The 57,671-nt window shown below is 65.6% G+C and carries 50 protein-coding genes and 1 pseudogene (1 of these 51 running past the window's edge); 18 read left to right on the top strand and 33 right to left on the bottom strand.

Annotated elements, in window-relative coordinates; genetic code table 11:
- The 6 genes from NA5_RS12590 to NA5_RS12615 form a co-directional block, all read right to left on the bottom strand.
- The coding region (locus NA5_RS12590; protein WP_245672206.1) for an amidase family protein at positions 1-494 on the bottom strand (494 nt) is incomplete at its 3' end.
- 180 nt (positions 495-674) lie between these two features.
- Positions 675-1,064 carry a D-ribose pyranase gene (rbsD, locus tag NA5_RS12595; RefSeq protein WP_062985274.1) on the bottom strand — a complete coding sequence of 130 codons (390 nt, stop codon included), beginning with the start codon at positions 1,062-1,064 and terminating at the stop codon, positions 675-677.
- A gap of 26 nt (positions 1,065-1,090) precedes the next feature.
- The gene (locus tag NA5_RS12600) at positions 1,091-2,035 is read right to left on the bottom strand and encodes a ribokinase (RefSeq protein WP_062985276.1); all 945 of its coding nucleotides are present in this window, start codon (positions 2,033-2,035) and stop codon (positions 1,091-1,093) included.
- A complete protein-coding gene (locus tag NA5_RS12605; RefSeq protein WP_062985278.1) occupies positions 2,032-2,802 on the bottom strand; it encodes an ATP-binding cassette domain-containing protein in 771 nt (256 codons plus the stop codon). Before NA5_RS12605 ends, NA5_RS12600 begins: the two co-directional genes overlap by 4 nt.
- An 8-nt stretch (positions 2,803-2,810) precedes the next feature.
- On the bottom strand, positions 2,811-3,779 hold the full coding sequence (locus tag NA5_RS12610) for an ABC transporter permease (protein ID WP_245672207.1): 969 nt from the start codon (positions 3,777-3,779) through the stop codon (positions 2,811-2,813).
- Complete coding sequence (locus NA5_RS12615) at positions 3,776-4,771, bottom strand: sugar ABC transporter substrate-binding protein (protein WP_245672208.1); 996 nt, start codon at positions 4,769-4,771, stop codon at positions 3,776-3,778. The genes NA5_RS12610 and NA5_RS12615 overlap by 4 nt, the downstream gene beginning before the upstream one ends.
- 165 nt (positions 4,772-4,936) lie before the next feature.
- On the opposite strand from NA5_RS12615, the gene NA5_RS12620 reads away from it, so the two are divergent.
- Positions 4,937-5,941, top strand: coding sequence for a LacI family DNA-binding transcriptional regulator (locus tag NA5_RS12620; protein ID WP_157110369.1), 1,005 nt, complete (start codon positions 4,937-4,939; stop codon positions 5,939-5,941).
- A gap of 54 nt (positions 5,942-5,995) precedes the next feature.
- Here NA5_RS12620 and NA5_RS12625 read toward each other — a convergent pair whose 3' ends face one another.
- Positions 5,996-6,400 (bottom strand): hypothetical protein, encoded by a 405-nt coding sequence (locus tag NA5_RS12625; protein ID WP_084484082.1) that lies wholly within the window; start codon positions 6,398-6,400, stop codon positions 5,996-5,998.
- A gap of 162 nt (positions 6,401-6,562) precedes the next feature.
- A complete protein-coding gene (locus NA5_RS12630) occupies positions 6,563-8,158 on the bottom strand; it encodes a GMC oxidoreductase (protein WP_062985284.1) in 1,596 nt (531 codons plus the stop codon).
- 92 nt (positions 8,159-8,250) lie between these two features.
- Between NA5_RS12630 and NA5_RS12635 the strand changes: the two genes are divergently transcribed.
- Positions 8,251-8,808, top strand: a complete 558-nt coding sequence (locus tag NA5_RS12635) for a TetR/AcrR family transcriptional regulator (protein WP_062985286.1) — start codon at positions 8,251-8,253, stop codon at positions 8,806-8,808.
- Positions 8,809-8,829: 21 nt separating this feature from the next.
- Complete coding sequence (locus NA5_RS12640) at positions 8,830-9,489, top strand: cyclase family protein (protein WP_062985288.1); 660 nt, start codon at positions 8,830-8,832, stop codon at positions 9,487-9,489.
- Here the strand turns inward: NA5_RS12640 and NA5_RS12645 are convergent.
- The 10 genes from NA5_RS12645 to pruA form a co-directional block, all read right to left on the bottom strand.
- Complete coding sequence (locus NA5_RS12645) at positions 9,475-10,752, bottom strand: glucarate dehydratase family protein (RefSeq protein WP_062985290.1); 1,278 nt, start codon at positions 10,750-10,752, stop codon at positions 9,475-9,477. The two genes, NA5_RS12640 and NA5_RS12645, sit on opposite strands and share 15 nt — an antisense overlap.
- Before the next feature lies 1 nt (position 10,753).
- Positions 10,754-12,220 carry an aldehyde dehydrogenase (NADP(+)) gene (locus tag NA5_RS12650; protein ID WP_084484088.1) on the bottom strand — a complete coding sequence of 489 codons (1,467 nt, stop codon included), beginning with the start codon at positions 12,218-12,220 and terminating at the stop codon, positions 10,754-10,756.
- Between the two features lie 20 nt (positions 12,221-12,240).
- Complete coding sequence (locus tag NA5_RS12655) at positions 12,241-13,152, bottom strand: LysR family transcriptional regulator (RefSeq protein WP_307188881.1); 912 nt, start codon at positions 13,150-13,152, stop codon at positions 12,241-12,243.
- Between the two features lie 101 nt (positions 13,153-13,253).
- On the bottom strand, positions 13,254-14,270 hold the full coding sequence (locus tag NA5_RS12660; RefSeq protein WP_062985292.1) for a lactonase family protein: 1,017 nt from the start codon (positions 14,268-14,270) through the stop codon (positions 13,254-13,256).
- Positions 14,267-15,658, bottom strand: coding sequence for a sugar porter family MFS transporter (locus NA5_RS12665; protein WP_062985294.1), 1,392 nt, complete (start codon positions 15,656-15,658; stop codon positions 14,267-14,269). The genes NA5_RS12660 and NA5_RS12665 overlap by 4 nt, the downstream gene beginning before the upstream one ends.
- A gap of 116 nt (positions 15,659-15,774) precedes the next feature.
- Positions 15,775-16,575, bottom strand: a complete 801-nt coding sequence (locus NA5_RS12670; protein ID WP_062985295.1) for an NAD-dependent epimerase/dehydratase family protein — start codon at positions 16,573-16,575, stop codon at positions 15,775-15,777.
- A gap of 460 nt (positions 16,576-17,035) precedes the next feature.
- Positions 17,036-17,701, bottom strand: coding sequence for a hypothetical protein (locus NA5_RS12675; RefSeq protein ID WP_062985297.1), 666 nt, complete (start codon positions 17,699-17,701; stop codon positions 17,036-17,038).
- Between the two features lie 165 nt (positions 17,702-17,866).
- The gene (locus NA5_RS12680; RefSeq protein ID WP_062985299.1) at positions 17,867-19,300 is read right to left on the bottom strand and encodes an amino acid permease; all 1,434 of its coding nucleotides are present in this window, start codon (positions 19,298-19,300) and stop codon (positions 17,867-17,869) included.
- 165 nt (positions 19,301-19,465) lie between these two features.
- Positions 19,466-20,425 (bottom strand): proline dehydrogenase family protein, encoded by a 960-nt coding sequence (locus NA5_RS12685; RefSeq protein WP_062985301.1) that lies wholly within the window; start codon positions 20,423-20,425, stop codon positions 19,466-19,468.
- Positions 20,425-22,071 (bottom strand): L-glutamate gamma-semialdehyde dehydrogenase, encoded by a 1,647-nt coding sequence (gene pruA / locus NA5_RS12690; RefSeq protein WP_062985303.1) that lies wholly within the window; start codon positions 22,069-22,071, stop codon positions 20,425-20,427. The genes NA5_RS12685 and pruA overlap by 1 nt, the downstream gene beginning before the upstream one ends.
- 145 nt (positions 22,072-22,216) lie before the next feature.
- Between pruA and NA5_RS12695 the strand changes: the two are divergent.
- Both NA5_RS12695 and NA5_RS12700 read left to right on the top strand, forming a co-directional pair.
- Positions 22,217-23,413: pseudogene (locus NA5_RS12695) on the top strand (PucR family transcriptional regulator); the annotation flags it as partial.
- An 83-nt stretch (positions 23,414-23,496) separates the two neighbouring features.
- The gene (locus tag NA5_RS12700) at positions 23,497-24,111 is read left to right on the top strand and encodes a dihydrofolate reductase family protein (protein WP_062985305.1); all 615 of its coding nucleotides are present in this window, start codon (positions 23,497-23,499) and stop codon (positions 24,109-24,111) included.
- Between the two features lie 4 nt (positions 24,112-24,115).
- Here NA5_RS12700 and NA5_RS42845 read toward each other — a convergent pair whose 3' ends face one another.
- The 4 genes from NA5_RS42845 to NA5_RS12715 all read right to left on the bottom strand — a co-directional run bounded on the left by NA5_RS42845 (position 24,116) and on the right by NA5_RS12715 (position 28,977).
- On the bottom strand, positions 24,116-24,241 hold the full coding sequence (locus tag NA5_RS42845; RefSeq protein WP_281201708.1) for a hypothetical protein: 126 nt from the start codon (positions 24,239-24,241) through the stop codon (positions 24,116-24,118).
- The gene (locus tag NA5_RS12705; RefSeq protein WP_062985308.1) at positions 24,222-24,929 is read right to left on the bottom strand and encodes a hypothetical protein; all 708 of its coding nucleotides are present in this window, start codon (positions 24,927-24,929) and stop codon (positions 24,222-24,224) included. Before NA5_RS12705 ends, NA5_RS42845 begins: the two co-directional genes overlap by 20 nt.
- 66 nt (positions 24,930-24,995) lie before the next feature.
- Positions 24,996-27,383 (bottom strand): ATP-binding protein, encoded by a 2,388-nt coding sequence (locus NA5_RS12710; protein WP_062985310.1) that lies wholly within the window; start codon positions 27,381-27,383, stop codon positions 24,996-24,998.
- 43 nt (positions 27,384-27,426) lie between these two features.
- Positions 27,427-28,977, bottom strand: coding sequence for an amino acid permease (locus NA5_RS12715; protein ID WP_062985312.1), 1,551 nt, complete (start codon positions 28,975-28,977; stop codon positions 27,427-27,429).
- 171 nt (positions 28,978-29,148) lie between these two features.
- On the opposite strand from NA5_RS12715, the gene NA5_RS12720 reads away from it, so the two are divergent.
- Together NA5_RS12720 and NA5_RS12725 are read left to right on the top strand one after the other, a co-directional pair.
- The gene (locus NA5_RS12720) at positions 29,149-30,678 is read left to right on the top strand and encodes a phytoene desaturase family protein (protein WP_371856410.1); all 1,530 of its coding nucleotides are present in this window, start codon (positions 29,149-29,151) and stop codon (positions 30,676-30,678) included.
- Between the two features lie 356 nt (positions 30,679-31,034).
- Positions 31,035-31,739 (top strand): DUF8020 domain-containing protein, encoded by a 705-nt coding sequence (locus NA5_RS12725; RefSeq protein WP_062985316.1) that lies wholly within the window; start codon positions 31,035-31,037, stop codon positions 31,737-31,739.
- Positions 31,740-31,864: 125 nt separating this feature from the next.
- Here the strand turns inward: NA5_RS12725 and NA5_RS12730 are convergent, their stop codons facing one another.
- Complete coding sequence (locus NA5_RS12730) at positions 31,865-32,797, bottom strand: DMT family transporter (protein ID WP_062985318.1); 933 nt, start codon at positions 32,795-32,797, stop codon at positions 31,865-31,867.
- Between NA5_RS12730 and NA5_RS12735 the strand changes: the two genes are divergently transcribed.
- The 3 genes from NA5_RS12735 (at position 32,796) to dmpI (ending at position 35,724) form a co-directional block, all read left to right on the top strand.
- On the top strand, positions 32,796-34,205 hold the full coding sequence (locus NA5_RS12735) for an aminotransferase-like domain-containing protein (RefSeq protein WP_062985320.1): 1,410 nt from the start codon (positions 32,796-32,798) through the stop codon (positions 34,203-34,205). The genes NA5_RS12730 and NA5_RS12735 overlap by 2 nt on opposite strands.
- A 300-nt stretch (positions 34,206-34,505) precedes the next feature.
- A complete protein-coding gene (locus NA5_RS12740) occupies positions 34,506-35,387 on the top strand; it encodes a LysR family transcriptional regulator (protein WP_062985322.1) in 882 nt (293 codons plus the stop codon).
- 151 nt (positions 35,388-35,538) lie between these two features.
- The gene (gene dmpI, locus NA5_RS12745; protein ID WP_040689632.1) at positions 35,539-35,724 is read left to right on the top strand and encodes a 4-oxalocrotonate tautomerase DmpI; all 186 of its coding nucleotides are present in this window, start codon (positions 35,539-35,541) and stop codon (positions 35,722-35,724) included.
- Between the two features lie 175 nt (positions 35,725-35,899).
- On the opposite strand, the gene NA5_RS12750 is transcribed toward dmpI, so the two are convergent.
- From NA5_RS12750 to NA5_RS12760, 3 genes are all read right to left on the bottom strand, one after another.
- A complete protein-coding gene (locus NA5_RS12750; RefSeq protein ID WP_062985324.1) occupies positions 35,900-38,959 on the bottom strand; it encodes a tetratricopeptide repeat protein in 3,060 nt (1,019 codons plus the stop codon).
- A 34-nt stretch (positions 38,960-38,993) separates the two neighbouring features.
- Positions 38,994-40,316, bottom strand: a complete 1,323-nt coding sequence (locus tag NA5_RS12755; protein ID WP_062985326.1) for a family 1 glycosylhydrolase — start codon at positions 40,314-40,316, stop codon at positions 38,994-38,996.
- Positions 40,317-40,493: 177 nt separating this feature from the next.
- On the bottom strand, positions 40,494-41,276 hold the full coding sequence (locus NA5_RS12760) for an IclR family transcriptional regulator (RefSeq protein ID WP_062985328.1): 783 nt from the start codon (positions 41,274-41,276) through the stop codon (positions 40,494-40,496).
- Positions 41,277-41,362: 86 nt separating this feature from the next.
- Between NA5_RS12760 and hutH the strand changes: the two genes are divergently transcribed.
- The 5 genes from hutH (at position 41,363) to hutI (ending at position 48,443) form a co-directional block, all read left to right on the top strand.
- A complete protein-coding gene (hutH, locus tag NA5_RS12765; RefSeq protein WP_062985330.1) occupies positions 41,363-42,919 on the top strand; it encodes a histidine ammonia-lyase in 1,557 nt (518 codons plus the stop codon).
- A 134-nt stretch (positions 42,920-43,053) separates the two neighbouring features.
- A complete protein-coding gene (gene hutU, locus NA5_RS12770) occupies positions 43,054-44,706 on the top strand; it encodes a urocanate hydratase (protein WP_062985332.1) in 1,653 nt (550 codons plus the stop codon).
- Entirely contained in the window at positions 44,703-45,902 is a 1,200-nt protein-coding gene (locus NA5_RS12775; protein ID WP_062985334.1) for an allantoate amidohydrolase, read from the top strand. The genes hutU and NA5_RS12775 overlap by 4 nt, the downstream gene beginning before the upstream one ends.
- Before the next feature lie 25 nt (positions 45,903-45,927).
- On the top strand, positions 45,928-47,232 hold the full coding sequence (locus tag NA5_RS12780) for a formimidoylglutamate deiminase (protein WP_062985336.1): 1,305 nt from the start codon (positions 45,928-45,930) through the stop codon (positions 47,230-47,232).
- A 41-nt stretch (positions 47,233-47,273) separates the two neighbouring features.
- The gene (gene hutI / locus NA5_RS12785; RefSeq protein ID WP_062985477.1) at positions 47,274-48,443 is read left to right on the top strand and encodes an imidazolonepropionase; all 1,170 of its coding nucleotides are present in this window, start codon (positions 47,274-47,276) and stop codon (positions 48,441-48,443) included.
- A gap of 13 nt (positions 48,444-48,456) precedes the next feature.
- Here the strand turns inward: hutI and NA5_RS12790 are convergent, their stop codons facing one another.
- Positions 48,457-49,107: a TetR/AcrR family transcriptional regulator gene (locus NA5_RS12790; protein WP_062985338.1), complete on the bottom strand. Its 651-nt coding sequence runs from the start codon at positions 49,105-49,107 to the stop codon at positions 48,457-48,459.
- Positions 49,108-49,253: 146 nt separating this feature from the next.
- On the opposite strand from NA5_RS12790, the gene NA5_RS12795 reads away from it, so the two are divergent.
- Positions 49,254-49,943 carry a hemerythrin domain-containing protein gene (locus NA5_RS12795; protein ID WP_062985339.1) on the top strand — a complete coding sequence of 230 codons (690 nt, stop codon included), beginning with the start codon at positions 49,254-49,256 and terminating at the stop codon, positions 49,941-49,943.
- Between the two features lie 6 nt (positions 49,944-49,949).
- Here the strand turns inward: NA5_RS12795 and NA5_RS12800 are convergent, their stop codons facing one another.
- The 4 genes from NA5_RS12800 to NA5_RS12815 all read right to left on the bottom strand — a co-directional run bounded on the left by NA5_RS12800 (position 49,950) and on the right by NA5_RS12815 (position 54,283).
- Complete coding sequence (locus NA5_RS12800; RefSeq protein WP_157110370.1) at positions 49,950-51,032, bottom strand: PQQ-dependent sugar dehydrogenase; 1,083 nt, start codon at positions 51,030-51,032, stop codon at positions 49,950-49,952.
- Positions 51,033-51,162: 130 nt separating this feature from the next.
- Complete coding sequence (locus NA5_RS12805) at positions 51,163-51,531, bottom strand: DUF1304 domain-containing protein (RefSeq protein ID WP_062985341.1); 369 nt, start codon at positions 51,529-51,531, stop codon at positions 51,163-51,165.
- 99 nt (positions 51,532-51,630) lie between these two features.
- Positions 51,631-53,325 (bottom strand): serine/threonine-protein kinase, encoded by a 1,695-nt coding sequence (locus NA5_RS12810; protein ID WP_062985343.1) that lies wholly within the window; start codon positions 53,323-53,325, stop codon positions 51,631-51,633.
- A gap of 67 nt (positions 53,326-53,392) precedes the next feature.
- Entirely contained in the window at positions 53,393-54,283 is an 891-nt protein-coding gene (locus NA5_RS12815) for a bile acid:sodium symporter family protein (RefSeq protein WP_062985345.1), read from the bottom strand.
- Positions 54,284-54,437: 154 nt separating this feature from the next.
- On the opposite strand from NA5_RS12815, the gene NA5_RS12820 reads away from it, so the two are divergent.
- Positions 54,438-54,965: an LppP/LprE family lipoprotein gene (locus NA5_RS12820; RefSeq protein WP_157110371.1), complete on the top strand. Its 528-nt coding sequence runs from the start codon at positions 54,438-54,440 to the stop codon at positions 54,963-54,965.
- A gap of 2 nt (positions 54,966-54,967) precedes the next feature.
- Here NA5_RS12820 and NA5_RS12825 read toward each other — a convergent pair whose 3' ends face one another.
- On the bottom strand, positions 54,968-56,476 hold the full coding sequence (locus tag NA5_RS12825; RefSeq protein ID WP_062985347.1) for an FAD-dependent monooxygenase: 1,509 nt from the start codon (positions 56,474-56,476) through the stop codon (positions 54,968-54,970).
- A 46-nt stretch (positions 56,477-56,522) separates the two neighbouring features.
- Here NA5_RS12825 and NA5_RS12830 point away from each other — a divergent pair, with 46 nt between their 5' ends.
- Positions 56,523-57,254: a TetR/AcrR family transcriptional regulator gene (locus tag NA5_RS12830; protein WP_062985484.1), complete on the top strand. Its 732-nt coding sequence runs from the start codon at positions 56,523-56,525 to the stop codon at positions 57,252-57,254.
- Between the two features lies 1 nt (position 57,255).
- Here NA5_RS12830 and NA5_RS12835 read toward each other — a convergent pair whose 3' ends face one another.
- On the bottom strand, positions 57,256-57,671 hold the 3' portion of the coding sequence (locus tag NA5_RS12835) for a dihydrofolate reductase family protein (protein ID WP_062985349.1). It continues 178 nt past the right edge of the window; 416 of the gene's 594 nt are visible here — the last part of the coding sequence; its start codon lies off the right edge, out of view; its stop codon occupies positions 57,256-57,258.

Genomic DNA, 57,671 nt, shown 5'->3' on the forward strand with positions numbered 1-57,671 from the left:
AGCCCCGCCGCGACCGCCGCGGCGGAACCGCCGCTGGAGCCGCCGGTCGAGCGGGTCCGATCCCATGGATTGCGGGTCAGTCCGTAGGTGGTGGACTCGGTGTAGGGCCACTGCCCGAATTCCGGCATGGTGGTCTTGCCGACGATGACCGCACCCGCCGCCCGCAGCCGCCGCACCACCTCGGCATCGGCGACCGCCGGGGTGATATTGGCGCGGGTGCCGAAGGTGGTCGGCACGCCCGCGACGTCGATTTCGTCCTTCACCGCGATCGGGATGCCGTGCAGCGGTCCGCGCTCGGCGAGGTCCAGTTGATCCCGCTCGATGGCTTCGGCGATGGCCTTTTCGTGCAGGACGCGGGTGAAGGCATTGAGCTCGCCCGCCTGGTCGATCCCGTCGAGGGTCGCCTCGATCAGTTCGCGGGCGGTCAGCACTCCTTGATCCAGCAGCTGCCGCTGCTCCCACACACCCGCGGACACCACCTCGCGAAGATCCATCTCTACCGCTCCTCCCGACCCACATGGCAGCGAGTTGCGAGCCGTCGCAAAGTGGCCTGACCTGTGGAATCAGTCATTGATCCAAGCATCCGACAGTAATTAGTCAACTGACCATTCCGCAATCGATACGGACCGCGTGTGCGCTGAGTTCAATATTGCAGGTAACAATATTTCCGAACGCTACAGCCAGGGCACCCCGGCGCGCAGCAACACGTTGGCATACGGCCGAGCCTCACCGGTGCGCACCACGAACCGGCAGGCTCCGATGCGCTGTTTGAAGTCGTCGTGGTCGATCAATTCGGCGTTCAGGCGGTTGCTCAGCAGGGCGGCCGCTTCCGGATTCTGGTCCGCGACGTCGCGGCTGCCCCAGGCCGCTTCGACGGTGACCTCGTCGAGGATCAGGTCGAGGATGGGCTCGAAGCGGGGAAATCCGTAGCTGATGCCCAGGTCGATGACCGGCACGCCGACGGGTGTCGGCAGGCCGGAGTCGCTGACCGCGAAGAGGTCGGTATGGCGCAGCGCGGTGAGCGCGGCGAGCAATTCGGCGTGAATGAGTCCGCTGGTGCGCAAGGTTCGATTCCTTCTGGAAGAGGGGGTCAGACCAGCGGCCGGGCCGCGGGGACTGCCGCGAGCGCGGAGACGATCTGATTCCCGGTGGGGTAGGAGGCGTGGGTGCCCGGTGTCTGGACGGCGAGCGCACCGGCCGCGGTGGCGTATGCCACGGCGCCGCCGAGCGGCATACCGTCGGCGAGTGCGGTGGCCAGCGCACCGACGAAGGCATCGCCCGCGCCGGTGGAATCCACCGAATCCACTTGTGGCGCAGCCTGATATCCGCCAGCGACCGGCGCGGGCACATCGCAGCGGTGCGCCCAGACCGACCCGGCGGCCCCCAAGGTGGCGACGACGGACTGCACCCCGCGCAGGCAGAGCGAACGGGCCAGATGGAACGCCTGCTCGGGCGTCCGCGCGGTGGTTCCCGTCAATGCCGACAGCTCGGATTCGTTGACGATCAGCGGGTGGCAGCGGCGCAGCAGCTCATCCGGCAGCGCCGTCGCCGGAGCGGCATTGAGGACGAACCGGCGCGCCCGCCGCGCGGCCCATTCGACCACGTTCGGCGGCACTTCCAACTGTGCGACAACGACTTCCGCCGACCGTAGCAAGTCGGCCTCGGTCATGGTGTCGAGTTCGGATTCGGCTTCCCAGCGGAAGTTGGCGCCGGGATCGACCACGATCTGGTTCTCGCCGTCGGCGACGGTGATATAGGCGGTGCCGGTCCGAGCATCCCGCACCTCCCGCAGCGCGGTGAGCTCGACGCCACACTCGCGCAACGATTTTCGCAATCCGGGATCGGCGTCACGGCCGATTCTGCCGATGAATTCGACCCGGCCGCCCGCTCGGGCCGCCGCCACCGCCTGGTTGGAACCCTTGCCGCCCAGATTGGTTCGCGAACGCAGTGCCAGCACGGTCTCGCCGGGCCGTGGCAGCTGCCGCACCTCGCAGACGATGTCCTGGTTGACCGAGCCGAGGACGACAACCGTCACGACTCGGCTCCGTTCGCGGTGAGCTCCAGATTGCCGGGTGCGGCACCGGTTATGAGTGCGACCAGCCGGTCGCCGTCCACCTCGTTGATCCGATGTGCCGCAACGGATCTGCCGCGTCGCAGCACCACCACGTTGTCGCAGATCCGCATGACCTGTGCCAGATCGTGGCTGATGATCAATACGGTGATCCCACGCTCGCGCAGACCGCGCACCAGCTTCTCCACCGCGGCGGTCTCCCGCACACCGAGCGCGGCGGTCGGCTCGTCCATGATCACCATGGATTTGCCCCAGGCCACCGCGCGGGCGATGGCGATGCTCTGGCGTTGACCGCCGCTCATCCGGCGCACGGTGGTGCGCACCGAGGGCACGTCGACATCCAGATCGCGCAGGATCTCGCCGCTGCGGGCGATCATCGCCCTGCGGTTGACGATGCCGAGCGGATACACCAACTCGCGATTGAGAAATAGGTTCTGCCACACGGCCAGATCATCGATGAGGGCGAGATCTTGATACACGGTCTCGATGCCCATCTTGCGCGCGTCCTCCGGCGAGCGCAGGCGTACCGGTTCGCCCTTGAACAGGATCTGCCCGGTATCGGGTGTCTGCACGCCGGTCAGGCAGCGCACCAATGTCGACTTGCCCGCGCCGTTGTCGCCGACCAGCGCGGTGACCTCGCCCTCCGGAATCGTCAGCGAGACTCCGGCCAGCGCGCGTACCGAGTCGAAGGACTTGGTGAGCTCGCGCGCCTCCAACAGTGGAATCGTCATGTCTTGGCCTACTTTCGGAAGCGGGCGATCCCGGCGGCCAGCAGCAGCACCGCGCCGACGGCGACCGGCTGGTAGTACTGCGAGATGCCGAGAATGGTGAACCCGTTGATCAGCGAGGTGAACAGCACCGCACCACAGACGGTGCCGAGCACCGACGCCTTGCCGCCGGACAGTGACGAACCGCCGAGCACCACCGCGGCGATCGAACTCAGCAGGTAGGTGGTCTGCAGCGACGGATCCGCGCCGCCGTTGCGGGCGACCAGCATGACACCGGCTATGCCGCACAGCAATCCGGACATGGCGTAGGCGAACAGCCGGATCTTGTTCACCGAAATACCGGTGTCGCGCGCGGCCTCGAGTCGTCCGCCGGTGGCGAGCAGATGTGTGCCGATCCGGGTGCGGAAGATGATGCCGGCCACGACCAGTGCGGCGACCAATGCCAGCAACCAGAACCAGCGCACCGGGCCGATGCCATCGAGAGCGAGCTGTTGCAGGAAGCGGGAACTCACGGCCTCGGTATTGCCGTGCGTCAGCAGCAGGGTGATGCCGTTGAGCACGCTCAGCATGCCGAGCGTGACGACGAAATCGGTCATATGCAGTCGACCGACCAGCACACCGTTGACGACGCCGACCGCCAGTCCACTCAGTATCGCCGCTCCGATGGCGACCGCCATCGGGTAGCCGTGGCTGGCCAGATAACCGAGAACGGCTGCCGCCCATGGCAAATTGGCGCCGACCGACAGATCGATGCCGCCGACGGTGATAGCGAACTGCTGGCCGAGCGCGAGCACGGTGAGGATGGTCGAGGCGACCAGCAGATCGCCGATATTGTCCGCCGTCAGGAAGTTCGGGGTGGCGATGAAGAACGCCACCCACAGCACGACCAGGGCGAGCGGTGCCGCGAATTCGGCGACCTTGGCGAGGATCTCCGTACGCCCCTCACGCGCGCGGAGTCCTTCGGTTGCCTCTGCGGTCACTTGTTCAACAGCCCTTCCACCGGGTTGGCGAAGGCGACGATCGGACGCGGGAACGCCGCGATCTGCTGGTCGACATTGTCCTTGCCGATGAAGGCGATGGGGGAGACCACGCGCTCGGGCAGCTTTTTGCCCTGGTGCTGGGCCAGGCAGCTCTGCACCGCGAGTTGTCCTTCGGCATACGGGTATTGGGTGACCGTGCCGGTCAGGGTGCCCGCCTTGACGGCGTCGAGTGCGGCCTGGATGCCGTCGACGGAGATCACCTTGACCTGACCGGTTCGGCCCGCGTTCTTGATCGCTTGCGCCGCGCCGAGGCCCATGGTGTCGTTGGCGGCGAAGATGCCGGTGATATCCGGATGCGCCTTCAGGATCGCCTCGGTGACCTGCAGGCCCTTGTCCTGTTCATAGTCGGCGGGCGCCTTCTGCACGATCTCCAGCTTGCCCGCGACGGCATCGGTGAAGCCCTGGTCGCGGTTGATGCCGTTCTGCTCGCCCGCGATGCCCTGCAGGATGGCCACCTTGCCGGTGCCGCCCAGCGCCTCGAGCATCTTCTGCCCGGCAGTGCGGCCCGCATCGAGATTGTCCGAACCGATGAAGCTGGCATACGACACCCCGGCCTGCTGAGAAGCCTTCGCATCGATCTGGGTGTCGAGGTTGAGGATCGGGATGTTCTTGCGCGCAACCGGCGTCAGCGGGGTGATCACATTCGTGGCATTGACCGGCACTACGCCGAAGCAGTCGTAGCCCTGCGCGGCCAGGGTGGAGATCTGGGCGTTCTCCCCGTCGGCGTCGGTCTCGGACTGCCCTGCCTGCACCGTGACCTTCACCCCGAGTTTCTGCCCCTCCGCGAGGGCGCCGTCGCGCAAGGCCGCCCAGTAGGGGTTGGTGAAGTTGCGGGTGACGATCGCGATCTTGAAATCGCCGTCGCTCCCGTCCTGTCCACCGCGACCGCAGGCAGCGGCGGCAAGCGCGCCGATGAGGACAAGCGGCGCCATTGCACGCCTGAATCGAGCATTCATCGTGAGTTCGACCTATCCATCTCAGGTGTCAACTCGTGTTGATCAACGCGAGTTGATGAGTAGTGTGTGACCCGAGTCACCGGCTGTCAAGTACTTGTGCGCAGTGCTTGGATGGACGGTCGGAGCAAGGAGAGATTTCCGATGGCAGTCACACGAGCCGACGTCGCGCGGCTGGCCGGTACGTCACCGGCACTAGTGAGCTATGTGCTCAATGGCGGACCGCGGCAGGTCGCACCCGCGACCAAGGCCCGGATCGAGGCCGCCATCGCCGAACTCGGCTACCGGCCCAATATGTCCGCGCGCAGCCTCCGTATGAATCGCGGACATGCGCTGGGCATGGTGATTCCCGACGGCGCGAACCCGTTCTTCGCCGAGTTGTCCGCCGTGATCGAGGCGGCCGCCTTCGCGCGGGGGTATCCGCTGTTCGTTGGCAATGCCGCCGGTGACCCGGAACGCGAACGCGCCTACGTGCGCACCTTTATCGATCGCAGAGTCGAAGGGCTGCTTGCGATTTCGTCGTCCTGGGAAACCGGCATCGCGGACGCCTGCGAGGAGGCGGGCATGGTGCTTGTTGCGCTGGACCGCGTCATCGATCCGGCGCGATGCGCACACGTCATGTGTGATTCGGTCGCGGGCGCGGAGCAGGCCGTCGCCCATCTCATCGAACACGGACACCGCGAAATCGCCTGCCTGAGCGGCCCGCACGTGTCTACCGCCGAGGACCGCGTGCAGGGCTACCGAAATGCCTTGGTCGCCGCCGGACTTGCCGAAGGACGCATAGTGCGAACGGATTTCGGCGGCGCGGCGGGCTACCGTGCACTGGCCGACCTCATGGCCGACTCACGCCGCCCCACAGCCATTTTCGTGACCAGCGATCTGCAGGCAATGGGTATGCTGCGCGCCGCCTACGACGCCGGGCTGCGGGTACCCGACGACCTCGCGGTGGTCGCCTTCGACGGAATCGAATACTCCCGCTACACCCGCCCGGGTCTGACCACCATGGTCCAGCCCACCCGCCTCATGGGCGAGACCGCGATCGATCTACTACTGCAACAGCTCGACGACCACTCGCCTCGGCCCGGAGTGGTGAATCTCGAAGCGGTACTGCACACCAGAGGTTCGTGCGGCTGCCCCGACGAGTTCTGAACGGCTGGTAGCAAGACCCCCGACGGCCGCGAGGGCAGTCGGGGGCGAGGCTCGTTATCCGCAGTGCACTCCGAATTCTTCCCAGAGGTCGTCCTTGATGCGGCCGCCCCAGTCGATGCACTTGCCTTCGGCTTCGACCTTCGCGTACGCGTAGTCGGTGAAGGTGCGGTCGTCGTTTATGACCACCTGGGAGTGGTCCTTGGACTGTCGCACGGCGGCGCCCATCGAGATCGGCTCGCCCGGCTTGTCTCGCACGGTGACCACGCAGTTGGTCCGACCGTCGTATGTGAGAAAGACTGTGCCGCCCTTCAACTCGTGTGAGTCGATCACCTTGAAGCCTTCACCGCACTGGCCGTCATAGGTTGCCGCGGATGCAGTGGCCGGGAGGAATACGGCCATCCCGGCGGTGATCCCGATTGCGGCCGCAACCACGGCGATCGGCTTTTTGGCATTGAACAAGGTCGAACCCTTTCGTCTTTCCTGTGACATCCAGCGTTCGACTTGTTACCCGGCTCGCTCGGCACCCAAACTCGCGCTACTGCTACGCCGAACCCAGGGCGGCGGTTGATGACTGGGTATTTGCGGCCTCCCGAAGGCCGACCCTGGCCGCACCCGTAGTCGTCAGATCGCGGTGCCGAGGTCCTGGGTGACCAGGTGGTCCAGTGCTCGCTCGGCGACGGCGGCGATCGTCATCGACGGGTTGCAGGCCGCGGCATTGCCCGGCAGGAGCGCGCCGTCGACGACATAGAGCCCGCGCTGACCAAGGACCCGGCCATCGAGATCGCAGACCGATCCCATGCTCGCGCCGCCGAGGGCATGCCAGGTGGACGGGAACAGTGCGTTGGTGTCGATCAAAGCGCTTGTCGGACCGGCAATTCGGCGCACGGTCGGATCAATGTGATTGTTCTGGATACTCGCGTCGCCGTTCTTCGGCCACTGCAGGATCGCGTCGTCGGTCGCCGAATCGTAGACGAACCGGCCGCGGTCCGCACTCACGCCGTATCCGACCAGCATGGTGCTCTTGGGATCCAGCTGCATCGGCGGTATCGAGGCCTGGATGACGGTGAATGCGGCCTGTGGATCGTCCCAGTTCTTACTGCCGTAGACCACGGGACCGCCCTGTGCCGCACCGAAATCGGCGATGCGGTCGGTCCAGACGTAGATCCGGTCGGCATTGGTGCCCCACTGCTGGCCCAGCCCATCGGGCAGGTCCGCAATCTTGCCCTTCGCGCCCGCCCGCACCAGCAGCTTGGTGGTATTCAGACTGCCCGCCGACAGCACAAGGGCATTGGCCGTGATGATCTTGTTCTCCAGAACATTGCCGGAGGTGTCGAGCCGATCGACATACACGACCCAGCGGCCGTCGGCGCCGCGTTCGACATCGGTGACCTGGTGCAGCGTCTGCACCTCGACCCGTCCGGTCGCCTCGGCCGCGGCGATATAGGTGACGTCGACCGAATGTTTGCCGCCGTTGTTCACGCCCATCGCGCCGTCGCCGTTGGTGTACGACGGTTTCATTTCGCCCCGTAGCTCGGCGAGCGCGTAGTTCCAGTCGATCGGCATGGGAATCTTCGACAGCGGCAGTCCGGCCTGGCGCACATGGTCACCGAATACGCGTGCGGCCGTGTAGTTCCGGTCCGCGATCAACTCGTCGGGCGCCACCGCGAGGCCGAGCATGCGGGCGACTCTCGGATAGTGCACTCGATCCATGGTCGCCCAGTCGAGTTCTTCGGGCAGATTCGCCTCGAATACCGGCTGTGTCGGCTGAAGTGACATGCCCTGGTAGATGAGCGAGCCGCCACCGAGACCCGCGGCGCACAGGGCGGTCATATTCGTTCCTGGCACCGCCTCGACCAAGCCGGTATAAGGCTCGAAAGGCAGTGGTGTACCGAACAGTGTCGGGCTGGACCGGTACCAGAGCACCCGCTTGTCGAGTGCCGAGGCGCGCGGAAAGGTTTCCGAATTCGGCCCGGTCGGCCAGCGCATCCCGCGTTCGAGCAGCAGCACCGGGACCCCGGCCTGGGCCAGGCGCAGGGCGGTCACCCCACCGCCGAATCCGGATCCGACCACCACCACCCGGCGTTCCTCGCGGGTGAGCGGGACGCTGTTGACCCGTGCGGCGATACCGTGCGTCGGGTCGGCGGTTCGCGAGCCGAGTATGGCGGCGCCTGCCACCGCGGTTGCGGTCAACAGGGTCCGACGGGTGATCGCCGACATGCACGTCCTCACTCACATCCGGACTGCCTTGTCCGGTTTGCTCGACAGTTTGCTGGAGACTGTCGGTGTAGTCAAGCGGTAGCGTTGGGCGGATGACAGCGTCGCGCCGACCGAACCCGGGACCCAAAGCAGCGGCTGGAAACCGGGCGGCCCTGATTCAGGCGGCTCGAACTGTCTTCGCGGAGAACGGTTTCGACGCACCGCTGAGTTTGATAGCGCGCGCGGCAGGTGTCGGACAGGGCGTGCTGTACCGGCATTTTCCGACCAGGGAGAGCATGGCGCTGGCGGTATTCGAGGAGAATATCGTCGAGCTGGAAGTACTCGCCGCTGACCCGACGACCACGGTCGAGGACGTGCTGGCCCTCATCGTCGATCAGCTGACGGCGTCCGCCGCCTTCATCGCGATGATCTATCCGTCGAACACCGAGGACGAACAGTTGCTCGGAGTGGCATGGCGGCTGCTCGGCCTCATCACCCAGAAGCTCGACGACCCGCGCCAGCGCGGCGATATCCGCGCCGATGTCACGGCAATGGACATCGTGTTAGCGGTGGCGATGCTGGCGGCCGTGCTGGCGAAGACGGACCCGAGTTCCAGGCGGGCCACCTCCCGGCAGGCGTGGGCAATATTGGAGCGCGGGCTGCGCGCGTGATGTGCGGGTACGGTCTCTAGCATGAGCAAGGCCATAGTTGAGCTGTCTCATCCGATATCGGACGGCATGCTCACCTATCCGGGCCTGCCTGGACCACGCGTCACCTCACATGCTGAGCGGGATCTGGTCGATATGACCTACGAAATCGCGCGCCTGGATACCGTCGGCAAAACGGGGACATATATCGACGCCCCCTCTCATTTCCATTCGGAAGGCGCCGATATCGCCGAGCTGCCGCTGGAACGGCTGTTCAACGTGCCGATCGTGATGATCCGAGTTGCGGGAATCCGGGTCGTGGGGCCGGATGTGCTCGGCGACCCGGCACGGCTCTGGGGCAAGGCGGTGCTCGTGCACACCGGATGGTCGGCCCGATGGGGGACATCGGAGTATCGCGGCCCCGGGCATCCGTACTTGGTCGGCGAGGTCGCGGACGCGCTGGTCGCCGCCAATGTGGCGGTGGTGGGCATCGACTCGCTCGATATCGACGACACGTCCCTGCCGACGCGGCCGTGCCACCACATGCTCCTGCGTGCGGGCATCCCGATTATCGAGCAGATGACGAACCTGGACGCGGTCCCCGACGTCGGTGCCAGGTTGGTCGCACTCCCGGCGCCGGTGCGTGGGATGGGCTCGTTTCCGCTGCGCGCAGTGGCCTGGACCGATCCCTCAGTATTTGGGTGAGGTCGGCGGCCGGTAGGCCGGATCGACCACGCGCATGCCCGCGATGTCATCGCGATTGTGCCACTGCGGCAAGGCTTTCCAGCGGCTGTGCAGGCGCTCGAGTGCGTCGGGATCGAGTTCGATGCCGAGGCCGGGTGCGTCGGGGACGGTCACGGCACCGTCCTCGAAGACGAAGGTTTCGGTGATCACATCCTCGGGCTGCCATGGGTAGTGGGTGTCGCAGGCGTAGGTCAACTCGGGGACGGTGGCGGCCACGTGGGTCATTGCCGCGAGGCTGATTCCGAGGTGGGTGTTCGAATGCATCGAGACACCCTTGCCGTAGGCGTGGCAGACGGCGGCCAGGTCGCGGGTGGCGAAAAGCCCGCCCCAGAAATGGTGGTCGGACAGCACGATCTGGACGGCATCGATATCGAAGGCGGGCCGGACCTCCTCGATGGAGGTGACGATCATGTTGGTGGCCAATGGCATTCCGGTGCGGCGATGCAGCTCGGCCATATCTTCCCGGCGGGCGGTGGGGTCTTCCAGATATTCCACGACGCCCGAAAGTTGTTCGGCCACAGTCGTCGCGCTGCTCAGCGACCAACCGCCATTGGGATCCAGACGCAGTGGATGGTACGGAAATGCCTTGGCAAGCGCCTCGATCGCGGCGACTTCCTCCTCGGGTGGGAAGACCCCGCCCTTGAGTTTGAACGAGCGGAATCCGCCATGGGCAGCGAACTTTTCGGCCAGGCGGACGACGCCGTCGGGGTCGATGACCTCGCCCCAGTCGTCGGTCGGTGCGTCGGGGAATGGATGTTCGGCCCATTTGTAGAACAGGTAGCCGGAGTAGTCGACCCGATCGCGGACCTTGCCGCCGAGCAAGGCGTGCACCGGTAGCCCGAGTTCACGACCGTGCGCGTCGAGTGCGGCGGATTCGAAGGCCGATATCACGCTGAGGCGGACCTTGTCGGTGGTGAGGGTGCCGCGCAGCCCGCCCGCGATCGGGTTGTCGATCAGCACCTCCCCGGTGGTGTTCGCGCCGAGCAGGCGGATGGCGTTGATCGCGGCGACCGGCATGCCGATCAGTTGTGCGGCGAGGTCGGCCGCACGGTCGAGGTACACGCGATCGCCATAGGTTTCACCGAGACCGCAAGCGCCGCTGTCGGTTTCGATCTCGACGATCAGGCGCGGGGTATACGGCTGATGCACGCCGCCGACATTGAGCAGGGCAGCGTCGGCGATGAGGATCGGAGTCAGTCGAATATCGGTGATAACCGGGGACATATCAGTCTCGCTTTCCGTCGACGCGGCGTGGCAGCCGCCACGGGTTGGCCTCGCGCAGGGCGGGTGGGAGCAGTTCGTCCGGGAAGCCCTGCCAGGCGATCGGCCGCAGGAAACGCGCGATGGCGGCGGTGCCGACCGAGGTGGTGGTTGGTGCGGTGGTTGCTGGATAGGGGCCGCCGTGCTGTTGGGCCCAGCTGACCGTGACGCCGGTGGGCCAGTCGTTCCACAGCAGTCGCCCGGCGAGTGCGGTGAGGGCGGGCAGGAAGGGGCGGACATCGTCGATCTCGGAGTTCTCCGCCACGATCGTCGCGGTGAGGCCGGGTTCGAGCTCGTGCAGAACTTGTTCCAGCTCAACGGGATTCGCGTACTCGACGACCAGTGCGGCCGGGCCGAAGCATTCCGCCTGCAGAGCCGCACCACCGGACAGGAAATCGGTGGCGCGCACGCTCAGCAAGGTCGGAGCGAGCAGGTCCTCGGGTGCCGAAAGGGCAGTGACCGCGGAATTCTCGCGCAGGGTGGTGACGCGTGATCGGAAGCCGTCGGCGATGTGCTCGTTGAGTAGCTGCCGTTGCGGCACGGCCGCGACCGCGGCAGTCAGCGCATTGGTGAGTCCATGGCCCGAAGGCAGCAGCAGCACACCGGGTTTGGTGCAGAACTGTCCGGCGCCGAGGGTGAACGATCCGACGAAGCCCTCGACGATCTGTTGGCCGCGGGCGCGGATCGCGCCGGGCAGTACCACCACCGGATTGACGCTGCCGAGTTCGCCGTAGAACGGAATCGGGCGCGGTCGCGACGATGCGATATCGAACAGGGCCCGGCCACCCGCGAGGGAACCGGTGAACGATGCGGCGGCGATATCCGGATGACGCAGTGCGGCAGTGCCCGCTTCGACGCCATGGATGACCGCGAAGGTGCCTGCCGGTGCGCCGACCGTCGTCAATGCTTCGCGCACGATCGCGCCGGTCCGATCGGAGAGTCGCGGGTGGCCCGGATGTGCTTTGAGGACAACCGGACAACCCGCGGCAAGTGCCGAGGCGGTATCGCCACCCGCGACGCTGAACGCGAAGGGAAAGTTGCTCGCCGCGAAGACGAGCGTGGGGCCGATCGGTACGAGGCTGCGCCGGATATCGGGTCGCGGTCCCATCGGCCAGCTCGGATCGGCGTGATCCACGGTGGCGGCGAGGTATTCACCATCGGCGAGTACCTCGGCGAACAGTCGCAACTGGAAGGTGGTGCGAGTCAATTCGCCGCGCAGGCGCGGTGTTTCGGGCAGATGGGTCTCGGCCGCGGCGAGCGGTACGAGTTCATCGGCGGCGGCATCGAGGGCGTCGGCGATATGGGTGAGCCATTGTCCGCGTTCGGTGGGAGTGGTGTCGGCGATGCGGGCTGCGGCGGTGGTCGCCGCGGCAATGATCGGCTCGAGATCGGTGTCCATGAAATTCTCCCGAAGGTTGTCGGTGCTGTTCATGCGATGGTGGCCGGTTCCTCTCATGGGGCGGGCGGCAGCGATTCGAGCAGTTCGATGACTCGGTGCAGCGCCGGATTGGCGCACTCGCGTCGCCAGATCGCATGCAGGACAACGGGATCCTCGACGCCGATGAGCGGTCGGAACCGCACGCCGTCGGGATGCAGATGAGTGGCGGTTTCCGGTACCAGGGCCAGGCCGCGTCCGGCGGCCACCAGCGCGAGCATGGTGTGCACCTGGGTGAGTTCGTGGGTGGCGGTGTAGGGCACGGCGGCGAGGATGCCGGAGACCAGGTCGGCGAAATAGCGGGCCGGGCCCGGCGCGTACACCAGCAGCGTTTCGCCGCCCAGTTCCTCGATCGCGAGGGGACCGTCCTCGGCCAGCTTGTGCTGTTCCGGCACGGCCAGGATCAGGCCTTCGGAATGCACCAGTCGCGAATCGAACTCGGTGCGGTCGAACGGCGGGCGGGCCAGTGCCAGATCGAGGCTGCCGCTGCGCAGGTTCTCGAACTGGTCGGAACTGACCATCTCGCGCAGCACGATCTCGACGCGGTCGAGTCCGGCCTCGATGTGGTTGAGGCTCGCCTCGATGTGATTGAGAAAGGGGCCGAGGAACCCGAAGCCCGACGCAGCGGTGAACCCGATTCGCACCGTTCCCGCCCCGCCCGCGGCGACCAGCCGGGCGGTACCGGGCGCCGCACCGGCCAAAGCCAGTAGCCGACGCGCCTCGGTCAGGAAGACCGCACCGGCCGGGGTCAGCTGGACCTGGCGCTGGGTGCGGTCGAACAGCTCCACGCCGATATCGCGCTCGAGTTTCTGGATCTGGCGGCTCAGCGGCGGCTGCGTCATCCGCAGGCGCTCGGCCGCCCGCCGGAAATTGCCCTCCTCGGCCACCGTGACGAAGCCGCGGACCTGCTCCAGCGACAGCATCGACATCGTTCTCCTCCTGCGTTGGCCGTGCACTCCGCCTCGCCCGCAGATTGCGCTCTCCGCAGGCTATGACGCGGTACTGATACTCGTCCAACGCCAATTCGGCATCAACCGATACCTTGACGGTATTCGACGATTTCGACCCAGTTGGGGTCGTGGCCGACGCCGAGCCGCTGTCGTGGGGTGAGCGAGCCGGTCGCGGGATCGATGGCGTAGCTGGTCACGGCACCGGACTGCTGCCCAGCGACAACCAGGAATCGCCCGCTCGGATCGATGGCGAATCCGCGTGGCCGGGTTTCGGTGGGTGTGGGTCCGAGCGCATCGAGCAGTCCGGTTGCCGGGTCGATGCGGAATCCGGTGATCGTGCTCGAAGTCCGTTCGGCCACATACAGATAGCGGCCGTCGGGTGTGCCGCGCAGTTCCGAAGTCCAGGGCGGCCCACCGTCCTCCGGCGGTAGCACCGACGCCGAAGCGATGAGAGTCAATGTGCCCGTGGCGGATTCGAATCGGAAGCTGTTCACCGTGCCGTCCAACTCATTCGTCACGAAGGCGAACGACCCGGACGGATGGAATACCAGGTGACGCGGACCAGCGCCGGGTGCGGTCTCGACCCGCGGCGGCTCATTCGAGGTGAGCCGCCCGGTTACGGCATCGAAGCGGTATTGCAGAATCGCATCACCGCCGAGGGCTGCCGCGAACAGATACCGGTTCGACGGATCGGTCAGTATCGAATGCGCGTGCGGCGGAGTGGATTCCACCACGATCGGCGGACCGACGCTGCCATCGGATGCGATCGGACTGACGGCGATCTTGTCGCCCGAATACGACGCGCTGAGCAGATAACGTCCGCTTCGATCCGTCGCGAGATAGGCCATATTGTCCGGCAACGGCGCGGTCGACAGCGGTGTCAACCGCCCCGTCGCCGGATCTGTTGCGAATACCGCCACCGCGAAAGGTGCCGAGCGCAGTGATGCGTAGAGGTACCGGTGGTCTGGACTCATCGCCAACGGCATCACCGCGCCGTTCACCGGCTGCGACTCGACCAGCGTCAGCGCACCGTCGTCGTCGAGTCGCAGCACCGAGATTGCGCGACTGTCGGCATTCGAGACATAGACCACGCTCATGCGGATTTACCGCTGACCCGAGCCCGCAGCTCCAACTCGATCTGCTCCAGACTGCGACCATTGGTCTCCGGCACGAACCGCTGCACCAGCATGAACATCACCACGCTGACTGCGGCGAAGATCCAGGCCGAATAGCCGAGTCCGAGATGATCGTTCATCACCGGGAACAGGAATGTGATGGCGAAGGTCGAACTCCACAGCACGACACTGCCGACGCCCATCCCGACACCACGCACCCGCAGCGGGAAGATCTCGGCCATCATCACCCACACCACCGCGCCCCAGCCCAATTCGTAACCCGCGAGATAGACATTGAGCAGAATCAGCGTGGTGATGCCGGTGATGGTGTGATTGTGCACGCCGAGCACGATCGCCCCGAGCAGGAACAGGGACGAGGCCATACACACGTTGCCGAGCAGCAGCAAAGGCTTTCGACCCCAACGATCCACGACGAAGATCACCCAGGCCGTGAATGCCACCTTGATCGCGCCGAGCACGATGGAGGCCAGCAGCGATGTGGAATTTCCGAAGCCGAGATCCTTGAACATGGTCGGCGCGTATACATTTACGGCATTGACACCCGAGAACTGTTGTCCGACAGCCAGAATAAGCGCCACCACCAAAGCGGGCCGCGCCCACGGTGCCAATAGATCGCGCAACCGACCCTTCTGCTGCTCATCCAATCGAATGACCGAACGAATACTGCTGATCTCGGATTCGATCTCATCGGCGCGATGAGTACCGGCCAGCACGGCCCGCGCTTCCTCCTCGCGCCCGGCGTGAACCAGCCAGCGTGGTGTCTCCGGCAGCACCGACATACCCGCCAACAGCGCCACCGCGGGAATCGCCGCGACGGCGAACATCATGCGCCAGTTGCCGCTTCCGGACAGCGCCCAGTCCACGATGTAGGCGATCAGGATGCCCGAGACGATCATCAGCTGGTTCAATGTCGACAGGGCGCCACGCGCCCTGGTCGGGGCCAGTTCGGATAAGTAGGTGGGTACCGTCGCCGAGGAGCACCCCACCGCGATACCGGTAATGAAGCGGGCAATCACCAGCACCGTCACATCGGGTGCGAAGGCGCAACCGAGCGCGCCGACCGAGAACACCGCGGCGGCCAGCATGATGGTTCGCCGCCGCCCGAGCCGATCGGTGATCCGTCCGGCAATGGCGGCGCCGATCACCGCACCTGCGGCCAGGCAGCCGCCGATCACCCCCTGCGTCACCGAGGACAGCTGCCAGGATTTCTTGATGAACAACAGCACACCGGAGATAACACCGAGGTCATAACCGAAGAGAATGCCGCCGAGCGCGCCGAAGAAATAGAGGAATTTGACATTGGACGCGAGCGCCGATTTCGGCGCGGCCGTCGTTGTTTTGAATTGCATTGTGCTGCATTTCTTTCGCGGTGGAGCCAAGTGCCATCAGCGTCACATGCCGATGGTGCGAAGTTCGGATAAATGCGATTCCGTCTGGGTATCGAGTGATGCGTTTTCGGTGACGGTCAGAGCGGATTCGGTTTGCCGAGTGGAGTTTCCACGAACGGGCCACCGATAAGCCACGGGCGGGGATCACCGACAGTCGGAATATCGGCGGCGAACTGTTCGGCATCGTCGCCGCTGTGATAGCCGAGTTCTTCGGCCTCGCGCAGGGATACCACGGCACGGGTATTGGCGGACACGCCCCAGATCACCCGATAGCCCGGTCGCTCGGCGGCCAGGCAGGCCTCGAACAGTCGCGCACAGTCGTTGGGGGACAACCACATCGACAGTCCGCGCGCATCGTGTGGACGCTCGAAACACGAGCCGATTCGGATGCAGATCACATCCATGCCGAAGCGCGAGTGATAGAGACTGCCGAGCGCCTCGACGGCCACTTTGCTGACACCGTAATAGGTATCGGGTCGGGGCGAGGCGTCAGCCGGAATCGGTTCTCCGCCCACAGCGCGGAATCCCACGGCGTGATTACTCGAGGCGAGCACGACCCGCGGCACACCGGCCTGCCGTGCCGCCTCCAAAACCGTATGCGTCCCATCGATGTTGACGGCGAGCACGTTGTCCCAGCTGTCTTCCCGGCTGATCCCGCCGAGATGGATGATCGCATCCACATCCCGGCAGGCCGCTGCCATGGTCGCCGGATCGGTGAGCGATCCGGTGACGAGTTCGACCCGTTCCCCCGCGGTCGCCGCAGGCAGTTCGGCCAGGTCCAGTAGTCGCAGAATTCGGTCAGGCCGCCGCAGCCGCGGCCGCATCAGCGTGCCGATTCCGCCCCCGGCGCCGGTTATGAGAATTCGGTGATCATTCATGCGGCATCGGTCTCGCTCATACAACCGAAAATGCCCACAGAACTGCTGTTTTCGCACATTGTGTCCTCCTGTGTGCGAGCGGAAGTGTGGGATAGCTCACTTCCGCTCGAACGTGTCAGAAGGGTAGGGCGCTGATCTGATGCCTGTCCAACACCGTTTCTGTATCGACCGATGCCATAGGGGCATCGGGCGATCATCTGCACAGGCCGTTCATCGGCGCGGCCAGCAAATCGCCCATATGAGCATCGCCAGCGGCAGCCCAACTGCCAGCAGCAACCCGAACCAGCCGCTCATCCGAGTTGCCCCGGCGCTCGGACCGTCGCCCATCTCGCGAAACTCATTCGTGGCGTGGCTGTTTCGATGGAGCAATTGTCAAATTCTGTGGACCGGTCGAGATTGTTCATGCCGCGATGGGGGCGGTCGTGTCGGTGGCGTTATCTACGCTGCGGTTTGTCACCGGCTAGTGCACTCCGCCGATGGGGTCGCTGTTGAACGCGCTGGTGAAACAGAACCAATACCAGTCGCCGCTGAGGTGATGGGATTTGCCTGTCGTGGGCCGGGGGCCAGAAAGATTGGCAAAGCCACTTCCCATCGAGCAATGGGCCGCCATCGGGCCAGTCCTGAAGTAGATGCCGTCGTTGAGTCGTGTCACACCGCGATCGCCGCTGGGTTCCACACCGCGAATGCGATAAAGGCCGAGGCGGTCACCTTCGAACGTCCGTGGATCGATCCCGGCACTCACCTGCTGTGCCGCATCGCCGAAGGCATGCGCCGAGAAGTGCCAGCGCACAGCCATTGGCAGGTCTGCGCTCCATAGAATGGCCGTGAGCGCGACTATCAGTGCGGGAGCAGCCAGGGGGCCGAGCTCGGGTACCAGAAGCCGCCGGGATCGGACTGCCAGGATCGGGTAGACGATGACCACGCACAACACCACAACCACCACGAATGTCCCCCCGAGGATCAGCAACGGCGACAACGACATCAGCTCGGCGCTGGCCGGGTTGCTCGCCGAGACGAGTATCCCAAGGCAGGCCGCGATGGTGCAGACGAGCAGAAGATACCTGCGAAGCTGTGACCGCAATCGTCGGTTCACCGGTCGGCTTTTCTCGGTTTGCGACGTGCTCATGCCGGGAGCCTAGACTCCAGCCTGAGATCGTGGGTGTCGGCGTGTCGCCGCCAGTGAAAGGCTGGCACCGCGCCGTCAATGCCGATCGAACCTTACGTTTCGGTGCCGCAGTGCCATACGATTGGGCGGGCGGCCAATTGTCCACCCGCCCAACCGGATTCGCGTCTACTTCGTCAGAGAGACGTCTCCGCCGCGCTCCAGTTTGGAATGCATCCGGGAGTAGCCGAAGTAGACGGCGAGGCCGATCACCAGCCATACCGCGAAGCGCAGCCAGGTCTCCCATGGCAGCGACCAGATCAGGTAGATCGAGAAGCCGATGCCGACCAGCGGGACTACCGGCATGAGCGGCAATTTGAACGAGCGCGGCTGGTCGGGGCGGGTACGGCGCAGCACCATTACCGCGACCGAGACCACGATGAAGGCCATCAGGATGCCGATATTCGTGAGCTCGGCGACCACGGTGATATCGAGCAGACCGGCCATGGTCGCGGATCCGATGCCGACGATCCAGGTCACCCGGGTCGGCACCTTGCGGACCGGATGCGTCTTGGCGAACCACTCCGGCAGCAGACCGTCGCGGCTCATGGCGAACCACACCCGGGTCACGCCGAGCATGAAGGTGAGCACCACAGTGATAATGCCGACGATCGCGCCGATCGCGATGATATTCGCGACGCCCGGCATGCCGACCGATTCGAAGGCGGTGGAGAAACCGCTGGTCGGGCTGATCTCGGTGTACTTCTGCATCCCGGTCAGCACCAGCGTGGCCAGCACATACAGCACCATCGCGATGGCCAGCGAGTAGATGATCGCCTTGGGCAGATGCTTCTTGCCGTCGGTGGACTCCTCGGCGGCGGTGCTCATCGCGTCGTAGCCGAAGACGGCGAAGAAGACCGTTGCCGCCCCGGTCCACACCGCGCCCACACCGAACGGGAAGTACGGGGTGTAGTTGGAGCTGTCGATATGGAAGACGCCGAGCACGATGATCAGCACCACCAATGCGACCTTGATGCCGACGGCGACGGTTTCGAAGCGGCCGACGCTCTTGATGCCGCGCGAGAGCAGCCACGCGGTGCCCAGACAGAACAGCACTGCGAAGACGTCGATCACGTGCCCCGCACCGGTGCCGTGCGCGCCCATCATCCAATCGGGCAGCGTGATATCGACTTGTCCCAGTAGGAATCTGAAGTATCCGGAGACACCGATCGCGACCACCGCCGCCACCGCGATGTACTCCAGCAGCAGATCCCAGCCGATGAACCAGCCCGCGATCTCGCCGAGCGAGACATAACCGTAGGTGTAGGCGGATCCGGCCTTCGGCACCATCCCGGCGAATTCCGCGTAGCACAGCGCCGCACAGGCGCTGGCGACACCGGCGATCAGAAACGAGATGAGCACCGACGGACCTGTGACGGAATGCGCGACCGAACCGGCCAGGGCGAAAATGCCCGCGCCGATGATGCCGCCGACGCCGATCGCCGTGAGCTGCCACAACCCGAGTGAGCGCTTCAGTTGCTCGTCCGCGGGCCCGGTCTCCTCCTCGATCTGCTCGAGGGGCTTGCGGCGCAACATCTGGCTGCGCAACTCCGCGAGGGGCATGGGTCTTCCTTTCGTCCTCTGCGCTACCCGACAGTGCAGTAACGCAGATCACATTCTGAGCAGCACTCAGCTAATCGGACCACAAACGCGCCGTGATCGGCGAGTTGGATAAATAAACTTCGGCGGCCTTGTCCGACTGCACAGACAAGGCCGCCGAGCTGGCTATCAGCGCTGGCTGCCCGGTCGCAGCGAGCGCAGGAAGAACGCCATATTGGCCGGGCGTTCGGCGAGACGGCGCATGAAATAGCCGTACCACTGGTCGCCGTAGGGCACATAGACCCGCACATGCCGATCCTCGCGGACGAGTCGGCGCTGTTCGGCGTCGCGGATGCCGTAGAGCATCTGGAATTCGAAATCATCGGCGCTGCGCCGGGTTGCGGTGGCGAACACTTCGGCGGCCTCGATGAGTGCCGGATCGTGGGTGGCGACCATCGGATAGCCGTCACCGTTCATCAGCACCCGCAGACACTCCAGATAGGATTGGTCGACCTCGGCCCGGCTCTGATACGCCACCGACGCGGGTTCGCGATATGCGCCCTTGCACAGGCGAATTCGCGAGCCCGGACCGGAAAAGTCTCGGCAATCGGCCTCGGCGCGCCGCAGATAGGCCTGCAGTACGGTACCGAGCGACGGGAAGTCGGCGCGCAGGTCCCGCACGATCGACAGTGTCGAATCGGTGGTGGTGTGGTCCTCGGCGTCGATGGTGACCAGCACACCCGCATCCGCCGCGGCGCTACAGATCTGGTGCGCGTGCTCGCGGGCGATCGCATGACCGTCGGCGGACAGGGATTGCCCGAGCGCCGAGAGTTTGAGCGAAACCTCCAGCGGCCCAACGGTTCCGGACTCACGCAGCAAAGCGAGCAGCGACAGCAGTGACAGATAGTGTGTCACCGTATTGCGCGCTTGTTCGATATCGGTGGTGTCCTCGCCGAGATAGTCGACGGTGATATGCCGACCCGAACTCAGCAGATTCTCCACGGCCGCAACCGCATTCGGCTCGGACGCACCGGCGACGAAACGGTCCACCAGCTTCTTGGTGGTCGACATGCGAGTGACGGTGCGCTCCATGCGCGGCGAGCGTGCGGCGGCCAGCATGGCGGGGCGAAGCAGACCGGATATGGCCATCAGATCTCCTCGGGTGCCTGGTGCGGATAGGTGTGCTCGGTCGGCGCGACGAAGGTCTCCTTGATGGTGCGGGCGGAGGTCCAACGCAACAGGTTCTGCGGCGAACCGGCCTTGTCATTGGTGCCCGACGCCCGCGACCCGCCGAAGGGTTGCTGACCGACGACCGCGCCGGTCGGCTTGTCGTTGATGTAGAAGTTGCCCGCGGTGAAGCGCAGGCTTTCGGTCGCCTTGGCAACGGCAGTGCGGTCGTCGGCGATGATCGCGCCGGTCAGCCCGTAGGCCGAACCGCCGTCGACCAGTTCGAGCGCCGCATCGAAGGATCCGGCGACCGAATCGTCGTAGACGTGGACGGCGAGAATCGGGCCGAAATATTCGGTGCTGAATGCCTCGTCGGTGGGGTCGTCGCCGAGCAGGATGGTCGGGTCGACGAAGTATCCGACGGAGTCGTCGGCATGTCCGCCGACAGCGATGGTCAGACCCGAGGTGGCCTTGGCGCGGGCGATGGCGTCGGCATTGCGATCGAAGGCGCGCTGATCGATGACCGCGCCGCCGAAATGCGCGAAGTCGGTGATATCGCCGTAGCTCAGCGCACCGACCTTATCGATGAGATCGCGACCCATCTTGGACCACACCGACTTCGGGATGAATGCGCGCGAGGCGGCCGAGCATTTCTGGCCCTGATAGTCGAAGGCGCCGCGGATCAGCGCGGTGGTCAGCACATCCGGATCGGCCGAGCTGTGCGCCAGCACGAAATCCTTGCCGCCGGTCTCGCCGACCAGACGCGGATAGGTGTTGTAGTCGGCGATATTCATCGCGACCGAGCGCCACAGATGCTGGAACGTCGCGGTCGAACCGGTGAAGTGGATACCCGCGAGTCGCCGATCGGTCAGCGCGACATCGGAGATCTTCGGGCCCGCGCCGTGCACCATATTGATCACACCGGGCGGCAGACCCGCCGCTTCCAGCAGTTTCATCGTCCAATACGCGGCCACCGCCTGGGTGGGCGATGGCTTCCACAGGACCGTATTGCCCATCAGGGCGGGCGCGGTCGGCAGATTGCCCGCGATCGCGGTGAAGTTGAACGGGGTGATCGCGTAAACGAAGCCCTCGAGCGGGCGGTATTCGACCTTGTTCCACACCCCCGGGGTGGAGATCGGCTGGTCGGCCAGGATCTGTCGGGCGAAATGCACATTGAAGCGCCAGAAGTCGACCAGTTCGCACGGTGCGTCTATCTCGGCCTGGTATGCGGTCTTGGACTGCCCCAACATGGTTGCTGCGGCAATGGTTTCGCGCCACGGGCCGGACAACAGATCCGCGGCCCGCAGGAAGATCGCGGCGCGATCCTCGAAGGACAGCGCCCGCCAGCCGGGTGCGGCGGCGGAGGCGGCGGCGATCGCATCCTCGACATCGCGGGCCTCGGCGGGGGTCAGGGTGCCGAGTACCGCGGCATGATTGTGCGGCTGCACGACATCGATGCTCTTACCCGGTGTGCGCCGGTGCTCGCCGCCGATGACATGGTGGATCTCGGTCGGCGTCGCGGCCAGCTCGGTCAGTTTCACCCGCAGTCGTGCGCGTTCGGCGCTGCCCGGTGCGAAGGTGCCGACCGGCTCGTTGGCCGGGCGGGGCGTGGACACGATGGCGTCCATGAGTCCCTCCTTACTTGGTATATGACGGTGAGCCGAAGTCAACACCGCAAAACAGCCCGCAGAATCGGACAAGCGGACAAAGATGGGATGACCGGATTGGAAAGTCGTACGAAAGTGGGCAGTGGTCGTGGCTAGCGAGGGTGAGTTGGTGGCCGCGGACCTGGACCTGTTCGGATTGGCGCAAATGGTCGCCCAGAATGCGGGCGGGATGGTATCCATCGAGGACCCGCAATCGCATGTGCTCGCGTATTCGGCCTCGGATCGGGCGGCCGACCAGCTGCGGGTGCTGTCGATCCTCGGCCGGGAGGGACCGCGCGACTACCTACAGGTGCTGCGCAAGTGGGGTGTGTTCGATCGGCTGCGCGGTACCGACGATGTCATCGACATACCGGCGCACGAAGAGCTGGATATCAAGCGCCGCCTGGTGGTGAGCATTCGCGAGCATGTCGAGGGAAGTGCGCCGCGGGTACTCGGCTCGATCTGGCTGCAGCAGGGCGACCGGCCGTTCAAACCGGATGCCGCGGAAATCCTGCGCGGCGCGTCGGCCATTGCCGCGCGGCTGATTTCCCGCAGTCTGGACGCGCCGTCCACCGAGGCGCTGCTGATTCAACAGCTGTTCGGCACCGGTGGCGGCACCGCTGATGTGCCCGCGGTGGCGAATGCGTTGAATCTGCCGCTGACCGGTCCGGCCGCGGTCGTCGGCTTCGCGGTCGCGCCAGGTGTCAAGTCGCCCGCCGCCTTCGGCAATATGCTTCGCTTGCGCGCCAGCTCATTTCGCGGTGATTCGGTGACAACCGTCCTCGGCGATCGGGTGTATGTGCTGCTGCCGCAGTACCGTTCGGCGCATGCGGTGACCGCTTGGACCCGGCAGCTGGTCGAACAACTCGAAGCCAGATTCGAATTGCGCGCCGCCATCGCCTGTCCCATACCGGATCTGGCGCATGTCGCGGGCGCGCGTTCCGAGGTGGACCGGGTCCTCGACAGTACGGCCGTGACCTATCCGCGCGGCCGGGTGACCACGCTCGCCGAGTCGCGCACCGCGGTATTGCTCGGTGAAATTCTCGATCTTGTCGGCACCCGGCCCGAATTGCACGATCCACGCCTGCGCAAGCTGCTGGACTACGACCGCAAGCACTCCGCGAATCTGTGCGAGAGCGTGGAGACGTATCTGCGTGAACACGGCGATGTGCGCAATGCCGCGACGGCGCTGCAGGTGCATCCGAATACGCTGCGCTACCGGATCCGTCGGGTCGAGGACATTGTCGGGATGGACCTCACCGATCCCGCTGATCGCCTGTTGCTCGAACTCCAACTCGCTCTGCATCGCCGATCGCCGGAATAGGTGTGCGCGTGAGCGATGATTATTCCGGCTCGCCTCCGTCTGATCTGGTGACGCGGCATCAACCACCGACCTAGGAGATACCGATGCGGAAAATCACCGCCGGACTGTTCATCGCACTCGACGGAGTTGTCGACAACCCACAGGATTGGCACTTCCCGTACTTCAACGAGGAGATGGCCACGGCCGTCGACGGCCAGCTCGGCGCGGCCGATACGCTGCTGTTGGGCCGCAAGACCTATGAGGGTTTCGCTGGAGCTTGGCCGGAGCGGGAGGCCGCGGGCGATGTGGACGCCGAAATGGCCAAGAAGCTCGGCGACGCGCGCAAGATCGTGGTCACGCATCAGGATCTCACTTTCACCTGGCGCAATTCCGAGGTGCTGAAGGGGGATCTGGTGCAGGCCGTCGCGGCGCTCAAGGAAGAGCCCGGCGAGGCACCCATCGGGATCAGCGGATCGGTATCCATTGTCCGCCAACTGCTCGAGGTCGGGCTCTTGGATGAACTGCACCTGTTGGTACATCCGATCGCGGTGCGCAAGGGACTGCGACTTTTCGAGGAGACGGACTCCGCGCTTCCGCTGCAACTGCTTTCGTCCGACACGTTCAAAACCGGTGTCATCCATCTGGTCTACGCCAAGGCGGCGACCGAAGGCACCGAGGGGTATGAGTACGCGAAACAGTTCATGCCCCAAGAGGACTGAGGATTCAATCCCCGTCGAGGACCTTGCGAGCGCGGCTGTAGTTCTGGTTGCGCTCCGCACTCCCATTACTACCGCCGTTGATCTTCTGGGTGACCGCGTCGATGTCCGATTTATCTGCTTCGTCGTTCAAACCCTTGGAATCCCAATACCATCCGGCAGTGGCGAAGGCGTACTTCGGGTCTTCGGCCAAGTCGGGGTTCCCGATGCCCGGACCGTTCCGAGTTGGTGCCGAGGATGTGGACGAAGTCCTTCTCCACGCGCAGGACTCTCGTGACAATCTCGGTCAACAGCGACTTTTCCTCACCAGCTGTCAACTTGCCCGATCGCGCCGAGACAGCCAACGCGGCGGCTTGGAGTACCAACCCCAGCATTTGCGCCTCGTCCCGGATCTCCTTGGCCATCTTCACATTATCGCCCGCGACGTCCCCAACTTTGCCCGAGAGCTTGATATCCCGATCCTTCAAACCGGCGGTAAGCTCGGTCAACTCGGCCGTTTTCGTATTGTAATGCGCGGTCACCACGGATTTGTTCGCGACATCGTAGAGGTTCGCCGCATCGAGCAACGCCGCCAGGTCGGGAATATCGGAGGGGTTTCCGGTGCCGAGTTGGTCGACCATCAATCGAAAGGCGGTTCGAGCGAATTCGACCGCGCCCCAGACATTTTCCGAAGCTCCCGGCGGCGCGGCGAGTTTGTCGATCTTTTCGCGCGCCTCCGTCACCACCGGCGATACGGTCTGCTTCGGCGCTTGCGGCGCGAGCAGTCCGTACCGCGCCCTCCCCCAAGGATCGAGCTCGATCGGGTCGTACGGGGAGCCCACCGCGGCATTCTCGCGTAGCCGGTTCGGCGCTTTCGGGCCTCGACTCCCCAGTGGTGGGCCTAGGCGCTATTCGGTCAGCATCTGCTCGGTGCGCGGAACCGTCAGGTACCAAGCGGTTTCGGTGGGGGCGGGCGTGGTGACCGTCAGGGTCGCGCCGTAGCCGACGAGTGTTTCCGACAATTCAGGCGCGTGCTTCGATACCGTTAGATCGGCTGGCGTCCTTACGATTTCGTGTATGACGATCGCGAGTTCGCGGTCGTCGAGGACGACGTTCACCCGGATATCCTCGGCGACGCTCCGCTGCCGCACTGTGCCGAGTACCCGTTCTACGGCTTCGAGCGCTGCCGATGCGAGAACCGGATCGAGATCGTTGACCGGTCCCTCGAAGCAGACTTGGGACTGTGCGTCGAGTGCCTCCGCGGCCTCGCTGGTGACTTCCATGAGCTGGGTGCGGAATGGAGTCTCGTTCTCGACTTCCGAGGCGAGTCCCGTCACGGTGTTGCGGATGTGATGTATGACATCGTCGAGTTCGTGGACCGCGCCGTCGATGCGGGCGGCGACGGACGGCACCCGGGCCAGGGGACGTACCCCGGTCAATCGCATCCCGATGCCGAACAGTTGATCTATCACGGTGCGGTGCAGTTCGTGGGCGATGCGTTCGCGTTCGTTGATGATCCGCAAGGCCCGCAGTCGCGTCTCGGCCAGCCGGAGGTTCACCAGATGGTCCACCCGCGCTTGGAGTTCGGCGACCTCGAATGGTTTGCGCAGGTAGTCGTTGGCACCGGCACGCAGCAGAGCCAGCCGCGACTGCTCGTCCGCGCGTGCGCTGACGATGAGTACCGGGGTGTTGCGCAGCTCGTGGTCGGCGCGGATCTCGCGCAGCAGTTCGTCACCGCTCATGCCCGGCATCATGATGTCGCACAGGATCAGGTCCGGCCGGTGCGCTCGGGCCAGCCGCAGTCCCATGCCGCCGTTGTCAGCGGTGATGACCCGATAGGACTCGGCAAGGGCTTCCCGAATCAGGGCGTTGAGGTCGGCGTTGTCCTCGACGACAATGACCGACGGCCTCGGTTCCGACTCACCCGATCCGATATCCGCGATGGTGGTGCGGTCGCCGCCCTCGGGCGTCAGCTCCGCGATCACCGAATCGGCGGCGTTACTCGCCCGAATGGTCGGCTCGCTGGCCGAGCGGCGGACCGGGGTGCCGGGTGGGGCGGCTCGCGGCAGCTCGATCACGATCATCGCGCCGCCCTCCGGTGCGTCGGTGATGGTGATGTCACCGCGGTGCAGGCGCACCAGATCATGGACGATGCTCAGGCCCAAACCCGTGCCGCCGACCGAACGGGTCGCCCCGCCATCGACCTGACGGAACCGCTCGAAGACCGCGGTGCGATGCGATGCCGGTATGCCCGGTCCGCTGTCGGCGATCTCGATGACGACATCGTCCTCGGCGGGTCGTACGGTGCAGCGGATGACGCCGCCTTCGGTGACGAACTTGAAGGCGTTTGACAGCAGGTTCAGCAGGATGCGCTGCAGGTGCTCGGGATCGAGGGCGGCCGGGACGGGCTGCGGTGCGTCGACGGCCAGGCGGATGCCGCGGTCGACGGCCATGGACTCGAAGAAGGCCGAGCCGAGCCGCACCTGTTCGGTGACATCGATCCAGGCGTAATCGGGCCGTACCGCACCGGTCTCCAGCTTCGAGGCGTCGAGCAGATCATCGATCTGGCGCCGCAGTGTGCGCGCATTGCGCAGTATCAGCTCGAGCTCGTCGCGGTCAGCGGGCGCGCACCGGTCGAGCAACTTCTGTGTCGGCCCCAAGATCAACATGAGCGGGGTTCGCAGTTCGTGGCTGATATTTGCGACGAACTGGCTCTTCAGTTCGTCCAGTTCCTTCGCGCGAGCGTACAGCTGGGCCAGCTCGGCATTGGCCTCTTTGAGCTGTCGGCTGGTTTCGGCGACCTCACGGGCGCGGGCGAACACCTCCTGTTCCATTTCCTGCCGCGAAGCCCGCAGCGCGGCCGTTTCCTGCTGTTTCGCCGCGTCGGACGCTTGCAGCCGGATGAAATCGGTGACGTCCTCGACGCGGTGGATGACATAGCGCAGCTCGCCGTCGGTACCGAGGACCGGGGAGTTGGTCGGACTCCAGAATCGCTGTTCGAAGGCGCCGTCGGGCCTGCGGACGTCGTAGCGCTGAACCGGCATCGCGTCGGTGACCTGGTCACGCAGCACCCGTTCCAGGGAAGCCCGCAGGTTACGGGCGCCTTCCGCGGTCGGATCGTCCGGATTATCCGGAAATGCCTTGAAGATGTTCTTGCCGAGGATGTGCTGTCGTTCGGTCATCGTCGCGGCGGCGTATGCGTCGGTCACCGCGACGATGCACAGGTCGGTATCGAGTACCAGGTATAGACCTGGTGCGGACTCGAACACGGCGCGAAAATCGATCGCCACGGACACACGTTGACTCTATCCCCACCGCGTGCCCACCGATATGGGCAGGTCAGGCCTGTAAGGGCGCGTCGGATTTGCGGGTGTCGACGACCGTTCTCCTGGGGCCGGTGAACCAGTGTCTGGCGGATGCGAGCCACCAGATGCCGATCGCACCCACCACGCCGACCAGGGTGAGCGGTGCGTAATTGACCGTGTTCCAGGTGAATTCGCTGTTCCACGGGTAGCCGCGGTCATCGGTGGGCAGGATGAACAGCAGGCTGATCAGCACAATCCAGATCAGCGCGATGATGCCGACCGGTCGATACCAGGTGCCGAGTTGCCAAGGGCCGGTGCGGAATCGGCTGCCGTGCAACTGGCGCAAAAGGATCGGGATGCCATAGGCGATGTAGAGCCCGATGGTGGCGACCGAGGTGGCTGCCGCGTAGGCGGTCGGCGCGTTCGCCGCGGGCACCAGCATGGACGGAATCAGCAGGACGAACGAGAAGAACGAGATGAACAGCACCGCGTGCACCGGCACCTTGCGGGCCGAAAGTCGCGACCAGTAGGCCGATCCCGGCACCGCACCGTCACGGGAGAAGGCGAACAGCATGCGCGAGGCCGAGGTGACCGAGGCGTAGCCGCAGAACAGTTGCGCGATCGCGGCGATGATCAGCAGCAGACCGGACCAGAACGAATTCAGCGAGTTCTCCAGGATGTAGATCACCGGATAGCCGCTGTTCTTCTCCGGATCCAGCGCGTCGTCGAGATTCGGGATGGCGAAGGTCACCGCCATGATGAGCAGATATCCGGCAACGGCCGAGACGACAATTGTGTTGATGATGCCTTTGGCCGCGGTGCGCGCCGCGTCGTGTGTCTCCTCCGACATGTGTGCCGACGCGTCGTAGCCGGTGAACGTGTATTGCGCGTGCAGCAATCCGAGCAGGAAACTGAATGCCACGCCGCCGAAGCCGACCGCGCTGTTGTCCACGGTTTCGGTGAAGACGAAGCCGACGCTCTGATGGTGGCTCGCGCCGAAACCCAGTACGACGACGAAAATCGCCACACCGCCGACATGCCACCAGGCCGAAATGTTGTTGATCACCGCGGACAGGTGCGGGCCGATCGCATTGAGTACGGCATGCAGGATCAGGATCGCGGTGAAGACCAAAAAGATTGCGGTGCGGTCGGTTCCGATATCGATGCCGATCACATTGAGCACCGCGGTGGTGAAGATGGCCGCGCCGTAGTCGATGGCGGCGGTCACCGCGATCTGGCCGATCAGGTTGAACCATCCGGTGAACCAGCCCCAGACCGGGCCGCCCAATTCGGATGCCCACCAGTACAGGCCGCCGGAAGTCGGGTAGGCGGAGGCCAATTCGGCCATGGCCAGGCCGACGAACAACACCATGACCGAGACCAGCGGCCAGCCCCAGGCCATGGTGATCGGGCCACCGTTGGCCAGACCGATGCCATAACTGGCCAGTCCGCCGGTCAGGATGGAGACGATGGTGAAGCTGATGGCGAAGTTGGAGAATCCGGACCAGGATCTGGCCAATTCCTGTTTGTAGCCGAGTTCGGCCAGGCGCCGTTCGTCATCGGATGGTGTGGTTGCTTCGGTCATGATCGCTCCCGGGTGAAAACGCCGCCCTCATACGGTGTTTGCCAGAAGCTAAGTGTGAAGTGAGTGCTGGTCAATCGCAGGGAAATATGGAAACCGGGCCGTAATCTCTCGGCAATCGCCCATTCGGGGAGTGATCCGCGCAATCCGTGGTAGGCAGGACGGATGCGACCGATGCGCTCCTCCTATGACGTGGTGGTGGTCGGTGGCGGTCACAATGGACTGGTGGCCGCCGCATACCTGGCGCGAGCCGGGCGTTCGGTGCTGGTGCTGGAGCGGCAGGAGCACACCGGTGGGGCCGCGGTTTCGGAGCGGGTGTTTCCGGGTGTCGACGCGCGGTTGTCGCGGTATTCGTATCTGGTGAGTCTGCTGCCGCGCCAAATCGTGCAGGAGCTCGGGCTGCGGTTTTCCACCCGGCGTCGTCGCATCTCGTCGTATACGCCGGTCGGGGATGGTGGACTGCTTGTCGATACCGGTTCCGAGGCCAGGACCAGGGAGAGCTTCGTACGGCTCACCGGATCGGATCGGGATTTCCGGGCCTGGCAGGAGTTCTACGGTGCGACCGGTCGGCTCGCGCGGCGGGCGTTTCCGACGCTGACGCAACCCTTGCCGACGCGGTCGGCGCTCGAGCGGGTCGTCGATGACCGCGCCACGTGGGCGGCGCTGTTCGAGCGGCCGCTGGGGGAGGCGATCGAGTCGAGTTTCGCCGACGACACCGTACGCGGGGTCGTGCTCACCGACGCGCTCATCGGGACCTTCACCCATGCGCACGATCCCGAGCTGCGGCAGAACAGGTGCTTCCTCTACCACGTGATCGGCGGCGGCACCGGCGACTGGGATGTGCCGATCGGCGGTATGGGCGCGCTCACCGACGCACTCGCCGATGCGGCCCGCGCGGCCGGGGCGGAGTTGATCACCGGTTGTGCGGTGACCGAGGTCGAATCCGACGATGTCACAGCCGAAGTGCGCTATGCGGGCGGTGCGGTCGGTGCGCGGCATGTGCTCGTCAATGCGGCACCGCATGAGCTCGCGCAGATTCTTGGCATTCCGGGGGAGCCGAAACCCGAGGGCTCCCAACTGAAAGTGAATATGGTGCTGCGGCGGTTACCTCGCCTGCGCGACGTTTCGACGGATCCGCGCGAGGCGTTCGCCGGGACTTTTCATATCGCCGAATCGTATACACAACTGGAGCAGGCATATCGTGAGGCATGCGCCGGACGGATTCCTCCGGCCCCGCCATCGGAGATCTACTGTCACACCCTGACCGATCCCTCGATCCTCGCGCCCGACTCGGATCTGCACACCCTCACGCTGTTCGGATTGCACACTCCGGCAAGGCTTTTCGAGTCCGACCCGGAGGCGGCGAAGGCGATGGCCGTGAAAGCCGCACTCGCCCAACTGGATGCGGTACTAGCCGACCCGCTTGTCGATTGCCTTGCCCTCGACGAGAACGGCGCACCCTGCGTCGAAGCCAAGTCGCCAGTCGATCTGGAGCGTGAGGTCGGCCTCCCGGGCGGGCATATCTTCCACCGAGACCTGGCCTTCCCCTATCTCCGCGGCGACGCCGATACTCCGGCTGCCCGCTGGGGTGTTGCCACGGACGTGCCCAATGTCTTCCTCTGCGGTGCGGGCGCGATTCGCGGCGGCGGTGTCAGCGGCATCCCCGGCCACAACGCCGCCATGGCAGTCCTCGAAACGCGCTGATCACAAGTAGGCGTCTGTGTGATGGGTATCACAACATAAATTCTGTCATGCAAATCTCGCATTACTGTCTGCGTGGGACGCCTCGATGTCTATGCGTTGTTGCGGTATTCGATTGGGGATTTGTTGTTCGCCGGGAGGGAATCCCATTGCGGCGTTCGGGTTCCCACATCGGGCGTCCATCGGGCGTTGGCGAGGTAAACGAACTCATGAAATGTGATGCAGATCTCATCATGATCAACTTGCGTATGACCGGCTGGCAATCAATGAGCAAAGGTTAACGATTAGGTCACAAACCATCTGCATGCAGCGGTTTTAATGTGTCTGCTTCCGCAGTCCACCCCGTTAGGAACCAAAGCATGTTGATGAGGAAATTCGCCGCGACCTCGGCCCTGGCGATCGCGGCGCTCGCTGTAACCGCCGGGACCGTGAATGCCGCTCCCGAGACCGACAACGGTGTCGTGAACTACACGGCGACGACGACCCCGTCCTCAACCATCATCAAGACCGATGTCGGTTCGCTGGTCAATGACAACGGCGTCTTCAAGATCAAGGCTGTCGACGGCACCACCCTCGCGGGCACCGATTTGTCGTTCCGGGTGGACGATTTCGTCTTCCCGATCGCGGCGGATATCCAGGATCACACCGCGACGTTGACCCCGCAGTTCGATATGGCCCACGCCGCGTACAAGCCGGTCGCGCTGCCGTATGAGGACAAGGCCCCATGGAAGTCCGACTACGACCGTGAACAGGCCGCCTGGAACCGTCTGACCAGCACCATCAGCATGGGCGCCACCATCGGCACCCTGGTCGGCGGTCTCGGCGGCGGCGCCCTCGGCTGCGTCCTCGGCGGCATCGCGGGCGCGACCGTCGCCGCGGCCACCATTGTCGGCCTGTTCGGTCCGTTCATCCCCGCCGCCGCGGTCGGCTGCATCGGCGGCATCATCGCCGTCGGCGCGCTCGGCACCCTGGCCGGACAGATCTTCGTCACGGCCCCGGTCGCCATCGGCGCCGCGATCCAGTACTTCACCACGATCAACCAGCCCCCCGTGGCACCGAAGTAATCCGGCACACAAATCGGCGGGCGCTCGAACCGAGCGTCCGCCGATTTCCTGTCCGGAGATCACCGGGCGCGCCGAGTCGGTGCCCCTCGCGGTTCCTTCAGTAGACCGCGGACCGCGGACCGCGCTCAGCGGCGATCTGCGGCGAGACCGAGCCGGGTCCGAACCGCGCCACTCGCGCAGGCGATGATCACGAGCCCACCCGCGAACGCGAGCCAGCCGATATGTTCTCCGAGCAGCAGCGCCGCCCAGCAGATGCTCATGACCGGTTGAACCAGCTGAACCTGGCTGACCCGGGCCATGGGGCCGATCGCGAGACCGCGGTACCAGGCGAAGAAGCCGAGATACATGCTGACCGCCGACAGATAGGCGAAGCAGGCCCATTCCGCTGCCGTTCCCGACGGTGCCTGACCAGCGACAGCGACACCGGCGAGCGCGAGCATCAGCGGCGAAGACAGGACAAGGGCCCACGACACTGTCTGCCAGGCCCCGATCTCGCGGGCGAGCAGGCCACCTTCCGCGTACCCTATGGCGGCCGCGAGCACGGCACCGAACAGCAGCAGGTCGGCCCAGCGGGCTTCGCCGAAACCGCCGCCTTCGAGCAATGCGAACCCGACTGCGGCGATCGCGCCCGCGAGAGAGAAAAGCCAGAAGGTACGCGCCGGTCGCTCGCCGGTGCGCAGCACGGCCACCACCGCGGTGGCCGCGGGAAGAAGCGCGACCACGACGGCACCGTGACTAGCCGGTGTGACGGTGAGGGCATAGGACGTGAGGACCGGAAAGCCGACGACAATGCCCGCCGCGACGACGGCGATCCGCGCCCACTGAGTGCCCGCAGGTAGTGGCTGCCGGGTGGCCGCCAAGGCCACACCCGCCAGGATCGCAGCGACTACTGCGCGACCCGAACCGATGAACAGCGGCGTGAGCCCGCCGACAGCGACGCGGGTGAGCGGCATCGTGAAGGAGAAGGCCGCGACACCCGCGAGTCCCCAGGTGAACCCGGCCGACGTCGGCGGTAGCGGGGTGCGGACATTTACAGTAGCGCTACTCTGTACTGACATGTTCAACGATAGCAGTGCTCGAATCGCCGATGGCATACGAGCTTGGATCACTGGCGTCGCTCCCGGCGCGCAGCTTCCGTCCACACGTCAGCTGGTGACGGAGTACGCCGCCAGCCCGGTGACCGTTCAGAAAGCCCTGCGCGCACTCGCCGCTGAGGGTCTCATCGAGAGCCGCCCGGGGATCGGCAGCTTCGTTCGGGGTCCGCGGTCGATGCGTCCGCAAGATTACGGGTGGCAGACAGCAGCCCTGGGGACTCCGCGCCGCATGCTGCCGAGCATCAGCGGCGCCCTGCGAACCGCTCCACCTGACGCGCAGGCTCTGCATTCCGGCTATCCCGAGGCGGATCTGTTGCCCGAGCGGCTGGTTCGGGCATCCCTGATACGCGCGGCGAGAGGATCGACCGCAACGTCACGACCACCCTCCGCGGGGCTGAACGATCTCCGGAACTGGTTCGCGACCGAGTTGGCCGACAAGACACCCGCCGGTCTCGCCGCCCCGACTGCGAACGACGTGGTGGTCGTCCCCGGCAGCCAAAGCGGGCTGACCTCGATCTTTCGTGCGCTGGTTGCCCCGGGACACCCGCTGCTGATCGAGTCACCGACGTACTGGGGTGCGATCCTCGCGGCGCACCAGTCCGGCGTCCAGCTGGTTCCGGTCCCGAGTGACGCGGACGGTCCTGATCCAGAAGGGCTGGATCGTTCCTTCCGCGAGACCGGTGCCAGAGCCCTCTACGTCCAGCCGAACTATGCGAATCCGACGGGGGCGCAGTGGTCGCCGGACCGCGCCGACGCTGTACTCGATGTCGTCCGGTCCCACGGTGCATTCCTCGTCGAGGACGATTGGGCGCACGATTTCGGTATCGACACCGCCCCGCGGCCGGTAGCAGCCCAGGACACCGCAGGCCACGTCGTCTACGTTCGGTCCCTGACCAAGAGCATGTCACCGACTATCCGGGTCGGCGCCGTCATCGCTCGCGGTCCGGCCCGCGATCGAATCCTCGCGGACCGGTCCGCCGAGTCCATGTACGTCAGTGGCCTGCTCCAGCACGCCGCTCTCGATGTGCTCACCGATCCTGGTTGGCAGTCCCATCTGCGTCGACTCCGCACCCAACTCCGCGAGCGCAGAGACCTGCTCGTCGACAGCCTCGGTGCGCACGCCCCTCGACTCCGAGTCGACCACGTTCCGCAGGGCGGGCTCCACCTGTGGGCACGACTTCCCGACGGCACGAACACAGACCGCCTTGTCCGCGACTGCGAGGCAAGCGGCGTCTACGTCGCATCCGGTCACGAGTGGTTCCCGGCCGAACCGTCGGGCCCCTACCTGCGTCTGAACTTCACCGGCCCGAACCCGAATGGCTTCCCGGCGGCCGCGCGGACCATCGCCGCCGCGCTGGCCTCCCAAGACTGAACGGCTCAGCCCATGCATCCGTCGGGCTTCAGAATTGCGCTGCGGATCCGCGAACATTGTGTCGGCACACCTGATTTCGTCGGATTCGATGTATTCGCACTCGAAGTCGAATTCGTCGATGTACTGCATCGGCTGGCCGCCCACGCGAGGGAGATGGGCAGCGCAAAACGGGGCCTTCCATCACGGCGACTTCGGTGTGTTTCTCAATGTGCTCGACCTGGTTTCGGCGGCTGCTCGGCGCGCCGGGGTGGTGACTGGTTTCATGGATCGACAGGACCGTTACCCCGAGGAGCCCGCGCCATGGAGCTGCGCCAACTGCGCTATTTCGTCACCGTGGCCGAGGAACTGCACTTCGGGCGTGCGGCGGAGCGGCTGCATATCGCGCAACCGGCTGTGAGTCAGCAGGTGCGGCGGCTGGAGCGGGAGTTGAAGGTGCAGCTGCTGGATCGGTCGCCGCGGCGGGTGCGGCTGACGGAGGCCGGGCAGCGGTTTCTGCCCGCGGCGCGCGCGGTACTGATCGCCGCCGATCAGGCGCGGGCAGCAGTGGCCGAGCTGGCCGGGGCGCGGGCGGAGGTGTTCCGGCTCGGCACGGTCACCGGACTCGGTCCGCGGTTGGACACCATTTTGGATGCCTTTGCCGATCGTCTTCCACAGGTGCGGATCGAATTGGTCACGCTGCCCGTGCGCGAGCGGTTGGCGCAGGTCGCGGACGGACGCTTGGATGCGGCTTTCGTGCGTGCGCCCGCCGCCGAGGACACCCCCGAGCTGGAGTATCTGTGCGCGTGGGATGACCCACTCGTCGCGGCACTCCCGGCTCGGCATCCGCTGGCCGCACACGAGACGGTGCGTTTGGCCGATCTGGCCTCGGTGCCATTGCGGATGACCGAGCGGCGCAATCATCCGGCCCTGGTGGATCTGGTGCTGATGTCTTGTCAGCGTGCGGGTTTCGAGCCGGTTCCGGCCCCGACCGCCACCACGCTGCAGGACAATTTGGCCGCGATCGGCACCGCCGCCGCGATGTGGACGGTGATCTACGCGGCCAATGCCGACCAGGTGCACAATCCGCGAGTTGCCTTCCGTCCGTTCGCCGATGGCGGCCTGAGCCTGCCCATCGCGGTCGCTCTGCGGGCCGAGACCGATTCGCCGAGCTCGAGGCTATTGCGCGACCTCCTGGCGAAGTGAGCCGCCGACAATAAGCATTCGTTATCGCTGCGCGAACGAACTGGCCCTTGGTCGATGATCTTCGTTCGGGTGAACTGGTAGCAGACCGCCGAACAAGCCGGAATCCCCCGGATGCGGTCTGTCCCAACGATTTTCAGTCAGGAGATCAGTCATGCCCATCGTCACCGTCCAGCAGGGTCCGCGCACTGTCGAACTCAAGCGGGACCTGGTCCGCCGGATCACCGACGCTTTCGTCGACGCCTACCAGATTCCGGCCGAAACCGTACAGGTGTGGATCCACGAGACCCCCGCCGACAGCTGGGGCGCGGCCGGACAGCTGACCGCCGATAAGAAATAGCGGCCATAGGATGCCGAAGCCCGACCGATACCGTCGCGGTCAAGCATGACCTTGCGCGCTGGTCACCGGTCGGGCCGGTAGTGCTGGTGTTTCTGTCGACGCTACCGGCCGATCGACGTCGGACCGATAGTGAGGCGGTCACGTCGATCGCGGAACTCCGCGATACCAGGCTTAATCAGTCGGTCGGATTCGGTTCGGGTGAATCCGAACCGAGGTGCTGTTGTAGGAACAAGATTTGCTGTCGTAGATAAAAGATTCGGCTCCGGGTAGCGCGGGCGTCCGGATGATCCGAACCGAGGATGCGCTGTTGGTCGGCGAGAAGTTGCTCGTTCTCGGCGATGGCTTGGCGCACGTCCGAGCCGCTGCGGATGGCGGCGATGGTACTTCGAGTGGTGAGCGTATCGATATGGTCCGCGCCCAGAATGCGCTCACGATCGATGGCCACCTGCTCGAGTTGGGCGATGGCACGGTCGAGATCGCCGGATTTTCCATGGAAGTCGGCGATGTTGTGACGGGTCTGCAGGGTTTCGGGGTGGTCGGGGCCGAGTACGCGCAGTCGGTCCAGCCGCAGACGTTCGAGTTCATCGATTGCCCTAGGAATATCACCATTTTCGCCGTGCAGGTAAGCGATGCTGTGGCGGGTGTTCAGGGTATCGGGGTGGTCCGGGCCCAACAGCGCGGTCTGATCGGCCAGAACCCGCTCGTATTCGGCGGCGGCGCTGGCCGGTTCGGCGCTGTCGCCATGCCAGTAGGCGAGGCTGTATCGGGTGGCGAGGGTGTCCGGATGGTCGGCGCCGAGGATTCGTCGTTGATCGGTGAGTAGCTGATTCAATTCGGTGATGGCTCGGGCGATGGCGCGCACGGCGGTGTCATCGAGACCGACCGCGCTCGAGTCGGGCGGCGCCTCGGTGATGTCAAGCATGCCGCGCATGTTGGCGAGGTTGTGGCGAGTGGCCAAGGTGCGGACATCGTCGAGGCCGAGTATGCGCGATTGGTCGGTTAGCACTGCCTCGAGTTCTGCGACAGCTCCACGCATATCGCCGCTTCGGCCACGCCAATAGGCGAGCTGGTGCCGGATGGTCAGTGTGACGGGGTCGTCGAGACCACACGCGTCGATGAATGATGGCAGCCATGCGGCGTACATGTCGCGATTGATCACTGGGCGGACTGTTTCCAAGCCGAGGAGCAACTCTTTGGCCGATTCGGTGTCGCCGTGTCCGAGGTAGTGCCGCGCGCCCGATCCGCGGAGGTACTCGGCCGCCTGCTCGGAGATTTCGGTTCCGTTCTCGACCGCCCATTTGATCGCGGTACTCATTGCCGCCGCGATCGCGCCATGCCCGTCGCTGATCGGCCAGTCGAGCCGCTCGGCCTCGGCCGCCAGCGCGGGGAGCAGCGCACCGTGCGCGATTCCCAGCGATTCGCGCGCGGTGCCGGGCCGACTTCGAGTGACCAGCACACCCAGCTCGACGACGAGGTCACGGAGCACGGCCGTATGCAATCCGGACACAACGAACTGCGCCAGCGCGGATTCGAGCAATTCGATCGGCAACACCGGACCGGCCCCGGCCGCGGCCAGAATAGCGAGCAATGCCCCGAGCACCTCGGCGGTATCGGGATCCGCGGCATCCAGTGCACCGTGAACGCGATGCAGGACAACGGTTTCGAGCCCGACTCCGGCAGCAATCTCCTCGTCGGTGATGCTGGAGTGGACCTCGATGAGCAGCCGGGCCAGCAACCACCCGCCCGCGAGTGTGCGCGAATGGCCGATGATCGGGCTTTCCGCGGAAAAGCTGGTGGGCGTTTCCGCGAGCAACGCATCGATCCAGCGCACCCACATCCGCGGATCGGCCGTTGCGCGTTGGTGCCGAGTGGATTCGAACACCAGGGCGGCAATGTCCTCGGCACTCGGCGGCAGCAGTTCGATGCGGTGCAAGTGCGCGAGTTCCGGCAGTTCCGCGACGCCGGTGCCTTCGCGCACTCCGAGAATCACTCGCACATGGGTGAATTCTTCGCCGCGAGTCAGCTCGGCGACGTGCCGGACGAGCTGTTCCCGGGTTCCGACCTCGGGTTGATCCAAACCGTCGAAGACGATGGTGATCCGGCGGCCGGGCGTACGTATCCGGGCCAGCGGCCGCTGGATCTCGATATCGAACAGGTCGCGCTCGGCGTCGTCGGACTCATCGACGCCGCGAGCGGCCTCGGTGAAACCGGGAACTCGGCCGGACAACTGCGCGGCCAGTTCGCCGGTCACCGCTTCGATCGAGCTGCCGACCGTGAGAAACACTGCCGCCGTGACATATTCGGGTGCGATCGGCAGCCCGTCGACCAGACTCGGTCGAACGAGCATTGCCATCAGCGTGGACTTCCCCGACCCGGCCGGACCGACAACGGCGCGAAGTCGGCGACCCCCGGTATCGACGATCTCCGCGAGACGCTCACGAATGACATCGGTCAGCAACAGTTGCCGGGTGAGCTGGTCGACGAATCCAGCCGCGGGACGGCCGGTCACCGCGTCGCGTCGCCGAGCGACGTTGGGCACCAGCCAGAGGCCGGGATCGCCGGTCGGGTTAGTCGACAACGCGCCGGAGGCAAACGAAAGATGTTGTGGTTGTTGGCGTTTACATGCGTTGCTGAGAGGTTGGACCAGATCGGATGGCAACAGGTTCTCACCGCGCAGCGGTAGGCCGCCGGTGAAGGTGTCGACTATGGTTCGGGTGAAACAGCCCGCGTAGGCGGGGCCGTCGCCGGAAGCGACGAGCAGTTCCATCCGTCCGGACGAGCCGGTGAGCATATCGGTCCAGCGGTGTGCCGCACCCTGTACACCCTGCGCGGTCTCACACGCATCGATGAGCACGATCAGACCGTCGAGCGTGGATTGGTTGAGACTTTCCCGAATGCCCTGCGTGAGGTGGAAGGCGGTGCGGGAGCGGGGCAACTCCGGTGAATCGTGCGCGAGCAGGAAGAAGTCCTCGCCAGCGGTCGCCACGCCGTGTCCGACGAAGCTGATCAACAGGGTCGCCCGCTGCGCCGAGGCGACGGCGAAGGCGTCCTCGACGGCGGCGTTCAATTCGTCGGCAGTCGGGTCGAGCACCGGCCCGTCGTACGCCGTGGCAGGTTGCCAGCCGCCCGCGGCGCTGAGATTCGCATAGAGCTCGGTTGCCAGCGCGCCGGGAAAGCCGAGTCGGGGCAGTGCGGCACATTCGGACCCCACCACCAGCGCCAACCTACCGCCCATAGACGAAACATAGCGGAGTCGGAAGGAAACCAGGTCAGGGAACGGCGACGGTTGCGTCGCAGCTGTCGGGTGGGTCGACCAAGCCGCATTCTACCGGCGGGCGGGTCGGACGGTAGCCGGTGGGGACGCCGCCGGATTGGATGATGCCGCGGTAGGCCTCGACCGCATCGGTGGGTTGGCGCGCCAGGGTCGGGTCGGTGCGCACGTCGACGGTGTAGAGGCCGAAACGCGGTGTGTAGCTGCCCCATTCGTAGTTGTCGGTCAGGCTCCAGTAGTTGTAGCCGAGGACGTTTATGCCGTCGGCCTTGGCGCGTTGGAGCCAGTAGACGGTGTCGCGGAGGTGGTCGGAGCGGGTGTAGCCGTCGGCGCGCGGTTTACCGTCCTCGGTTGGCATGCCGTTCTCCACGACATACAGTGGGCGATCGGGAAATAACTGCGCGTAATGGCGCAATGCGTAGTAGATGCCCTCGGTGTGAATCGGGAGTTCCCAGATCGCCGGACCCTCGTTCGAGCCACCCTGCACCGCCTTGTTCGTTTCCGGCAGGGGCGCGAAATAGTAGTCGACGCCGATGTAATCGAGCTTATCGGCGATTCGGTCCACCAGCGGCTGATTCACCTCGGTGTCGGCGCCCGCGACATAGCCGAGATTGCTGGTGACCTGGGCATCGGGCACGTTCTGATGGATGGTGTCGTAGATCGCGTTGTGCGCCTGTGCGATTCGGTCCAGCATCGCGGGCGCCTCGTCCGGTGTGATCGCGCCGATGCGAAGTTCGGTGCCGATGTAGGCGGCGGGCTCGTTGAAGGTGACCCACAGCGGGTTGCGAGAGGCATAGCGGTGCACCACCTTTCGCATATTGATCAGCCAATCCTCGACCATGCCCGGATTGCGCCAGCCGCCACGATCGGCGGCCCAGCCGGGATACACCCAGTGATCCAGCGTGAGCATCGGCCGCATACCAGCGGCGAGAATGCGGGCGATCACGTTGTCGTAGAAGCCGAATGCCGCCTCGTCCCAGGTATCGGGTTGCGGTTGGACTCGCGCCCATTCGATGCCGATTCGGTACACCCGGACCCCGAGGCGTGCGGCCAGGTTGATATCGGAGATGTAGCGCTTATAGAAATCGACCGAATTCTCGTAGTCGTCCCCGGCCTTGCCGGTTTCGATATAGCGGGTCCAATTGCTGTCCGGCGCATGGCCTTCGGATTGGAAGCCCGATGATGCGACGCCCCAGAGGAATTCCCGACCGAACGGTGCGATGGTCGCCTGTGCGGTCGGCATGGTGATGCCGGGCAGCAGCAGCGCGGTCGCGATGAACGCGAGCCCGGCCAGGGCGCGGCGGCGCATCGGTGTTCGCATCGAGCTCCTGTCCCCATCCGGCGCTGTTGGTCGTGCGGCACCTGGTGGAGCCTTGCCCCGGTCGGTGATCTCTCAGCGTAACTGTCGAATTGCTGAAAACCGGGCAGTTGGTCGGTGTGTCGCGCATGAGGTGTGAAGACCTGGAAGTTTGTCGCGATTGCTATCTGTTCGCCATGGTCAGCTCACCCGTCCGCCGATGCGGCGGGTGAGTTCGTCGGCGGTGGACCGCACCTGGGTTGCGAGACCGGACCAATCGGCCTCGCAGGGGATCTGCTCGCAGTGGTGCCGCAGCGTCACGCTGATCGCCGCGATCGGCCGATGGTCGTGATCGAATGCCGGATAGGCGACCGAGGCGAAGCCAGCGGTGACATGTCCGTCCTCGCTCGCCCAGCCGCGCCGACGCTCGGCGGCCAGCATGCTGCGCAGCGCGGCCAGACTGGTCGGCCCGCGGTCGGTGCGGCGCACGAAGACCGCGGCCGACGGGAACAGCGCGCGCACATGGGCGGCGGGCAGATACGCCAGGATCGCCCGGCCCGACGCGGTCAGCTGCGCGGGTAAGCGGACACCGACATCGGTCACCAGCGTTTCCGGGCGCGCCGGGCGCTCCTTGATCAGATACAGCAGTTCGTTGCCGTGCAGAACGCCGAGGTGCGCGTTGTGCCCGACCCGTCCGGCCAACTCGCGCAGCAACGGTCCGGCCACCCGCTCCAGTGGATCGTGGCGCAGATACGCCGAACCCAATTCGAAGGCGGCGATACCGAGACCATAGCGCCGTTCGGCGGGCAGCCTGGTGACGAAGCGGGCCTGCTCCAACTCCGCGAGTAGGTGATAGGTGGTGGAGCGGGGGATGGCCAGCTCACGCGCGATCGTGGACGCGGATACCGGTCCGGCCCGGGTGGCCATCAGCTGCAGCAAGGCCAGGCCGCGCCGCAGCGCCGGGATATCGCTGCTCGTTCCCATGCCACTTCCTCTGGTTGTCTCGGATACCAGACAGAACCTGGCCCAGCCTCATTCTCCACCCGCCCCCGTGGCGGTGGAATGGGCCTATGCCGGATACCACGCAGTTACCGCCCGTGGAGCTGGACGGGCCACTGACCGTCGAACGCATCGTCGCCGTTGCCCGCGACGGCGCCGAGGTCCGATTCAGCGAGGCCGCCGAGAAGCGGCTGACCCATGCGCGCCAGCACGTCGACGCGCTGGCCGCGGGGACGGTCCCGACCTACGGCGTCTCCACCGGCTTCGGCGCGCTGGCCACCCGGCACATTCCACCGGAGAGTCGGGCCGCGCTCCAGCGGTCGCTGATCCGCTCGCATGCCGCTGGCGCGGGTGCGGCGGTCGAGATCGAAGTGGTGCGCGCCATGATGCTGCTGCGGCTGCGCACGCTGGCCACCGGACATACCGGGGTGCGACCGGAGACGGCGCGCACCTTGGCCGCGTTGATCAATGCGGGCATTACACCGGTGGTGCCCGAGTTCGGCTCGCTCGGCTGCTCCGGCGATCTCGCGCCACTGGCCGCGGTCGCATTGGCTCTGATGGGGGAGGGCGAGGTCACGGACTCCGCTGGCTGTGTTGTTGCGGCGGCAGAAGCCTTGCACGCCAAAGGAATCACGCCGCTCACCCTCGCCGAGAAGGAAGGCCTCGCGCTCACCAATGGCACCGACGGCATGCTCGGCATGCTGGCGCTCGCGATCAATGACCTACGCCGATTGCTCGACGTCGCCGATATCACCGCCGCCATGAGCGTGGAAGCATTGCTCGGCACCGACCGGGTCTTTGCCGCCGATCTGCAGGCGCTGCGTCCGCATCCGGGTCAAGCGGTGTCGGCGCGGCGCATGGCGGCCGCGCTGGCGGGATCGGAAATCGTTGCCAGCCACCGTGGTCCGGAATGCAACCGGGTGCAGGACGCGTATTCGTTGCGCTGCGCACCACAGGTGCACGGTGCCGCCCGCGACACTCTCGCACACGCCGAATTGGTCGCTGAGCGCGAAATGGCTTCGGCGATCGACAATCCCGTCGTACTCGCCGATGGCAGGCTGGAATCCAACGGCAACTTCCACGGTGCTCCGGTGGCGTATGTGCTGGACTTCCTTGCCATTCCGGTCGCCGATGTCGCCAGCATGGCCGAGCGGCGCACCGACCGGATGCTGGATGTCGCACGCTCACATGGTCTTCCGGCCTTCCTCGCCGCCGATCCCGGCGTCGATTCCGGGCACATGATCGCCCAGTACACCCAGGCGGGAATCGTCAGCGAACTAAAGCGCCTCGCGATGCCAGCCTCGGTGGATTCGATTCCCAGCAGCGCGATGCAGGAAGACCATGTGTCGATGGGATGGTCGGCCGCGCGCAAATTACGCAGGGCGGTGGATGGTCTGGCCACCGTACTTGCCATCGAATATCTCACGGCGGCAAGAGCATTGGACTTGCGTGCACCATTGCGTCCGTCCCCGGCCACTGCGGCGGCACTCGCGTTGCTGCGCACCGAGGTCGTCGGCCCGGGTCCGGACCGACACCTCGCCCCGGAAATCGCCGCCGCGGCAGAACTGATCCGCTCCGGCGAACTGCTCGACGCGGTCACCCCCCACCTCGGCACCTCAGGAAGGTGAGCTCCCTTGCCGACATCCGATGCGATCCGGTTCCCGCATAGCGAATCAGGATCGCGCACAGGGTCTACCTCATGCGAGGTCACCACTAGCTATGCGACACCGAAGGGGCAATTCGCTGATATGGAGGACATTCGATGACGCGGACAGTGCGGGCGGCGCGTGGCACGCAACTGACGGCCAAGAACTGGCAGACCGAGGGCGCCCTGCGGATGCTGCAGAACAATCTCGATCCCGAGGTGGCCGAGCGCCCGCAGGACTTGGTGGTCTACGGCGGCACCGGTAAGGCGGCGCGGAACTGGGCCAGCTTCGATGCGATCACCCGCACCCTCACCACACTCGAGGCCGATGAGACCCTGCTGGTCCAGTCGGGGAAGCCGGTCGGTGTGTTCCGGACGCACGAATGGGCGCCACGGGTGCTGATCGCCAATTCGAATCTGGTGGGGGACTGGGCGAGCTGGCCGGAGTTCCGCAGACTGGAATCGCTGGGCCTCACCATGTACGGCCAGATGACCGCGGGTTCGTGGATCTACATCGGCACCCAGGGCATTCTGCAGGGCACCTACGAGACCTTCGCCGCCGTGGCGGATAAGCGTTTCGGCGGCACGCTCGCCGGAACTCTCATCCTCACAGCCGGATTGGGCGGCATGGGCGGTGCCCAGCCATTGGCGGTCACCATGAACGGCGGGGTGGCGCTGGTCGTCGAATGCGATCCGGCGCGTGCCGAGCGTCGGGTGCACGACCGCTATCTCGATGAGATCGCCACCGATTTCGAGGATGCGGTGCGTCGGGTATCGAAGGCGCGCAGGGAGCGAAAGGCACTGTCGGTCGGGCTGATCGGCAATGCGGCCGAGGTGCTGCCGAGGCTGCTGGCGGTGGGTGTCGAGATCGATATCGTCACCGACCAGACCTCGGCGCACGACCCCCTCGCGTACCTCCCACGCGGTGTCGCACTCGAAGACTGGGCCGATTACGCCGCGAAGAAGCCCGACGAATTCACCGATCGCTCGCGCGAATCGATGGCCGAACATGTCGATGCGATGCTCGGGTTCCTCGATCGCGGCGCCGAGGTCTTCGACTACGGCAATTCGCTGCGCGGCGAGGCGAAACTCGGCGGCTGCGAACGGGCCTTCGACTTCCCCGGCTTCGTGCCCGCCTACATCCGACCCTTGTTCTGCGAGGGCAAGGGCCCGTTCCGCTGGGCGGCGCTGTCCGGTGACCCGGCGGATATCGCCGCGACCGACCGGGCCATGCTGGAACTGTTTCCGGAGAACGAATCCCTGCGCCGCTGGATCAGCATGGCCGGGGAACGTGTTGCCTTCCAAGGACTTCCGGCCCGCATCTGCTGGCTCGGCTACGGCGAGCGGCATCTGGCCGGTCTCCGCTTCAATGAAATGGTCGCCAATGGCGAGCTGCGGGCTCCGGTGGTGATCGGCCGCGACCACCTCGATTCCGGCAGTGTCGCCTCGCCGTATCGCGAAACCGAGGCAATGGCCGATGGATCCGATGCCATTGCCGACTGGCCGCTGCTCAACGCGCTGGTCAACACGGCCTCGGGCGCGAGTTGGGTGTCCATCCACCATGGCGGTGGCGTGGGCATGGGCCGGTCCATCCACGCCGGACAGGTCTGTGTCGCCGACGGAACCGCGTTGGCGGGACAGAAGATCGAGCGGGTGCTCACCAATGACCCCGGCATGGGCGTCATTCGGCATGTGGACGCCGGGTACGAGCGTGCCAGTGCGGTCGCCGAGGAGCGTGGCGTGCGAATCCCGATGCAGGAGAACAAGTGACAGCGAACGGTCTGCTCGCCGAAATCGCCGATGTGGGCCGTGACGCGCGGCGCGGTGGATACTCTCGGCACGTCTTCGATCGTGCCGAGCTGGAATTACGGGACTGGTTCATCGAACAGGCGGCCCGGCGCGGTCTCGATGTGACGACCGACCGCAACGGGAACATCTGGGCGTGGTGGGGCAGGCAAGGTCCCGACGCGGTGGTGACGGGGAGTCATCTGGACTCGGTGCCCGGCGGGGGCGCGTTCGATGGCCCGCTCGGGGTGACGAGCGCACTCGCCGCGGTGGATATCTTGCGCGCCAGGGGCTTCACTCCCGCGAAGCCGCTCGCGCTTTTGGTATTCGCGGAGGAGGAGGGCGGACGTTTCGGGGTGCCGTGCCTGGGCTCGAGGCTGCTCACCGGTGCCATCGATGCCGACCGGGCTCGCGGACTGCGCGACGCCGCCGGAATCACCTTCGCCGAGGCCGCGGCCAAATCCGGACAGGATCCGGATCGATTCGGCGCTGATCCCGAGGCGCTGGCCAGTATCGGCTGCTTCGTCGAATTGCATGTCGAACAGGGCCGTGGGCTGATCGACCTGGACAGCCCGGTCGCCACGGGCAGCAGCATCATCGCGCACGGCCGCTACCGGTTCTCCTTCACCGGCCAGGGCAATCACGCCGGTGCGACCCGCATGCCCGACCGGCACGATCCGATGCTGCCCGCGGCCGCCGTCATCGCGGCGGCCCGCCGGGTTGCCGCGGCCACTGACGATGCCAGGGCGACTGTCGGCAAGTTGATACCCACACCGGGCGGCACGAATGTCATCGCCTCGACCGTAGATCTGTGGCTGGACGCACGCGTCGCCGGAGCCGGACGCACCGCCGCGCTGGTCGAGGATATCGCCGGATTCGCCCGCGAAGCCGCCACCGCCGAGGGCTGCGAGGTCACCGTGACCGAGGAATCGTATTCGGACGACGTCGTTTTCGACCCGACACTGCGGGACCGAATGGACGCCGTACTCGGCGGCGTTCCCGCCCTACCCACCGGCGCGGGGCACGATGCGGGCATCCTTGCGGCCCACGTGCCGTCCGGCATGCTCTACGTGCGCAACCCGACCGGCATCAGCCATGCGCCGCAGGAGTATTCGGAACCCGCGGACGTGGACTTCGGTGCGGCGAGCCTGGCTCGCGTGCTCGAGGACTTGGCGAAATGAGCGCGCAGCGCGGAGTTCGGCACCGATGAGCGTGTATTGGGCCGAATTCGCCTGGCTGCCGGACGGATTGGCTGAACGGGTGACAATCGATGTCGCCGGATCGACCATCCGCTCGGTGACCCGCGGTACCGAGCCGAACGGAAATATATTGCGCGGCTTGACCGTTCCCGGTTTCGCGAACGCGCACTCACACGCCTTCCACCGCGCCCTGCGCGGACGCACCCACCACGGCCGGGGTTCGTTCTGGACCTGGCGGGAACGGATGTACGCGGTCGCCGATCGGCTGGATCCCGACTCCTACTACCGGCTCGCACGCGGGGTCTACGCGGAGATGGTCCTCGCCGGATATACCAGCGTCGGCGAATTCCACTATCTGCATCACGCGCCGGGCGGGGTGGCCTATGCCGATCCGAATGCGATGAGCGCGGCCCTGGCCGCGGCGGCACAGGATGCCGGAATTCGGCTCACCGTGCTCGATACCTGCTATCTCAGCGGCGGATTCGGTCAGGAGCCCGACGAACATCAGCGGCGCTTCAGCGACGGCGATGCGGCGGCCTGGGCCGAGCGCGCCGCCGCGTTCGAACCGGAGTCGGAGCTGGTGCGCACCGGTGTTGCCGCACATTCGGTACGCGCGGTGCCGCCCGCGGCACTGGCGGTGGTCGCCCAACAGGCCGACGGTCGGCCGGTGCACGTCCACCTCTCCGAACAACCGGCCGAGAATCGCGACTGCCTTGCCGCATACGGTCTTACGCCGACGGCATTGCTGGCCGATGCAGGATTGCTCGGGCCGGATACGGTAGCCGTGCATGCCACACATATGAGCACCGCCGACATCGAGATGCTGGCCGACGCGCGGTCGTGGGCATGCTTCTGCCCGACCACCGAACGCGATCTCGGCGACGGAATCGGCCCCGCCCGCGAACTACTCGATGCCGGAGTCCGGCTGTGCCTCGGCACTGACAGTCATGCGATCGTCGACGGTTTCGAAGAGTGGCGCGCACTGGAGTTGAACGAACGTCTCGCCACGCGCAGCCGAGGACAATTCGAGATCGCGGAATTGTTCGATGCCGCAACAGATCACGCATCGATCGGCTGGCCGGAAGTAGGCCGCATAGAAGCGGGTGCGGCGGCGGATCTGGTCACCATCGATCTCGACTCGATCCGTACCGCGGGCACCGAACCCGTGGCCGCATTGTTCGCCGCCTCGGCCACCGATATCCGCGAGGTGCTGGTAGCCGGGCGACAGGTGGTTGCCGAGGGCCGCCATGTCCTGGTGCCACAACCGGAAAACGTTCTACAAGAGGAGATTCGGGCATTGTGCCCACCGTGATTCGGGCAGAGACCGGAATATCCACCGACAGAAAGGGCACCGTGTCGACCCTCATCACTGGAATCGGCGAGCTGGCCACCAATGCACCGGACGGCCCGCTGCACGACGCCGCGGTGGTGCTCGAGGATGAGCGCTTCGCCTGGATCGGCCCGGCGAACTCCGCACCCGCCGCCGACGATCGTGTCGATATCGGCGGCCGCGCCGCGCTGCCCGGTTGGGTCGACAGCCACACCCACCTGGTCTTCGCCGGTGATCGCACCGCGGAATTCGAGGCCAGAATGGCCGGGCAGCCCTACCGTGCCGGTGGCATCGCCACGACCGTCGCCGCCACCAGAAGCGCCTCCGACGAACAGCTTTCGGCCAACCTGCGCCGCCATGTCACCGAGGCCTACCGCCAGGGCACGACCTGCCTGGAGACCAAAACCGGATACGGCCTCAGCGTCCCCGACGAGGCACGCTCGGCCCGTATCGCCGCCGCCATCGCCGACGAGGTCACCTACCTCGGCGCGCACCTGGTTCCGCCCGGTGCCGACGCCGAAGCCTACGTCGACCTGGTTTGCGGGGATATGCTCGACGCGGTCGCACCGCATGCGCGCTGGGCCGATGTCTTCTGCGAGACAGGCGCTTTCGACGAGGACCAGTCCGATCGCGTCCTGCGCGCCGCGGCCGCGCGCGGACTCGGCTTACGCGTGCACGGCAACCAATTGGGCACCGGCCCCGGTGTGCAACTCGCGGTCCGCCACGGCGCGGCCAGCGTCGACCACTGCACCTACCTCACCGAAGCCGATATCGATGCCCTAGCCGCCTCGGACACCGTCGCCACTGTCCTGCCCGCATGCGACCTGTCCACTCGACAGTCCCTCGCCCCCGCCCGCGCACTGCTCGACGCGGGCGCGACCGTCGCCCTGGCCACCAACGCCAATCCGGGCAGCTCTTACACCACATCGATGGCCTACTGCGTGGCAACGGCTGTTCTCCAAATGGGTCTCTCGATCGCCGAAGCCGTGTATGCGGCCACTGCGGCGGGCGCGAAAGCGTTGCGCCGCAACGATGTCGGAGTCGTCGCAGTCGGTGCGCGCGCCGATCTCCAGGTACTCGACGCCCCCTCGGTCACCCATCTGGCGTACCGTCCGGGCGTCCCACTGACGCTGGCCGTGTGGCGGTTGGGACAACGCATTCCGATGGACCGATGGCCGAGCGCGACAGGATGACCGAATTCGGCGCCTATGGGTTCTCGAGCGAGCGAAGCGCGGCATCCACGAGAGTCGTCGCGGTGCGGGCACATACGTCGACGGCGGCATCGGGCTCGAGTCCACGCACATCGATCAGCACGATGAACGCCTCCCAGCCCACCACGAGTGCGATACTCGACACGAGATCATCGAACTGCCGCTGGGACATGCGGTCCCGCAGTGGTTCGAGCGCCCATTCGATCCAACGCACCCGACGATGCCCGCGCCCCGGCGCGTCCTCGGTGGGTGGATCGACGGTGAGCTTCACCAGCCGCCGACCCATCGGCAGGAGCTCGGTGATTTCCGCACCCATCGCCCGCACCAATTCGGCGATGCGCAGCCGCGGGTCCTGGGAATGGATATTCGTCAGCGCCGCATCGGTTCTCGCGCTGAGCAGGCCGATAGTGGCATCGAGCATCAACTGGTCGAGCGTGGGGAAATGCAGGTACACCGTGCGTCGGGACACATCCGCGGCGGCGGCGATGTCATTGACCGAGGGCTCGATACCGCGGTTCAACAGTGTCATCGAGGCTTCGACGATCGCTTTGCGGGTGCGTCGGCGCTGGGCGACGCGGCCCGATGTGAGCTGGGCGGTTTCCTCGACCTGGGTGGTCTCGCCGACCCGGGCGCGGTGCTCGGTCATTCGCTGCTTGTCCTCCGAGTGCCATCTTGACAGTGCTGCCTCCGCCAAAACTATACTAAGTTGCACTTATTGCACAGGAGTGCATTTAGTATCGGGAGGAACTAAATGACTATCGGGGATTCTCTATCTGCGCTGGAGCAGGAGTTATGAGCCGCCGGGCCGCCGCGGCGCCGGGCTGTGAAACCCACGACATGGTGCTCGTGCACCGCGTCTTCCGTCGCGAATTCCGTTTGCTGGCGGATATTGTCGAGGCCACCGCGCCCACGGATACGGAACAGGTGACGCGAGTGAGTGCACACGCGCGCGAGATGCTCGCCGCGCTGCATCATTATCACCGCTATAAGGACGAGCTGATCTTGCCGAAACTGCGTTCGGCGGAACTGGATTCGACACTCCTCGATCGCATACAGACCCAGCACGGACAGATCGATGCGCTCATGCGACGCGTCGATTCCGAACTGTCCGAATGGGAACATCAGGGCGGTGCGGAAACGGCGGATCTGCTGGTCGAGGGATTACGCCGACTACATGCGGAGCTCACCGAACATCTTCGCCTGGAGGAGGATTCGGTACTGCCGATCGTGGCCGAGACCTTGACCGCCTCGGAGTGGGCCGAACTCGGTAAGCGCGGTATGGCGTCGTTTTCGAGGGGGCGGGCCCTGGTATTCCTCGGTCATATCGCCGAGGAGGCCGATGAGCGCGAATGGTCGGAATTCGTGAGAGCGATCCCGGCTCCCGTTCGGCTGCTGTATCGAGTGTTCGGCCGCCGTGGCTACGCCAGGGAGACCGCACTGCTGCGCCGCGATCTGCGCACGGTTGGAAAGGTTGTCAAATAACCGAATTCAGCGCGCCGGGAAGCGGATGATCCGATCATCACCGGCACGGACGTCACCGCGGCCGTCCGTGTTGGAGGTGGTCAGCCATAGTGCGCCGTCCGGGGCTATGGTCACCGTGCGCAGGCGGCCCAGGTCCGGCAGCCGGGACTGTGGAGTGCCCAGCGTCCCGTCGCGCAGCGGAACCGTCCACAATCGCTCGCCGCGCAGCGCCGCGACATAGAGGGTGTCACCGGCGATGGCAATGCCGGACGGCGATGCCTCCGAAGGTTTCCAAATGACTTGGGGTTCAGTGAATCCCCGGTCCGCGCCGCCGTTGCCTTCGACGATCGGCCAGCCGTAGTTGCGGCCCGGCTCGATCAGATTGATCTCGTCGAACGCGTCCTGACCGAATTCCGCGGCGAAGAGTCTGCCCTCCCGATCCCAAGCCAGGCCTTGCACATTGCGGTGCCCGAGGCTGTAAACCGGTGAACCGGGCGTCGGATTGCCCGGTGCCGCAGCGCCATCGGATGTCAGCCGAAGGATTTTGCCATTGGGGCTTGCCGGATCCTGTGATCTGCTGCCCTGCCCCGCATCTCCGGTTCCGACATACAACATCCCATCGGGCCCGAAGGCGATTCGTCCGCCATTGTGGAATCCGGCCTTGGCGATACCATCGAAGATGACCTCCGGCTGTCCGTCGAGTCGGAAGCGCACGATCCGATTGTCATCGGCAGCGGTGAAATACGCGTAGACATACCGAGTTTCGGCATAGTCGGCCGCTACCGCAAGCCCCAGCAGACCACCCTCGCCGCGGGCGACCACCCCCGGAACCTCGTACACCCGCTCGGGCGCGCGACCGGGCACCACCCGCAGAATTCGGCCGGTATCCCGTTCCGCGACCAGCACACCGCCATCGGGCAGGAAGGCCACTCCCCATGGCACATCGATATCGCGCGCGATCTCCTGCCCCGCAGCCAGATCCGGCACACCCGACGGCGTGCTGGGCGCGGTGCTCGTGACCACGTCGGTCGCCGAGCCGGAATCGCTGCCGCATCCGGTCACCGCGCCGACCATCAGCACGGCGATCACGATCCCGATCAATCTGCGCATGCGTATCCCTCCGATTGATCATTCGGCGGTGCTATCTCGATCGTGCCCGCTCAGCCGCCGGTCCGCCATCCGCTGCGACATCACGGGCCAGTGTCGAGCGAACTCGCGCGCGGCGACGGTTCCGCAAGCGTTAGTCACTGCCCGCGATCAGGACGGCGAACAGGGCGATCGCACCGGGCAACGCCTGGACGAACAGGATCCGACGGTTCGCGGTCGCCGCACCGTAGATTCCGGCGACGACAACGCATGCGGTGAAGAAGATCATCGCGGCGAATCCGACCGGGTCCGAGGCGATAATGCCCCAGATCAGACCGGCAGCCAGGAAGCCGTTGTACAGCCCCTGGTTGGCGGCCAAAACCTTGGTCTGTTCGGCGAATTCGGCGGTGCTGCCGAAGGACGCGCGCACCCGCGGGGTGGTCCACAGGAACATCTCCATGACCAGGATGTAGATGTGCAGCAACGCCACCAGACCGACAAGCACCTCGGCTACTACGCGCATTCGATTGATCCCTTCACACGGATACGGCTCGTTGTCGGTCCACAGGATGGACGATCGGCGTCGGGAGCGTCGGAAGGCGCGCCCGACGAACCTCGCACGTCAACTCTTGTGCAGAGTGCCGGTGATATCGCCGAGCACACCGCTGAATCCGCCGCTGAAGCTGTAGGTGACCGAACCGTCCGGCTGCAGGATCACCTTCGAGGTCGATCCTTCGTCCATGCACCCGCTCGCACCGCCGCTGAGCCGTGCCACGAAGGTGAGCTGGGTGTCGGTGGCATTCGTCAGACGTTCGGCGCGTTCGCACCGGCTGCGCGAAGCCTGCCCGGTATTGGCCGAGGTGGCGACCTCCTCGCCGACTTTCCCATCGTGAATGGTCAATTCGATATCGAAGGTGGCGAGCGCGTCTCGTGCGGTGCCGGTCCACTTGCCGACGAATGCTTCGGGTATCACGGAGTCCGTTGCCGCTGCCGAGGTGCTGGTCGCGGAGGTCTGTGCCGTCGAAGTGGTCGTGCGGGCGACGGAGGTGGCCACCGGCGTAGTGCTCACCGTCGCCGCGGAATCGGCGGATTTGTCGGTCAGCTGGGTCCCGATGAGGAATGCGCCGCCCGCGACGATGAGACAGACCACCACGGCCGCGACGATCAATGCGGGCCGACGGGAACGACTCTTCGGCGGCGCGTGGTAGTAGGCGGGTTGCGGCCCCGACCGATCCTGCGCAGGTGGATACGGTGCGTACACATGACTCGAATTGCCTTGCGGCCCAGTCTGTCCGGATGGCCATGCCGTATTCCCGGACTGCCAAGCCACCGTATCGGCCGCGGGCCGGGACAGTGTGTGCGGCGATTGCGACACCGCCCGCGAAATCGTCGGCGCCGACCGCGACGGATCCGGACCGACCGCCTCGACCGGTCCGGATTCCAGATCGAGCAGTGCGACCGCTCGCCGACTCACCTCTTCGAGCACCGGCGCGGGCAGCCAGCCGCCACGCTCGGGAACCCCGAGTTCGGCCAGCTGATCGAGCAACTGCTGCGGTGTCGGCCGAGCCGCCACATCCTTGTTCAGACATGCCGCGATGAGCGGCCGCAGCCGGTCCGGCACCGCCGCGAGCCGCGGCTCCTCGTACACCACCCGATACAGCATCTGCACCGTCTCGCCGGAGCCGAACGGCCCCTGCCCGGTCGCCGCGTAGACGAGTACGCCGCCGAGTGCGAAGACGTCGCCCTCGGGTCCCATGGTCGGTCCGAGCACCTGCTCCGGACACATGAATCCCGGTGAGCCGATGACATTTCCGGTGGTCGTCAGCGCGCTGTCCTCGGCGGCGCGCGCGATGCCGAAGTCGATCACCTTCGGACCGTCCACGGCGAGCAGCACATTGGACGGTTTCAGATCGCGATGCACGATCCCGGCGCCGTGCACGGCGATCAATGCCTCGGCCAGCCCGTGCGCGAGCACCAGCAGCGTGTTCTCGCTGAACGTGCCGAACTGCTCGACCGCATCGGTCAACGAGAAACCGGCCACATAGCCGGTCGCCAGCCACGGCGGCGTCGAATCCACATCAGCGTCGAGCACCGGCGCGGTGAACTTCCCGCCGACGCGCCGTGCCGCGGTGACCTCGCGCCGGAACCGCTCCCGGAACTCGTTGCCGATCAGATCCGGGCGGATCACCTTCACCGCGACGGTGCGGCCACCCGCGCTGCGCCCGAGGTACACCCGGCCCATACCGCCCGCACCGAGCAGGCCGAGTAGCCGGTAGTCCCCGATCCGCGTTGGATCGTCTGTGCCGAGCGGTCGCATCGCGAACTGGGGTCCTCTCACCTGATGTCGAACACGCAAAGGCTACCCATGGCCGCGCTCGGCTGCGCTAGCCGGTAGCGGCCGGAACCGGTGTGGGAGCCGCGCGGTGCAGCTGCCGCGCCAACAAGTACGCGGCGATGGCGGCCGGAATATTCATCAGCACCCCGTACACCGCGGGCGGCACCGCCATCTGCGAATTGTGCAGCACGCTCGAGGCGACCGCGATGGCCAACGCGCCGTTGTGGATGCCGATTTCCATCGCCGAGGCGATCGCCTGATCGGTCTGCACCCGGAACAAGCGCGGCACGGTGTAGCCGATGACGAAACTCAGCGTCGACAGCAGCAGGCTGAGGGTGGCGAGCTTGCCGATGTTCTCGGTGAGCGTGTCGAATTCGCGCCCCACCGCCGCCGCCACGACCAGCAGCAGCACCACCGCCGAGACGATCTTGACGTTCTTGCGCATTCGCTCGGCCCAGTCGGTGAACCGACGATGCACCCACATCCCCACCGTGACCGGGACCAGCACGATCGCGAACACCTGGGCGAACTTATCCGGCCGCAGCCCGATCGCGGCGTCATCGTCCATGAACAGCGTGAACGACAGCGTGACCACCAGCGGCAGGGTGAAGACGGCGAGAATCGAATTGATCGCGGTCAGCGTGATATTCAGAGCCACATTGCCACCGGCGATATGGCTGAACAGATTCGCCGACGGCCCGCCAGGTGAGGCGACGAGCAGCATCACCCCGACGGCCAGCGCACCTTCGAGCCGGAACAGATAGACCAGACCAAGACAGATCGCGGGCAAGACGATCATCTGGCACACCAGCGCGACCACCGCCGCCTTGGGATAGCGCAGCACCCGCGCGAAATCATCGACAGTCAAGGTCAACCCGAGTCCGAACATCACCAGCGCCAGGGCCAGCGGTAGGAACACGGCGAAAATCGTTGAACCCATTCAGATCTCCTCATCAGGACTCGGACGGATATCGACGTTATCGACTCGTCGTCCGGGCGGCGACCCCACCCGTGGGAGCCCGCCTGTGGGCGATGCGATGATGGTGTGCGGAGCGCGATCGAGAAACCGTCCGACCTGAAGGGGCCTTCCCTCGATGCAGATGTATCGGCTCGTATTGCTCACCCTCGGTATCGGACTGACCTGCGTGACCGGATGTGGCTCGGGTGATAACAGCGTCCGGATCACCGATTTCGAACCGACCACTACGTCGCCCGCGGCGAAATGCGGCGTCGACCTCACCGCGCCGGTGATCGGCGCCGCCATCGCGACGCTGCCCGTCGATCCGATCACCAAGGTGCCGTGGTCCACCGATCCGGCCGGATTCGAAGGCACCTACGATCCGTGCGTCACGCTGTCGGCGGTGATCATTACGGTCGAGGGCGCGACCGGCAGTTCACCGAATCAAGTGCTGCTGTTCCACAAAGGCGAGTTCGTCGGTACCGGCACGCGGGAGAGTCTCGGGTTCACTGCGCTGGATCCGGGGCGCACGACCGATGACACCGTCGGCGTGATCTACAAGACGCCAGGCAGTTGCAATGCCTGTCCGGACGGCACGCCGACGCCGGTCCAATTCCATTGGGATGGAAAGCAAGTCCAGACGATCGGGACGCCACCGAAATAGCGTCATCGCATTATGCGTTCCAGGGCCGCGTGTAGCTCGGCGGCCGGATCGCTCGGCAGGCTCGGCATGCGCCAGGCAATGATGTGATCGGGGCGCACGAGCAGCGCGCCGGTAGCGCAGAGGCCCACGGTTTCGGGCCAATCCTGGTCGAGTTCATGGATTTCCAGCGGTAGGCCGGTTTTCCATGCGGTGCCTGCTGGGCCGACCAGGAGGGCACAGGACGTTTCGATGAGGTCGAGTGTGGAACGACCGTCGGACAGTCGGCGATGCGGCAGTCGCGTGCCGGGTTGGCCGGTGAGATCGAGATGCGCCATGGTGTGCGGGCTGCCGTCGTCGATGAGTGCGCCCGCCCAGTAGCGATTGCCGAGAATGAGGGCGATCGGATCGGCCAGTGCTGTGGCGTCGGTGGATTCGCGGTTCATGGTGCGCAGGTCGGCGGTTCGGATGCTCGACTGGTCGGCGATATACCAGCCGACCGGGCGGCGTTCGGTGTGGTAGGTGTCGAGCAATGCCGGATCCGCCTCGCCGCGGAGTACGGCCGCCAACTTCCAGGCGAGATTGTGCGCGTCCTCGATGCCGGTATTCGCGCCCGCGGCGGCGAAGGGCGGCATGACATGGGCGGCGTCACCGGCCAGGAAGACGCGGCCGGCACGGTATTGCTCGGCGACGAACATCCCTGGCTCCCAGGGCAATACGCTGATCAGCTCGATCGGAATATCGGGAACGCCGATGGCCGTCCGCAAGACGTTCGGCCACTCGTCCATCGGTCGGTCTGCTCCCTCGGTGGTAGTGAATATCCAGCGGTGTGACCCGTCGATCGAGGCGAAAGCTCCTGGCGCATCGGCGTTCTCGATCTGGCAGAGGTTGAATTCGCGACCGCGCACCAACTCGGTGAGATCGGCGCGGAAGTAGACGTTGACGGCTCGGCCGAGCGTGCCACGGCCATCGCGCGGAATGCCGAGCCGCTCGCGGATCGGACTCGACGCGCCGTCGGCGGCGATCAGATAGTCCGCCCGCAACCGCTCGACCGTGCCATCGGCGGCGGCGATCGTGGCGGTGATGCCATCGGTCTCCTCGGCGAAGTCGGTGAGTTCGACGCCGAATCGCACATCGCAGCCGCGGGCCACGGCAATACGCCGCAGCACCGGCTCCAGCAGATCCTGGGCACACAGGCAGGCGGTGGCCGGGGTGATGGTCGACCAGTCGGGCACGCCGCCGGGCAGTGTGAAGGGGATCCGTTCGGCCCGCACGAGCGTCGGACCTGCGGCGAAGTGCTGGTACGCCGCGAGGTCGCGGGCCGCGTCCAGAACCTCCTCGGCGATGCCGAGCTGTCCGAACAGTTCCATGGTCCGGATATTGATGCGCCTGGCCTTGGGTTGCGGTGAGGTGGTCGCCCTGCGTTCGACCAGCAGCGATGCCACGCCCTGTCGACGCAGGAACAGCGCGGCCGACAGTCCGACCAAGCCGCCGCCGACGATGAGAACACTAGGTTCGTGTACTTTGTACATCATGTGTACGTTGTACACGAATGGTTGAATGCCCGGCAAGGAGGTGACAATGCGCGAGGATTCGTCGCCGCCCGGACCGTTGATCTGGTCGCTACCGGAACCGCCGGGCCGACCGACCACGACGCTGAGCCGGGCGAGCATCCTGCGCGCGGCATTGACCGTGGCCGACACCGAGGGCGCGCGGGCGCTGACGATGCGCCGGATCGCCACGGCGGTCGGTGCGTCCACGCCGATGTCGCTGTATCGCTATGTCGGCAGCAAGGACGGTCTGGTCGACTTGATGATCGACGCCGTCTACGGTGAGATACCGCTGCCCGCAACGCCTTCGGGCCATTGGCGCACCGCGCTCGAAGAGCTTTCGCTGGCCACCTGGTCGGTGATCCAGGGCCACCTCTGGTTCGGTGAACTCGTGCACACCCGACCGCCGCTCGGGCCGAATGCACTGCGCTACTTCGACTTCCGCTTCGCCCTCTTGGAGCCCCTCGACATCGCCGCCGACGATATGACGCTGATCACCGCCGCCGTCGACGGCCATCTCATCGGCGCCGCACTGCAACTCGCCGAGGAGAACCGCATGCGGGCACGCTCCGGACTGCATACCGACGACGAGTTGGCCGCCGCCGCGCAACCGATGCTGGCGCCCATCCTCGCCGACGGCCGCTATCCCGCCTTCGCCCGCTGGATCTCCGCGCGCACCACCACCGGTGGTATCGACCCCGTCGAGTGGACTTTGACCAGCCTGCTCGACGGCATCACGGATCGTCTCGGGCTGCCGATATAACTCAATTCCCGCCATCGAGTGGGACGTAGCGCACGAAGATGTTGTCGGAGTTGTCGAAGGTTCGAGTTTCCACCCGCCGCAGGGCCGGGTGGTCGCCGGTGAAGATCGGAGTACCCGCGCCGAGCGTGGTCGCGCCGATCACCAAATGCAATGCATCCACCAGGCCGTGGATCAGCAAGTCATTCCACAGGATTCGGCTGGCGAAGACGACGATATCGCCGCCCGGCTGTCGCTTCAGCTCGGCGATCGCCGCATAGGCGTCGGAACGGGGGATGATGCGGGTATTACTCGCCCAGGCGTGGTCCGCGGGCGGAAGTTCCGCGTGGTCGGAAACGACGACCTTGTCGACGGCGTTGTAGCGCTTGGAGAATTCGCGATTGGTGGTCGAGAACGTCGGCTCGTGCTCGACATTCGGCC

The organism is Nocardia anaemiae NBRC 100462 (assembly GCF_001612725.1).
GTDB lineage: Bacteria > Actinomycetota > Actinomycetes > Mycobacteriales > Mycobacteriaceae > Nocardia > Nocardia anaemiae.

Coding starts and splice junctions, on each gene's coding strand:
- NA5_RS12605 (WP_062985278.1), bottom strand. CDS start 2,802: ATGACGATTCCACTGTTGGAGGCGCGCGAGCTCACCAAGTCCTTCGAC.
- NA5_RS12615 (WP_245672208.1), bottom strand. CDS start 4,771: ATGGCGCCGCTTGTCCTCATCGGCGCGCTTGCCGCCGCTGCCTGCGGT.
- NA5_RS12620 (WP_157110369.1), top strand. CDS start 4,937: ATGGCAGTCACACGAGCCGACGTCGCGCGGCTGGCCGGTACGTCACCG.
- NA5_RS12630 (WP_062985284.1), bottom strand. CDS start 8,158: ATGTCGGCGATCACCCGTCGGACCCTGTTGACCGCAACCGCGGTGGCA.
- NA5_RS12635 (WP_062985286.1), top strand. CDS start 8,251: ATGACAGCGTCGCGCCGACCGAACCCGGGACCCAAAGCAGCGGCTGGA.
- NA5_RS12640 (WP_062985288.1), top strand. CDS start 8,830: ATGAGCAAGGCCATAGTTGAGCTGTCTCATCCGATATCGGACGGCATG.
- NA5_RS12645 (WP_062985290.1), bottom strand. CDS start 10,752: ATGTCCCCGGTTATCACCGATATTCGACTGACTCCGATCCTCATCGCC.
- NA5_RS12650 (WP_084484088.1), bottom strand. CDS start 12,220: ATGAACAGCACCGACAACCTTCGGGAGAATTTCATGGACACCGATCTC.
- NA5_RS12655 (WP_307188881.1), bottom strand. CDS start 13,152: ATGTCGATGCTGTCGCTGGAGCAGGTCCGCGGCTTCGTCACGGTGGCC.
- NA5_RS12660 (WP_062985292.1), bottom strand. CDS start 14,270: ATGAGCGTGGTCTATGTCTCGAATGCCGACAGTCGCGCAATCTCGGTG.
- NA5_RS12665 (WP_062985294.1), bottom strand. CDS start 15,658: ATGCAATTCAAAACAACGACGGCCGCGCCGAAATCGGCGCTCGCGTCC.
- NA5_RS12670 (WP_062985295.1), bottom strand. CDS start 16,575: ATGAATGATCACCGAATTCTCATAACCGGCGCCGGGGGCGGAATCGGC.
- NA5_RS12675 (WP_062985297.1), bottom strand. CDS start 17,701: ATGAGCACGTCGCAAACCGAGAAAAGCCGACCGGTGAACCGACGATTG.
- NA5_RS12680 (WP_062985299.1), bottom strand. CDS start 19,300: ATGCCCCTCGCGGAGTTGCGCAGCCAGATGTTGCGCCGCAAGCCCCTC.
- NA5_RS12685 (WP_062985301.1), bottom strand. CDS start 20,425: ATGGCCATATCCGGTCTGCTTCGCCCCGCCATGCTGGCCGCCGCACGC.
- pruA (WP_062985303.1), bottom strand. CDS start 22,071: ATGGACGCCATCGTGTCCACGCCCCGCCCGGCCAACGAGCCGGTCGGC.
- NA5_RS12700 (WP_062985305.1), top strand. CDS start 23,497: ATGCGGAAAATCACCGCCGGACTGTTCATCGCACTCGACGGAGTTGTC.
- NA5_RS12715 (WP_062985312.1), bottom strand. CDS start 28,977: ATGACCGAAGCAACCACACCATCCGATGACGAACGGCGCCTGGCCGAA.
- NA5_RS12720 (WP_371856410.1), top strand. CDS start 29,149: ATGCGCTCCTCCTATGACGTGGTGGTGGTCGGTGGCGGTCACAATGGA.
- NA5_RS12725 (WP_062985316.1), top strand. CDS start 31,035: ATGTTGATGAGGAAATTCGCCGCGACCTCGGCCCTGGCGATCGCGGCG.
- NA5_RS12735 (WP_062985320.1), top strand. CDS start 32,796: ATGTTCAACGATAGCAGTGCTCGAATCGCCGATGGCATACGAGCTTGG.
- NA5_RS12730 (WP_062985318.1), bottom strand. CDS start 32,797: ATGTCAGTACAGAGTAGCGCTACTGTAAATGTCCGCACCCCGCTACCG.
- NA5_RS12740 (WP_062985322.1), top strand. CDS start 34,506: ATGGAGCTGCGCCAACTGCGCTATTTCGTCACCGTGGCCGAGGAACTG.
- dmpI (WP_040689632.1), top strand. CDS start 35,539: ATGCCCATCGTCACCGTCCAGCAGGGTCCGCGCACTGTCGAACTCAAG.
- NA5_RS12750 (WP_062985324.1), bottom strand. CDS start 38,959: ATGGGCGGTAGGTTGGCGCTGGTGGTGGGGTCCGAATGTGCCGCACTG.
- NA5_RS12755 (WP_062985326.1), bottom strand. CDS start 40,316: ATGCGAACACCGATGCGCCGCCGCGCCCTGGCCGGGCTCGCGTTCATC.
- NA5_RS12760 (WP_062985328.1), bottom strand. CDS start 41,276: ATGGGAACGAGCAGCGATATCCCGGCGCTGCGGCGCGGCCTGGCCTTG.
- hutH (WP_062985330.1), top strand. CDS start 41,363: ATGCCGGATACCACGCAGTTACCGCCCGTGGAGCTGGACGGGCCACTG.
- hutU (WP_062985332.1), top strand. CDS start 43,054: ATGACGCGGACAGTGCGGGCGGCGCGTGGCACGCAACTGACGGCCAAG.
- NA5_RS12780 (WP_062985336.1), top strand. CDS start 45,928: ATGAGCGTGTATTGGGCCGAATTCGCCTGGCTGCCGGACGGATTGGCT.
- NA5_RS12790 (WP_062985338.1), bottom strand. CDS start 49,107: ATGACCGAGCACCGCGCCCGGGTCGGCGAGACCACCCAGGTCGAGGAA.
- NA5_RS12795 (WP_062985339.1), top strand. CDS start 49,254: ATGAGCCGCCGGGCCGCCGCGGCGCCGGGCTGTGAAACCCACGACATG.
- NA5_RS12800 (WP_157110370.1), bottom strand. CDS start 51,032: ATGCGCAGATTGATCGGGATCGTGATCGCCGTGCTGATGGTCGGCGCG.
- NA5_RS12805 (WP_062985341.1), bottom strand. CDS start 51,531: ATGCGCGTAGTAGCCGAGGTGCTTGTCGGTCTGGTGGCGTTGCTGCAC.
- NA5_RS12810 (WP_062985343.1), bottom strand. CDS start 53,325: ATGCGACCGCTCGGCACAGACGATCCAACGCGGATCGGGGACTACCGG.
- NA5_RS12815 (WP_062985345.1), bottom strand. CDS start 54,283: ATGGGTTCAACGATTTTCGCCGTGTTCCTACCGCTGGCCCTGGCGCTG.
- NA5_RS12820 (WP_157110371.1), top strand. CDS start 54,438: ATGCAGATGTATCGGCTCGTATTGCTCACCCTCGGTATCGGACTGACC.
- NA5_RS12825 (WP_062985347.1), bottom strand. CDS start 56,476: ATGATGTACAAAGTACACGAACCTAGTGTTCTCATCGTCGGCGGCGGC.
- NA5_RS12830 (WP_062985484.1), top strand. CDS start 56,523: ATGCGCGAGGATTCGTCGCCGCCCGGACCGTTGATCTGGTCGCTACCG.